This is a genomic window from Arthrobacter sp. MMS24-T111 (genome assembly GCF_054888995.1).
In genome coordinates this window covers 2,848,120-2,902,878 of sequence record NZ_JBTZRO010000001.1, presented here as the reverse complement: position 1 = coordinate 2,902,878, position 54,759 = coordinate 2,848,120, and the positions used below count along the sequence as shown (strand labels likewise).

Genomic DNA, 54,759 nt, shown 5'->3' with positions numbered 1-54,759 from the left:
TGAAGAGGGCAACCCCCAACGGCGCCTCCGGCAGGAGGGCGCCAAGGTCAAGGTCGACGCCGGCCCAGCCCAGGTTGGGTGCCGTGAGCACCCGCGCGGCAGCAGGGTCCACCAGCCCGGGCACGGCGAGCCCGCCGCCCAGGACCTCAACCCCGCGTTCCCCGGCCGCACTCCGTACCCGGGCCGCCAAAACGGCGAGCGCTGCCATGACGGGACCGTCCACGCTGTTGCGGTTATCGCGTTCCTGCACCTCACGGACCAGCACTTTTCCGGCCAGGTCAACCACTGCAGCGGAGATGTAGTCCACATTGACCTCCATCCCCATGACTGCCCGGCCGGGGTTCAGTTCCAGCCCGACACCCGGCCGGCCGCGCCCCTGCGGATTGAAGCCGATCTCGCGGATGATGCCGGCATCGAGGAGATCCAGTACCAGGCTGGACACGGATGCCTTGGTCAGGCCGGTGGCGGCTGCCAGCTGGGCGCGGCTGGGATGGGCTCCCGGCGGGAACTCGGCGATTCGCCCCAGCACCAGGGCCAGGTTGCTGCGCCGGACGTCACCCACGCTTCCAGGGGCCGAACCCCCGGATCCCGCCACGCCGGGCGCCGGCATCACCATCACAAAGCTCCTCCGTCAGCACATGGGCCCGGCCGTCATCTGTCCGCCGGACCCCTTGACCCCACCCTACGTCCGCCCATATAGTTCAGGCAATAAACTAAAGCTTCGCATCCGGCGGAGCACCCGATTGCAAGGACGCATCATGACTCACTCCCCCACCCCCGCTGACAAGTTCACCTTTGGCCTTTGGACCGTCGGCTGGACCGGCGCCGACCCGTTCGGCGTGGCCACCCGCGCCGCCCTGGATCCCGTGGAAGCAGTCCACCGGCTCAGCGAACTGGGCGCCTACGGCATCACGTTCCACGACAACGATCTGGTCCCTTTTGACGCCACCGCCTCCGAACGGGAGCTGATCCACAAGAACTTCCGCGCAGCCCTGGCAGAGACCGGCCTGAAGGTTCCGATGGTCACCACCAACTTGTTCAGCCACCCAGTGTTCAAGGACGGCGGCTTTACCTCGAACGACCGCTCCATCCGCCGCTTCGCCCTCTCCAAGGTCTTGCGCAACATCGACCTCGCCGCGGAACTCGGCGCCGAAACCTTCGTCATGTGGGGCGGCCGCGAAGGCAGCGAATACGACGGATCCAAGGACCTTGCCGCAGCGCTGGACCGGATGAAGGAAGGCGTGGACACGGCAGCGGGCTACATCAAGGACAAGGGCTACAACCTGCGGATTGCGCTGGAACCCAAGCCCAACGAACCCCGCGGCGATATCTTCCTGCCCACTGTCGGACACGGCCTGGCCTTCATCGCCCAGCTGGAACACGGCGACATCGTGGGCCTGAACCCGGAAACCGGCCACGAGCAGATGGCCGGGCTGAACTTTACCCACGGCATCGCCCAGGCGCTCTGGGCCGGCAAGCTTTTCCACATCGACCTCAACGGACAGCGCGGCATCAAGTACGACCAGGACCTCGTCTTCGGCCACGGCGACCTGACCAGCGCCTTCTTCACGGTGGACCTGCTCGAAAACGGCTTCCCGGGAGGCGGACCGAAGTACGACGGCCCCCGCCACTTCGATTACAAGCCCTCCCGCACCGACGGCTACGACGGCGTCTGGGAATCCGCGAAGGCCAACATGTCCATGTACCTGCTGCTCAAGGAGCGTGCCCTCGCCTTCCGCGCCGACCCCGACGTCCAGGAAGCGCTCAAGGCCTCCGGCGTCTTCGAACTCGGCGAACCCACGCTCAACGCCGGCGAAAGCACCGCGGACCTGCTCGCCGACACCGCCTCCTTCGAGGACTTCGACGCCGACAAGGCCGCCGAGCGCTCCTTCGCGTTCGTCCGCCTCAACCAGCTCGCCATCGAACACCTCCTGGGCGCCCGCTAGGCCATGGCACTCGTCGCAGGGGTCGACAGTTCAACCCAGTCCTGCAAAGTTGTCATCCGCGACGCGGACACCGGAGAACTGGTCCGGCAGGGCCGCGCCGGCCACCCCGACGGCACCGAGGTCCACCCGGACCACTGGTGGACGGCGCTGCAGAAAGCCATTGCCGAGGCGGGTGGCCTGGATGACGTGGCGGCCATCTCCGTCGGCGGCCAGCAGCACGGCATGGTCTGCCTCGACGCAGACGGTGAAGTGGTCCGTCCGGCACTGCTGTGGAACGACACCCGCAGCGCCGGGGCAGCGGTGGAGCTCATCAACGGCGCCGGCAACGGAGACCCCGGTGCCGGCGCCCGGTACTGGGCCGGCGCCACCGGCACCGTCCCCGTGGCCTCACTGACAGTGACCAAGCTGCGCTGGCTTGCGGAGAACGAGCCGGACAACGCCGCCAAGGTCGCGGCCGTGTGCCTCCCGCACGACTGGCTGACCTGGCGGCTCGCGGGTTACGGGCCGGGCAGCGGCGCAGCGGGCCTGGCGGCACTGGCAACGGACCGCTCTGATGCCTCGGGCACCGGGTACTATTCGTCGGCGGAGGGCCGGTACCTGCCGGACGTCCTGGCATCCGCGCTGGGACACGTCCCAACCCTCCCCAAGGTCCTCGGGCCACTGGAACCGGCGGGCCGCACCCCAGCAGGCTCCCTGCTCGGAGCCGGTGCCGGCGACAACGCGGCCGCCGCGCTCGGCGCCGGCGCGGAACTGGGCGACGTCGTCATGTCCCTGGGCACCTCCGGAACCGTATTTGCCATCTCGGACACGGCGCCGGCAGACGCGTCGGGACTGGTGGCCGGGTTCGCCGATGCAGCCGGGCACTACCTTCCGCTGGTGTGCACGTTGAACGCCACGCGCGTTTTCGATGCCACCGCCGCCCTGCTGGGCGTCGACCTGGCGGAGTTCAACAGGCTGGCACTCTCCGCCGAACCGGGCGCCGGAGGCCTGACCCTGGTCCCGTACTTCGACGGGGAACGGACGCCCAACCTCCCGGACGCCACCGGCACCCTGCATGGCATCACGCGGGCCAACTACACCCCCGCCAACCTGGCGCGCGCCGCCGTCGAAGGCGTGGTCTGTTCCCTGGCCGACGGTCTCGCGGCGTTGCAGGACCAAGGCGTGGCCCCTCAGCGGATCCTCCTCGTGGGCGGCGGCGCCCAGTCCGACGCCGTGCAGGACGTCGCAGCGCGACTGCTGGGAACCCGTGTCACGTTTCCCCGCCCGGGCGAGTATGTTGCGGACGGAGCGGCCCGCCAGGCCGCCGCCGCACTCACGGGGCATTTCCCCGCCTGGTCCGCGGACGCCGTCGAGCTGCCCGGCGGAACGGACGACGCCGGTGTGCTGGCCCGCTACCGCAGGTTCGCCTTGGCGTACGCCTAGGGCGGTCCGCGAAACCATGAAGGACCCGGACCGCTTGCGGCGGTCCGGGTCCTTCCATGTGGGGCGCAGGCTCCTGCCTGCGGAAAGCGTCGGCAGGAGCCCGCGGTCTGTATCCGGTCAGGCGAACGGAAGGACGAGCTCCGCGTACCGCTCCTTGACCGTGGCCAGGACGGCATTGCCATCCGTGTCCCAAATCTCCTGGTTAAAGATTTCCACCTCGATGTCCCCGGTGTAGCCGGCGTCACGCACCCAAGTGCCGATCGTGGCGAAGTCCACCACGCCGTCGCCCATGTACCCGCGGGACAGCAGCGGGTCCGCGGCGATGGGCATGTTGAAGTCGCACACCTGGTAGGAGGCGATGCGGTTTTCCCGGCCCGCGCGCACGATCTGCGCCTTCAGTTCCGGGTCCCACCAGACATGGAAGGTGTCGACGGCGACTCCCACGGTTGAGGCATCGAACGGCGCGGCGAGGTCCAGCGCCTGCCCCAACGTGGAGATCAGGGCACGGTCGGCCGCATACATCGGGTGCAGCGGTTCGAGCACCAGGCGGACGCCGTGCTCCGCAGCGAACGGGACCAGGTCGGCGAGCCGGTCGGCAACGCGCTGCCGCGCCGCCACGACGTCCTTCTCCCCAAGGGCCAGGCCGCCGACCACCAGGAACAGTTCCCGGGTCTCCAGGGCCACGGCCTCAAGGATCGCCGCGCGGTTGTCCGCGAGCGCAGCCGCCTGGCCGTCGGCGTCAGCCGCGGTGAGGAACCCGCCGCGGCACAGCGAGGATACACGCAGGCCGGCATCCTTGATCAGGCGGGCCGCTTTGTCCAGGCCGGCTTCCTCCACCCGGTCCCGCCACGGGCCGATCGAGGGAATGCCGGCGTTCACGCACCCCTCCACCACCTGGGCGAGCGTCCACTTCTTGGTGGTGGCGCTGTTGATGGACAGGCGCGCGAAGTCGCTCATACGCCCACCCCGTTGATGCGCAGGTAGTCGGACATCCGGAAGGCCGCCAGCGCTGGGTCCTTCAGCAGTCCGGCCTGGTCCGCGAGCTCAAAGGTCCTGGCCAGGTGGCAGACCGAGCGGCCCGAATGCAGGCCGCCCACCATCTGGAAACCGGGCTGCTTGCCGTTGAGCCAGGACATGAACGCGATGCCCGTCTTGTAGTAGAACGTGGGGGCGCTGAAGATGTGCTTGCCCAGTTCCCGGGTGGAGTCGAGGATTTCGCGGGCCTTGGCGGCGTTGCCTGCGTCGTAGTTCTGCAGGGCAACCGAAGCGGCTGGGTAGATTGCCGCGAAGATGCCCAGCAGGGCGTCGGAGTGGTGGCTGCCATCGCCGTCGATGAGTTCCGGGTAGTTGAAGTCGTCGCCGGTGTAGAGCCGGACGCCCTCGGGCAGGGACGCCCGCAGGGCCACCTCGTGGCCGGCATCGAGCAGCGAGACCTTGACGCCGTCCACCTTGGCGGCGTTGTCCCTGATGAGGCCGAGGAACGTTTCGGTGGCCGTGGCAACGTCGTCCGACCCCCAGTAGCCGGCGAGGGCGGGATCGAACATGGTGCCCAGCCAGTGCAGGATGACCGGCTGGTCCACTTCCTGCAGGAGGGTGGAGTACACCTTCAGGTAGTCTTCGGGGCCGCGTGCCACCCTTGCCAGGGCGCGGGAGGCCATGAGGATGACCTTGGGTCCGGCCTCGGTGACGACGGCGATCTGCTCGCGGTAGGCCTCCAGGACGGCTTTGATGCCGGCTTCGCCGGGGGTCAGGGCGTCGATGTCCAGCTGGTCGGTGCCCGCGCCGCAGGAGACGAGGTCGCGGACGGACTTGCCGGCGGTGGCCGCATTGCCGGCCGAAACCACGGAGGCAGCTTCCACCCCCGTCCGCTTGATGAGCTGCTGGGTGGCGGACCAGTCCAGGCCCATGCCCCGCTGGGCGGTGTCCATGGCGTCGGCCACGCCCAGTCCGTAGGACCACAGCTCATGGCGGTACGCCATCGTGGCGTCCCAGTCCAGCCGCGCGGGGGCACCCGGGGTGTTGTCGGCGAGCACCTCGGGGATGACGTGGGCGGCGGCGTACGCCCGACGTGCAGTCAGGGGTGCCGTGGGGCGGGCCCACGTGGCGCCGCCCTGCAGCCGGTACTCCCTGGTGCCGCCGTCTTCGGAGGGAAGGATGAGGGAAGTCATTAGAGCGTGATCTCCGGGATGTCGATGGTGCGGCGTTCGTCGTTGGACTGCAGGCCCAGCTCGGCGAGCTGGACACCCCGGGCGGCGGAGAGCAGGCCAAAGCGGTGTTCGCGGCCGGCGACGACGTCGCGCAGGAATTCCTCCCACTGCAGCTTGAAGCCGTTGTCCAGGTCGGCGTTGGCGGGTACTTCCTGCCACTGGTCGCGGAATGACTCCGTCACCGGAAGGTCCGGGTTCCAGACGGGCTTGGGAGTGTGGGCCCGCTGCTGGGCGACGCACTTGTTCAGGCCGGCGACGGCCGAGCCGTGGGTGCCGTCCACCTGGAATTCCACCAGTTCGTCGCGGTATACCCGGACAGCCCAGGAGGAGTTGATCTGGCCGACGACCTCGTCGCCCGCCGGGGTAACGAGTTCGAAGATGCCGTAGGAGGCGTCGTCGGCCGTGGCCTTGTACTCCTTGCCGGCTTCGTCCCAGCGTGCCGGAATGTGGGTGGCGGTCTTGGCATTGACGCTCTTGACCTTGCCGATGATGCCTTCGAGCACGTAGTTCCAGTGGCAGAACATGTCGGTGGTCATTCCACCGCCGTCTTCCTTGCGGTAGTTCCAGGACGGGCGCTGGGCAGCCTGGATGTCGCCTTCGAAGACCCAGTAGCCGAACTCTCCGCGGATTGACAGGATCCGGCCGAAGAAGCCTTCATCCACCAGCCGGCGGAGCTTGACCAGGCCGGGGAGGTACAGCTTGTCGTGCACAACGCCGGCCGTGACGCCTGCTTCCTTGCCGATGCGGGCCAGTTCAATGGCCTCCTCGAGGGTTTCTGCCGTCGGCTTTTCCGTGAAGATGTGCTTGCCCGCCAGCATGGCCTTCTTCAGCGTCGCGGCCCGCAGGCTGGTCATGGATGCGTCGAAAACGACGTCCACCGTGGGGTCATTGATCACGGCATCGAGGTCCGTGGTCCACTCGGACACCTTGTGCTGCTCCGCCAGCTCGCGGATCTTGGCTTCGTTGCGCCCCACCAGGATGGGCTCCACCTGGACCCGGGTGCCGTCTTCCAGCGTGAAGCCGCCGGCGTCGCGGATGGGCAGAATGGACCGCAGCAGGTGCTGGCGGTAGCCCATGCGGCCGGTGATGCCGTTCATGGCAATACGGATCGTTTTAGTTTCGAAGCCCATGTGTCCTCCACGGTGAGTGAGCAAGGTGTACTCAAGACGAATTGGGAAAGCGCATTCCCTCTGTTTCCATGATGCACCGCGCCGTTCCGCTTGGCAAGCGCTTTCCGGAAGTAGTTTGAACTGTCATAATGTCCTTAGCCTTTTGAGGCCGCCCCGACCACCAGGAGATGCTGTGGCTGCTAGTACCCTTACCGAGGTTGCCCGCCTGGCCGGCGTCTCGCCTGCCACGGCGTCCCGCGTGCTGAACGGCTCGGCGCGGACCCCCGGCAAGGACATTGCCGAGCGCGTCCGCCAGGCGGCGGACTCACTGGGGTACATCCCCAACGCGCAAGCCCAGGGCCTTGCCAAATCCAGCTCGGGCCTGATCGGCCTGATTGTCCACGACATCGCCGACCCGTACTTCGCCGCCATTGCCCGCGGCGTGCAGGATGCTGCCCGGGAACAGCGGAAGATGGTGCTCCTTGCCACGACAGGCGGCGGCCCCGCGGAAGAAAAGGAAGCAGTGGCTGCCTTCGCCGCCCGCCGTGCCGACTCCATCGTGATCGCCGGTTCCCGCTCCTGCCGCGCCGAGGACCAGGAGGGCAACGCCCAGCTGGCCGCCGAGCTGGACCGGTATTGCCGCAACGGCGGCAGGGTGGCAGTGGTGGGGCATCCCGTGGTGGGCGCCACCGCACTGGAGGGCTACCACGTCGTCGAAATCCCCAACCAGGAGCTTGCCGGCCGGCTGGCCACGGAGCTTGCCGCCGGCTGGGATGGCGACTTCGTCATCATTGCCGGGCCCGAAGGCCTGTATACCTCCGACGACCGGGTCCGGGGTTTCCAGGACGGCCTGGCACGCGCCGGACACCGCCCGGCAGAGGTGCTCAGGAGCGCTTTCAACCGTTCGGGCGGCTACGAGGCCGGCCTGCAACTGGCCGCACGAATCAAGGCAGCCGCCGCCGGGAACCCCGCCGCGCCGAAGCTTTGCATTTTCGCGGTCAACGACGTGATGGCGATCGGCGCCGCAGCAGCCCTCCGGTCCGAGGGGCTGAGGATTCCCCGCGACGCGTCAATCGCAGGTTTCGACGACATCGAAACGCTGCGGGACTTCCGGCCGGCCCTGTCCACCGTCCGCCTGCCGCTCGAAGATATTGGACGGCTGGCTACCAGGGCCACCCGCCCCCGGCCGGCCGGCGAGGACCAGGAAGCGGCGCCTGACGAAGCCGTTACCGGCGAGGTCACGCTGCGGCGCAGCACCGAGGCTGCAGCCGTATGATGCCGCGAGGGATCACCGCGGTTCCGGCCTGCGCTGAAGCCGCGGGCCCCCGCCCGGCCATCCTTGTCTTGCCGGGTGGCGGGTACGCGCGCCAGGCGGACCACGAGGCTGAGCCGGTTGCGGAATGGCTCGCATCGCTGGGTATCCACGCTTTCGTCCTGCGTTACCGGGTGGCCCCGGCCCGACACCCGGCGCCCCTTGAGGACGCCAAGGAGGCCATGCTCTACATCCGGGGCGGACCGCACGGCCTTGCGGTGGACCACGAGCGTGTGGGCGTCCTGGGATTCTCGGCCGGCGGGCATCTGGCGGCCACGCTGGCCACCGCAGCAGCCACCGGCAACCGGGACCTCGACGTCGATGCCGCCGTGCCGGACCTCTCGGTCCTTTGCTACCCGGTGGTGTCCCTGATCCAGGACACGCATCAGGGGTCGGTGGACAACCTCCTCGGCGAGGTGCCGGCGTCGCACCTCCTTGCCGGCCTCTCCGCGGACCTGAACGTGACCGCCTGGACCCCGCCCGCTTTCCTCTGGCACACCGCGGACGACGAAGCTGTCCCGGTGGCCAACAGCCTGAACTACGCCAAGGCGCTGATCGCCGCCGGCGTTCCCGCCGAACTTCACGTCTTCCCGGAGGGGCGGCACGGGCTCGGACTGGCAGCCGCGGACCCCGGCCCCGGACAGTGGACGGCCCTGTGTGCGTCCTGGCTGGTTCGTGCCGGCTGGGCGGAGTCCGCAGCGTCAACAACCCGGGCCGCAGCAGCCGGCCCCACTTAGGTCCGCCGGTCCACCGCCCGGATGGTCCAGCCCGCCGAGTGCGACCCGCCCGGCTCGAGGTGGACCAGGTCTGTACCGGAATTAAAGGCGTCCGGCGGGCAGGTCATGGGTTCAACCGCCAGGCCCAGCCGGTCCGGACCAATAGGCTTATCCCCCGTGTGCACCTGGACCCAAGGCCACTCCGGCCCCCATTCCAGCTCCACGCCCGTTCCCGAGGGATCGAGTACGCGGACGCGTGCCAGCCCGGCAGCATCGCGGGAGATACCGGTAAAGGCGTGGTCGATCCTGACCGGTCCCAGACTGCGCGGGAGGCGGAAGTCGAAGGCATCCGGCTCCACCTGCCGCACGGCCACCGGGAGCAGCCGGTCCGGGGTGACCTCGAGGTAGGCATCTGCCGGAAGCTCCAGGGACCATTCATCCAGTGGAGCAGTGCCGGCAACAAGGTACGGATGGGGGCACACGCCATACGGCGCAGCCCGGGTACCGGTGTTGACGGCGGTGACCGTACCGCGGAGGCCGTCATCGGAGAGGGAATAGGCCACCGTGAGTTCCAGGTTGCCCGGGTAGTCCGGCCCGGCCGGAACGAGGCAGCCAAGCACCGCCCGGTCCGCCGAGGCCTCCAGGATGTCCCAGGCCTGGTGGATGGCCAGCCCGTGCAGGGCCGACCCGCGCTCCGGCTCATTGATGGCGGCCGCATAAGACTGGCCGGCGTAATCATAGGTTCCGTCAGCGAGCCGATTGGGCCACGGCGCACAGATCACGCCCCGGTAGTCCGGGACCGCGCCCTCCGGCCCAAAGCCCACCACCAGGTCCCGGTCCCCGCAGCGCAGCTCCCGGAGGGCGCCACCGCGGGTGGTCACGACGGCGGTGTAGGGTCCGCGGGCAAGGCGGACTTCGGTTCCGGACATGGCATCCTCCACAATGAACTTTGTTAGCGCTAAACAGCATATGTCATCCCGCCGGAACCCGGCTGGCTAGAGTTGCCCCATGGAAGAAGCCCCCGACCAGCACCTTATCGCCGCCGTCCGGAGTGCACTGTGGGAGCTGTCCGACCCCGCTCGTGCCGCCGGCGCCCAGGCGTACATGAAGTCTTCCGTCCCGTCCCTGGGTGTCCGGGTCCCGGATATCCGGCGGATCGCAGTGAAGGCCATGGAAGAGTTTCCTCCGGCATCAGGCGCCGGGCTGCGTGCCACGGCGCTGGAACTGTGGCACACGGCCGCGTTCCGGGAAGAACGCTATGCGGCCATCGACCTGACCGGCAACCGGCTGGTTGCCAAAGACCTGGACATGCTGCCGGTGTACGAGGAAATCATCCGCACCGGGGCATGGTGGGATTTTGCGGACGGCGTGTCCGGCAGGATCTGCGCCCTGCTGCTGGCGCACCCGGCGGAGATGTCCGCTGTGCTGAGGACGTGGAGCCGCGATCCGGACTTCTGGATTCGGCGCGCTTCCATCACCTCGCAGCTGCGCGCGAAGGAAGCCACCGATACGGTGCTGCTTGCCGATGTCATTGAACCCAACCTGCCGGACAGGGAATTCTTTATCCGCAAAGCGATTGGCTGGGCGCTGCGTGAATACGCCAAAACGGTGCCGGAATGGGTGCAGGAATTCGTCGCCGTGCACGGGCAGGAGCTGAGTCCGTTGTCCCGCAGGGAGGCCCTGCGCAGGATCGGCGCCGGCCGGCCATAACGTCCCCGCCGCTAAATGACGGGACGTTCGACGACGGGCTCGTGCGACTTCCGGAACAGCCGGCGGGTGCCGGGATCCCAAAAGATCAGGTAAAGCCCAAAGAGCAAGGCGGTCAGGGCCGCCGCAATCCGGGCCAGCAGGAGGGCGAAGCCCAGGTCCTGGGTCTGCAGGTAGGGAAAGACGTCCAGCTGGTCCGAAATTGCGTAGATCATGAAGAACGACACCACGAAGTACAGCGCCTTGACCTGCCAGTCGTTACGAATGCCCGTCACGGCGAAGAGCGGAATCAGCCACACCACATACCAGGACTGGATGATGGGGGCCAGCAGGACCACGGCGGCCAGGCCGAGGGTGAGGCGGCGCATCAGGCGGTCATGGTCGCCCTTGAGGATCTGCCAGGCAAGGATGGCCACGGCAAGCAGCTTGCCGGCGTCGAACACCCAGCCCGCCGGGACTGAGCCGTCCAGCCCGAAAGCGTTGGCAAGGGACCCCACCACCATGCCGAGCAGGCCCACCGGGGCGTACCAGATGGAGATGCTGCCGGGGGCGGAGAGTCCGTTGATCCAGCCGAAGCCGAAGCCGTTGACCAGGCTCATCAGGGCCAGCAACGCCAGGCTCAGGCCGGCCGTGAGCGCCCAGAATGCGACCTTCCGCAGCCACCCTGCGTTCCTGCCCGCCCAAAGGAGGCCGATGAACGGAAGGAAGACGATGGTGATGGGCTTGACGGCGATGGACAGCGTGACCAGCGCTACGCCGCGGACCTCCCGGCGGGTCGCGCAGTAGTAAAGCCCGGCAAGGGCCAGGCCGATCATGAGCGAGTCGTTGTGCACGCTGGCGATGAAGTTGGTCAGGAAGAGCGGGTTGGCCGCGGTGAGCCACAGGGCCCGGTGCGGGTTGATGCCGTGCAGCTCTGCGAGCCGGGGTACGTAGATCACGCAGAGCACCACGCCGGCCAAGGCAACCAGCCGGAACAGCATGATGCAGGCTTCCGGCTGGACGTTGGTCACCCACACGACGAACTGCTCGATCCAGAGGAACAGCTGGCCATAGGGAACCGGAGCTTCGGTCCACTGTTTGTCGGCTCCCAGCTGGAAGTAGTTGGACAGGGCGGAGATCCCGTTTTCGTACGGGTTGAACCCTTCCACCATCAGCCGTCCCTGGCCGATGTAGGCATAGACATCGCGGCTGAACAGCGGGACGCTGAACATCATGGGCAGCCCCCACGCCACCACCGCCGCCAACGTGGCGCGCCGGGCCTGGTCGCCCCACACCCGGACTTTTTGGCCAAGCCGCAGCCAGGCGCGCACCAGCAGCATGCCCCCTGCCGCGACCAGCACGATGGACAGGGCAACGCCCGGCGCTTCGGTGCGCATCCAAATGAACAGGGGCATGCGGCGGAGTTCAGAGACAGGCGCGAGCCAGCCCACGCCGGCTGAACCGAACATCATGAACATCGACCCGAGGAAGCCGGCAAGCAGTGGAGAGCGGGGATTGTCCACCTCGGCACCGCCCGCCGGGGCAGTACCAGCCGCCGCCATCTCCCCCGCTGCGGGCACAGGCGCCGTCATCTCAGGAATGTCCAATCTTCTTGCGTTTCCGCTGGTGCCCGGCGGACCGCGTGGGCGGCCGGGACATATTCGAAGGCGGCGGGGCGACCCGCCGCGTACCCGAAATCGTAGCATCGGCGGGGCGTCCGGAGCGGTAACGGTAGGCTGGTCGGGTGCCTATATCTAACGAACGAATCGTCTGGATCGACTGCGAAATGACCGGCCTGGACATCAAGAACGACGCCCTCATCGAGGTGGCAGCCCTGGTCACCGATTCGGAACTGAATATCCTCGGGGACGGTGTCGACGTCGTGATCAAGCCCGAAGACGCGGCCGTCGCCCAGATGTCCGACTTCGTCCGGGACATGCACACCAAGTCCGGGCTCCTGGCGGAACTCCCCCACGGCCAGACCATGGCGGAGGCTGAGGCCGCTGTCATGGAGTACATCTCCGCCTGGGTTCCCGATCCGCGGAAAGCTCCGCTGGGCGGCAACTCCGTGGGCACCGACCGGGTGTTCCTCTCCCGCGACATGCCCGCCGTCGTAGAGCACCTGCATTACCGGGTGATCGATGTCAGCACCATCAAGGAACTCTCCCGCCGCTGGTTCGCTCGGGCGTACTTCCAGTCACCGGCGAAAAAGGGCGGCCACCGCGCGCTGGGCGACATCAAGGACTCCATCGATGAACTCCGCTACTACCGCGAAGCGGTGTTCGTGCCGGCCCCGGGCCCGGACAGCGCCACCGCCCAGAAGATCGCCCGGCGCATCACCAGCGGCGATGCCACCGTCCCCGCCGGCGAGTAATCTGCGCCACGTTTGGAGGAAATTTCGCGGAAATCACCGAAAGTGGACAAAGCACCCCTTCCGAGCAGGTAAGCTATTTGAGTTGCGTTTCACGGGGGCCGGTAACACGGCCTGGCCTTGAAACACATGGTGGGCGTAGCTCAGTTGGCAGAGCGCCTGGTTGTGGTCCAGGAGGTCGCGGGTTCAACCCCCGTCGCTCACCCTCACGGGGCGGCACTTGCAGCCGTCAACAAAGGAGGCCGCACCGGATATCCGGTGCGGCCTCCTTTGTTGTGTCCCACCAAGGTACGTGCAGGGACGCCGGCGCTGCCGGCCCCGAAGCCGAAGGACTAATGCTATGACCGTTCTGCCGATTACCATCTGGGGCGAGCCCGTCCTGCACCGCCGGGCAGCGGAAGTCGAGGTTTTCGACGACGAACTGCGCACCCTGATTGCCGACATGTTCGAGACCAACGACGCCGCCAACGGCGTGGGACTCGCGGCTCCGCAAGTCGGCGTGGGCAAGCGGATCTTCGTCTACAAGTACGCCAATGACGACGGCGCTCCACCCAGCGGTGCGCTGGTGAATCCCGTCCTCACCCTCTCCAAGGTTTCCGGCGCCGCCCCGGACCCGGACGAGGAGGAAGAGGGCTGCTTGTCCTTCCCCGGCGAGCAGTACCCGCTGAAGCGGGCCGAGTGGGCCAGGGTGGAAGGCTACGACGGTTTCGGCGAGCCGGTGAAGTTCGAGGCGACGGGGTGGTTTGCCAGGGTCATCCAGCATGAATTCGACCACCTGGATGGCAAGCTGTACGTCAACCGGTTGATGGACCGCTATGCCCGGAAGGCCCTGAAGCAGGCCAAGAAGAACGGGTGGGGCGTTCCGGGGCTGACCTGGATGCCCGGCGTCGATCCCGACCCGTTCGGCCACTAGGCGGTTTCCGGGCCGCCATTCAGCCGGCGGTAATCGTCTGCTGCGCAGGGCAGGATGCCAGCACTTTCTTCATGGCGTCCTTCTCCGCCGGTGTCACCCACAGGCCGTAGGCGGCCTTGACGGAAATCTGCCGGGCAACATAGTGGCACCGGATCGAGGTGTTTTTTGGCAGCCACGTTGCGGCGTCACCGGCACCCTTTTTCTGGTTCGCCTGCCCGTCGGCGGCGATCAGGTTGAGCGGATCGTTGGCAAGGCCTTGGCGTTCCTTCGGGGTCAGGCCCTGCGCGCCCTTTTGCCAGGCGTCGCCCAAGGGCACAACATGGTCGATCTGCACCGCGCTGCTGGTGTCGGCGCCGCGGCGGAATTCAATGGCCTGTCCGGTGTACGGCTCCTGGAAATAGCCGCCCGTTACTTTGCACGTGGAACCGTCGGCGAAGATGACTCCGGCGAGGTCGCGGCGCAGGATGTCGTTGCGGGTATCGCACCCGTTCCGGTCCACATCCAGCCACGCCTGGCCGAAGGCTTCCCTGCTGTAGCCGGTATTCGGTGCCCTGCCCTTCACGGCCAGGCCATCCAGGGCAGAAAGGGCGGCCCCTGCCGGTACCGGATGGGGCTCCGCCACCGGCCTCATCCAGGCGGAATCGAACACCGGCGCTTCCGTTGGTCCGGCGGACGCAGGTCCGGCCGCCGCGAACTGTCCCGCGGTGAAGAACCAGGACAGCGCGGCCAGGGCGGAGACGGCCAGGGCGGCAAGCAGCCCCCAAGCCTGCCGGGACCGGCGACGGGCACGGCGGTAGGCGGACCAGCTGACAGTCACGGCCCTGATGCCGGATCGCTAATGGGAAGCACCCCAAAAGCCTAGGACGGGGAGCATGGCCGGGGGCCGATATCCACACTGTGGAGGACGAGTGATCCCTTACCCGCCCGCGGCATCTATTGCTCGCGCGTGACCCTCCGGAGGTCCTCCTCCGCGGTGGCCAGGAGTTCCTCGAGCTGGCGTACGCGCTCCTCGCTGGCGTCCCCGGCCTGGTGGGCGGCGCGGGCACCCTCCAGGAGCCTGAGGGCTTCCTTGTGGTTGGCCTTCGCCACGTCGAGTGCGTGTTCGAGGGTGGTTTCGTGCTGAAGCGTCGATTCGTTGTCCATGCCACCAGTCTGGTCCGGTTTCCCGGCTGATTCCAGTGAACCAGCCGGGAATTGGCCGGACATGTCGCTTTTTGGTCAGACGGCGATGGCGGCCAGGGCGGCCGCGCTTTCCTTGGCAGGGAACGACGGCGGGTTCACGCCGGCCATTTCCTCCATGACCCGGACCACCTGGCAGCTGTAGCCAAATTCGTTGTCGTACCAGACGTAGAGGACCAGGTTCTTGTCCGTGGACACCGTGGCCAGGCCGTCAACGATGCCCGCGCGGCGGGAGCCGACGAAGTCGGTGGAGACCACCTCGGGCGAGTCGATGTAGTCGATCTGCTTGCGCAGGTCCGAGTGCAGGGACATCTCGCGCAGGTAGTTGTTCACCTCATCCTTGGTGGTGCCGTTCTCCAGGCTGAGGTTCAGGATGGCCAGGGAGACGTCCGGGGTGGGAACGCGGATGGAGCTGCCCGTCAGCTTGCCCAGGAGCTCGGGCAGGGCCTTCGCCACCGCCTTGGCGGCGCCGGTTTCGGTAATGACCATATTCAGCGCGGCCGAGCGTCCGCGGCGGTCGCCCTTGTGGAAGTTGTCGATCAGGTTCTGGTCGTTGGTGAAGGAGTGCACGGTTTCCACGTGCCCGTGAATCACGCCGAACTTGTCGTTGATGGCCTTCAGGACCGGGGTGATGGCGTTGGTGGTGCAGGAAGCGGCGGACACGATCCGGTCGGAATCGTCGATGTCCCGGTGGTTGATGCCGTGGACAATGTTCTTCAGTTCGCCCTTGCCCGGAGCCGTCAACAGGACGCGTGCAACGCCTTTGCTCTGCAGGTGCTGGGACAGTCCTTCGGCATCGCGCCAGCGGCCTGTGTTGTCCACCACCAGGGCATCCTTGATCCCGTAGGCGGTGTAGTCGATGGTGGCGGGATCGTTCGAGTAGATCACCTGGATACGGACGCCGTTGGCCGTAATGGTGTTGGCCTCTTCATCGATCCGGATGGTGCCCTCGAAGGACCCGTGGACGGAGTCCCGGCGGAGCAGGCTGGCCCGCTTGGAAAGGTCGTTGTCGGACCCGCGGCGGACCACGATGGCGCGCAGGCGCAGGCCGTGGCCGCCACCGGCCTTCTCGATCAGCAGGCGTGCCAGGAGCCGGCCGATCCGGCCGAAGCCGTAGAGCACCACATCGGTGCTGGTGCGTTCGTCGCCGCCACGCTTGCCAACGATCTCGGCGAGTTCGGCGCGGAGGAACTCTTCAAGGGTGGCCCCGTTGCCCTCTTCCTTGAATTTCTGGTTCAGGCGGGCGATGTCGATCGCGGCGGCACCCAGGTCCAGCCCGGCCAGCGTGTTCAGCAGCGGCGCCGTGTCCTCCAGGAGCAGTTCGTCCTTGCTCATCCGGCGCGCGAAGCGATGTGCCTTGAGGATGTTCATGGTGGACTTATTGATCAGGCTCCGGCCGTGGATGCTGGTCACCACGTTGTTTTCGCGGTACAGCCTGCCGATCACCGGGATCATGGCCTCGGCGAGGGCCTCCCGGCCCATCCACGTATCAAGACAAGAATCAGACGTCTGGCTCACAGAAATACCTTCCTCGGGTCAGCCGTGTACGTCCTCGTACACAGATGTAGGCCACCTGATGATGTCCAGGGGCACCGGCACCTGCAGGGGTCGGTCCCCAGGCACCTGGATCGCGTGCAAAGAAAAACCGCCGGCTGCGAACGCAACTTTCGGCGGTAGAACTCCTGCGTCCGGGATCCATTCTAATTCGGCGCAGCTCCCCGAACACGCCTGCGCTGCGTGAAATCACTCACACGGCTCACCCCGTGGGCTCAGTTGTGGACGGCAGCATACAAGTTGAGGGTGGCGGAAAAGACCACCCAGGAGAAGTACGGCAACACCAGCACCCCTGCGGTGGCATCCACCGGGCCGAACCGGACGACCAGGAACGCCAGGGTCGCGGCCAGCGTGCAGATGACGACGAATGCCGCCCACAAAGCCGCGGCGCCGGCCATGGGGTACATCGCGAAGAACGCCGCCGGCCACGCTGCGTTGAGCACGAGCTGGACGGCATAACCCGCCAGGGCCGGACCGGTCAAGCCGCCTTTGCGCCAAACCAGCCACGCCGCGGCGGCCACTCCGATGTACAGCAGCATCCAGGTGATCCGGAACATCAGCGACGGCGGCATCCACGGGGCCTTGAGCGAGGCGGCATACCAGCCCGTGGAATTGAGGATGATGGGGATCGAGGCAAGCACCCAGGCCGCAGCAGACAGTCCAAGGAACCCCGCAAAGGCGACAATTTGGGAACGCAGGCCGGGTACGGTTCCGGCCGTTCCGGCGGCCGGCCGGAGATCACTAATAACGGGCACGGTCCAGCATCCCCAACACAGCGCCCAACGTCAAACCCGGTTTTGCGGATGGGACAGCCGGTACGCCGGGTTCTGTTCTCCCCTGCCGTTGCCGGCAAGGGAGCGACGGCCATCCATCTACGAGTACCGTTGCCGGCACCCTCCAGCGGCTTACCCGGACACTCGGGCGGGCAGCCCTCGAACGTGTCCTGTCTAGCCTTGCTCCGGGTGGGGTTTACCTAGCCTTCCCGGTCACCCGGGAAGCTGGTGGTCTCTTACACCACCGTTTCACCCTTACCTGCCCTCTCCGGCCAAGGCCGGACATGCAGGCGGTCTGTTTTCTGTGGCACTGGCCTGCGGGTTACCCCGAGTGGGCGTTACCCACCACCCTGCCCTGCGGAGCCCGGACGTTCCTCGAGCCACTTGCGTGGCGCGCGGCCGTCTGGCTGTCCCATCCGGGTCCAGTCTACCGGCGCCCCCGACCGCTTTGGTCGCCGGTAGGATCGGACGGTGCTGATTCTGCTTCCCCCTTCCGAAGGCAAGACACCCGCGCGCCGCGGGTCCGCCGTCGACTGGCCCTCGCTGAGTTTCCCTGAGCTCAATCCCTGCCGCGCCAAGGTCCTGGCGGCGCTGGAAGCGGTCAGCGGGCACCCGGATGCCCTCACGTTGCTGGGCGTGGGCGCCTCGCTGCGGGACGACGTCGAACGCAACACCCGCCTTCACGCCGAGCCTGCCGCGCCGGCACACAGTATCTACTCGGGGGTCCTGTATGACGCCCTGGGGTACCGGAGCCTGACGCCCGCGCAGCGGCGCAAGGCCGACGAGTCCGTCCTGGTGGTTTCCGCGCTGTGGGGGGCAATCCGCTTTGGCGACAGCGTCCCCGCCTACCGGCTGTCGATGGGGACGGCATTGCCCGACGTCGGCCGCCTGGCTTCGTTCTGGAAGGCACAGTTGGAAGACACGCTGGGCCGCGCCGCGGAGGGCCACCTGGTGGTTGACTGCCGTTCGAGCACCTACGCGGCCGCATGGGCGGCGCCGCCGGAGCATACCGCCACGGTGAACGTGTTTACCGAAGCCGCCGGAGTCCGGAAAGTGGTGAGCCATTTCGCCAAGCACACCCGGGGCGAACTGGCCCGGCACCTGCTGGCGCGCCGCGGGAAGGCTCCGGCTGCGGCGCCGGACCTGTTGAAGGTGGCACGCGAAAAGTGGGACGCAGAGCTGGTGCCGGGTACGGCACGCAGGCCCCATGCCCTGAATATCATCCTGCCGGGCTGAGGCGCCGGCGGTTCAGGACCAGTCGTCCGAACGGACCAGGATGGCGCCGGAATCCGGGCAGAACACGATGTCATCCGCCGCGGCCGCCTTGATCTCGGCGAGGTCGCCTGGGCTGAGCTTCATCCCCGAAGCCTCCGAGGTCCCGTGGAAGAGCCGAGCGGCGCCTACGCCCCGCTTGGCGAGGGTCTTCTCGTAGACGGCCAGCATGCCGGTATCCAGGCTTCCGGCGAATTCTGTGCGTCGGCCCACGAGCCCTTCGGCTTCGGCGGCCACCTCGGCGAGGGCAGCGTCCAGCTCGGCCCGGATAGTGCCGAACGAGCCCTGGATGTCATCGACAATCGCCTGCTGGGCGGCCTGCCGTTCCCGCAACGTGTCCAGCCGCTCCAGGATTTCCAGTTCCACGTCTTCGAGGTCTGAGCGCCGCTTGTTCAGTGATTCAATGTCCTTCTGCAAGGCCACCAGGTCCTTGGACAGCCCTGTTCCGCTGTTAAGCCTGGCTTCGTCCCGTTCGATGCGCGAGGCGACCTGTTCGACGTCGGCTTCCGCCCGCTTGAGCGCGGCATCGGCGTCATGCACGGCCACCTTGGCAGCGCCCAGTTCTCCGTTGGCCACGGACAGGGCCGCTTCGAGGTCCTTGATCCGGGGATCATTTTCGAGCGTCCGCCGGCGGTTGGCGAGGCCGGTCAGCCTGGCGTCCAGTCCTTGCAGTTCGAGCAACTTCAACTGTTCCGCCGGTGCTGCCTTCGCCACTGTTACCTCCGCTTGATCCCTTCCGGCCCGGGCCGGGCACCCTGCGGGCGCTTCCTAGACTCTATCGCCTGGGCTGAACCGTTGCCTCGCTGCCGGGCTCAGCCCGGAGTGAGGATGAAGTCCCAAGGGTCACTGTTGGTGGTGCTGACCCGGATCTCCAGGTCGTGCCCCTGGTCCGCCAGGACGTTGCCCAGGGCTGCGGCGGCGGCCGGCAACCAGAGCCATTCGCTGGCAAAGTGCGAGACGTCCACCAGGTAGGGCCGGCCGTTGAGGGCAGCTTCCCGGGCCTCGGACGCGGGGTGGTGGCGAAGGTCCGCGGTGACGTACACGTCCGCGTTGCTGGCCCTGACCTCGTTGAACAGGGAATCGCCGGCGCCGCCGCACACGGCAATCCGCCGCACCACGCCGTCCTTGTCCCCGGAAACGCGCACACCCCCGGCCACTGAGGGAAGGATGCCGAACACCCGTGCAGCGAAATCGCCCAGGCTCATGGCGTCCGCCAGGTCGCCGACCCGCCCAATGCCTTCCTCCGGCAGCCCGTTGGCCGCCGCGGTGAGCGGGGCGACATCCTGCAGTCCCAGCGCGTCGGCCAGGACATCGGAAACGCCGCCGACGGCGGAGTCGCCGTTGGTGTGCACGGTCAGCAGTGCCGTTCCCGACTCGATCAGACGGTGGACAGCCCGTCCCTTCGCCGTGGTTGCCGCCACCGACGTGACACCCTTCAGGAGCAGCGGATGGTGGGTAATGAGGAGGCCGGCACCCCACTCAATGGCTTCTTCGATGACCTCCAGGGTGGGGTCCACCGCGAACATCACCTTGCTGACGGGAGCGGACGGGTGGCCTGCCACGAGCCCCACTTCGTCCCAGTTCTCCGCCAGCGATTCAGGCCACAGTTCCTCAACGGCAAGCAACAATTCGGCCAGCGTGGGAGCCTCGGCGGCACTGTCGTGGCCCAGCGCGTCGGAGGAGTCTTCGCCGTCGTGATCTGCCTGGCCGGTAACGTCGGTGTCCACAGGTTCCATAGTCTTAGTTTTACCCCATCGCCTTCCCGGCGCCGCATGTTGCGGTGCCGGGAAGGGCCGGCGGGAATCATCCGGGGCCGTCAACCATTGAAGAGGTCATGAAAACTTTTGTTCTTGGCGGGGGCTGCTTCTGGTGCCTCGACGCTGTCTACCAGAAGACCAGGGGCGTCACCTCGGTGGTGTCCGGTTATACCGGCGGCCACGATCCCCATCCCGACTACTACTCGGTGTGCAGCGGAACCACGGGACACGCGGAGGTTGTGGCCGTGACCTTCGACGAGGAGGTCATTCCGGCCGAAGTCATCCTCGATATGTTCTTTGCCCTGCACGACCCCACCACCTTGAACCGCCAGGGGTACGACGTGGGCACCCAGTACCGTTCCTCCATGTTCTACGAGACCACGGAGGAGAAGATCCTGTTCGAGGAAGCGATCGAACGCAACCAGGCGCTGTGGAAGCACCCCATCGTCACCGAAGTCAGCCGCCTGCCCCGGTTCCACGTGGCGGAGGAATTCCACCAGGACTATTACGCCAAGCATCCCGAACAGGGGTACTGCCAGGTGATCATCAACCCCAAACTGGCCAAGGCGAGGAAATATTACTCTGCATGGCTTAACGCTTAGCCAGCGTTACGCGGCCTCGTTAGGCTGACCTCAGTATTCACCCCTTAGAGATAGGCGTATGTACATGGCACGGATCTATGACGATGTAACGCAACTGGTCGGCGGGACCCCGCTGGTTCGGTTGAACCGGCTCAGCGAGGGACTGGACGCCACCGTTGCGGTCAAGCTGGAGTTCTACAACCCGGCCAACAGCGTCAAGGACCGTATCGGCGTCGCCATCATCGACGCCGCGGAAAAGTCGGGTGCACTGAAGCCCGGCGGCACCATCGTCGAGGGCACCTCCGGCAACACGGGCATCGCCCTCGCCATGGTCGGTGCCGCGCGCGGCTACAAAGTCATCCTGACCATGCCGGAAACCATGTCCACAGAACGCCGCGTCATGCTGCGCGCCTTCGGCGCCGAGATCGTGCTGACCCCGGGCTCCGAGGGTATGCGCGGAGCCGTGGAAAAGGCCCAGGAGATCGTGGCCAACACGGAGAACTCCATCTGGGCACAGCAGTTTGCCAACGAAGCCAACCCGGAGATCCACCGGAAGACCACCGCAGAAGAGGTATGGGCCGACACCGACGGTGCCGTTGACATCTTCGTGGCGGGCGTCGGCACCGGCGGAACGATCACCGGCGTAGGGCAGGTGCTGAAGGAGCGCAAGCCCGGCGTGCAGATCGTGGCCGTGGAACCCAAGGACTCCCCATCCTGAACGGCGGCGCTCCGGGCCCGCACAAGATCCAGGGCCTCGGCGCGAACTTTGTTCCGGAACTGCTGGACACCACCGTCTACGATGAGGTCATCGACGCTTCGCTGGAGGACTCGGTCCGCGTTGCCCGCGAGCTGGGCATCAAGGAAGGCATCCTGGGCGGCATCTCCTCCGGCGCCATCGTCTGGGGTGCGCTGGAATTGGCCAAGCGCCCCGAAAACGCGGGCAAGCTGATCGTGGCCGTGGTCTGCGACTTCGGTGAGCGTTACATCTCCACCGTGCTGTATGACGACATCCGGGGCTAAGCAGACTCAGCTGCCCGCCCGTTTCCTGTAGAAAGAACTTTGTGGGCTTTTTCGCAAGACTGAAGGAAGACCTCGAGGCCGCCCGGTCCCACGACCCGGCGGCTCGAGGTTCTTTTGAGAACTTTTTCGCCTATTCCGGCCTGCATGCCATCTGGATCCATCGGCTGACGCACCGGTTGTGGCAGAACCCTGCCCTGCGTTTTCCGGCGCGGCTCCTGTCGCAGCTGGGCAGGTTTGCCACCGGCATCGAGATCCATCCAGGTGCCACCATCGGCCGCAGGTTCTTCATCGACCACGGCATGGGGGTGGTGATCGGTGAGACCGCGGAAATTGGCGAGGACGTCATGATCTACCACGGCGTCACGCTGGGCGGCCGTTCGCTGGCACGGATCAAACGCCACCCCACCATCGGGGACCGCGTGACGATCGGTGCTGGAGCCAAAATCCTGGGGCCCATTACCATTGGCCGGGACAGCGCCGTTGGTGCCAACGCCGTCGTGGTCAAGGACGCGCCGCCGGAGTCGATCGTTACCGGCGTTCCTGCCAAGTGGCGGCACCGCGATGCGCAGCGGGAAACCAAACCCGCAGTGGATCCGGCCGAATACGATATCGAGTACCGGATCTAGCGTCCGGATTTAGCGTCCGGCGTTGCCTGGCTCCGCGAGATGTCCAGGCGGACCCCTGCTGCGGGACCAAGCATCGGGTGGCCCCACCGTGCCGGGGGACGCGAAGTTCGGGCCATACCCTGGCTTCTGCCCTGCTAGCCGGGGAAACGCTTGTAGATGCTCCACAACACGGTGTCGAAGGCGCGGTCCGGAAGCAGCCGGCGCAGCAGCAGGATGGCCCGGGCGCCCTTGCCCACCGGGTAGCGGGTCCTTGGCCGCGGCGACGTGGCGGCATGGACGATCGCGTCCGCAATCACGGCAGGGTGCGAGGACAACGCCGAACCGTCGGTTGAAGCCAGCGCGGCCGCCACCACCTTGGCCTGGGCGGCGTAAGGTCCGGTCCCCGAATTCGCCAGCAGGCCCTCCGCGGAAATGGCGCCCCACTCGGACCGGGTGCCGCCCGGTTCGATGATGGACACATCGATGCCGTGTGGCTTGAGCTCCACCCGCAACGAATCGCTAAGGCCCTCCACGGCGAACTTGGTGGCGTGGTACCAGGCGCCCAGGGGCTCGTACATCTTTCCGCCGATCGAGGAGATGTTGATGATCCGCCCCCGGCCGGCGGCCCGCATGCCCGGCAGTACGAGCTGCGTCATCCGCGCCAGTCCAAAAAGGTTCACATCGAACTGCCGGCGGCCCTCCGCCAGTTCGACGTCCTCAAGCGAGCCGTAGGATCCGTAGCCGGCGTTGTTGACCAGCACGTCGATACGGCCGTGGGCCGACAAGACTTCCCCGACGGCGGCGACCATCGACGCCTCATCCGTCACATCGAGCGCCAGGGTCCGGACGCCGTCGGCCTTGAGCGGTTCCATCTTCTCCACCCGCCGGGCGCCGGCGTACACGGTGAATCCGCGGGCCGCGAGCTTCCGGGCAGCTTCGAAGCCGATTCCAGTGGACGCACCGGTGACGAAAGCGACGGGCTGGTTCATGGCGGACTCCTTGGGGCGCCGCCCGGGGAGGGCGGGATACTGATGGAAGGGCGCCGGAAATGCCAACGGCCGGCGCCCCCAGAGTATCGGGGAAGCGCCGGCCGCCGCGCCGGAAGCGCTGTGGGCTAGTGCGTGTCGACTGCCGAAATTTCGGACTTGTCTTCGCCCCAGAGGGTATGGAACGTACCTTCGGTGTCCACACGGCCGTAGGTGTGGGCGCCGAAGAGGTCGCGCTGGCCCTGGATCAGGGCAGCCGCAACGCGCTTGCGGCGCAGGCCGTCGTAGTACGCCAGCGAGGAGGAGAACACCGGCACCGGGATGCCAAGCTGCACGGCGGTGGCTACTACCCGCCGCCACGCCGGGAGGGCGTCGCCAATGGCCTTGGTGAACGCCGGTGCGAACAGCAAGTTTGCGGGCTTCTCGTCCGCTGCGTAGGCCTTGGTGATGTCCTTGAGGAGCTCCGCGCGGATGATGCAGCCGGCGCGCCACAGGGAAGCGATTTCGTCCAGCTTGAGGTCCCAGCCGTATTCCTTGGCTGCGGAGGTCAGCATGTCCAGGCCCTGCGCATAGGAGACCAGCTTGGAGGCGTAGAGCGCCTGGCGGACATCCTCAACGAACGTCTCGGGGATCTCAACCGTTGCCTCGTTGCCGGCCAGCAGCTCCTGGCCAAGCTTGCGCTGGGCGGCCTGGGAGGAGAGCGCACGGGCGAAGACCGATTCGGCAATGCCGGACACGGGGAACCGAGCTTCCAGGGCCGAGATCACGGTCCAGCGTCCGGTGCCCTTCTGGCCCGCGGCGTCGACGACGACATCGACGAACGGCTTGCCGGTCTTGGCGTCGACATGGCCCAGGACCTCGGCGGAGATCTCGATCAGGAAGGACGAGAGTTCGCCCTGGTTCCATTCGGAGAAGATCTTCGCCTGCTCGGCCGGTTCGATGCCGGCCCCGGAGCGCAGGAGGTCGAAGGCCTCACCAATGACCTGCATGTCGGCGTACTCGATGCCGTTGTGGACCATTTTGACGAAGTGGCCGGCGCCGTCGGTGCCAATCCACGCGCAGCAGGGCTCACCGTCCACCTTTGCCGAAATCTTTTCCAGCAGCGGGCCCAGGGCCTTGTATGACTCCTTGGAGCCGCCGGGCATGATGGACGGACCGTTCAGGGCACCCTCTTCGCCGCCGGAGACGCCGACGCCCACGAAGTGCAGGTCCTTCTTGGCCAGCGAGGCTTCCCGGCGGCGGGTGTCCTCGTAGTGTGAGTTGCCGGCGTCGATGATGATGTCGCCCGGTTCCAGCAGCGGCTCCAGCTGCTCGATCACCGAATCGACCGGCTTCCCTGCCTTGACCATGATCAGCACCCGGCGCGGCTTCTCCAGGGAATCGACCAGTTCCTGCAGGGATTCGGTCCGGATGAAATCGCCCTCCGAGCCGTGCTTCTCCAGCAGTGCGTCGGTCTTTTCCACCGACCGGTTGTGCAGGGCAACCGTGAACCCGTTGCGGGCGAGGTTGCGGGCAAGGTTGGCGCCCATCACTGCGAGGCCGGTGACACCGATGTGTGCAGACATCAATAACTCCAATTCATTGTTTGCCCCGGATCCAGGGTTCCGGTGCGGGTTGGGACGCCGGGGCATATCAGGGGGTCGGAATAAAGCATATATATTCTGGCGGTGACGCGAAAGTAACGTCCGCGTCATGAAACCGTTTGTGTCGCTGCCAGTCTAGGACTGCCGCCCTTCCGTGTCCCGTCCGTCCCCGTCAGCCGGCAATCCCGCACCCGCCAGCAACTAGGCTTAGCAGCATGACCAGCAGCCTCCACCACCGTGCCATCGAGAACCTGGGCACCCGGATCATCTCAGGGGATCTCCCCGCGGGACACGTCATGCTCGCCGAGCGGCTGGAGGATGAACTGAAGGTTTCCCGCTCGGTGATCCGTGAAGCCGTGCGCGTCCTGCAGTCCCTGGGACTGGTGGAGACCACCAAGCGGGTGGGAATCCGGGTGTTGCCTTCAAGCCGCTGGAACCCCTTTGACCCGCAGGTGATCCGGTGGCGGCTGGCCAGCGATGCACGCGGAGCGCAGCTGCGCTCCCTTGCCGAACTCCGTGCCGCCGTGGAACCGGCAGCCGCCGAACTGGCAGCAGAGAACGCGCCGGCGCCGCTGCGCCTGGAACTCGTGGACGTTGCCCGCGCCATGCGGGAAGCCGGCAACCAGGGCAAGGTTGCCCGCTTCCTGGAACTGGATATCCGCTTCCACTCACTGCTGCTCTCCGGCTCAGGCAACGAGATGTTCGCCAACCTCATGGGGCAGGTGGCCGAAACACTGACGGGCAGGACGGTACACGGCCTGATGCCGGACCATCCCCACCAGGCCGCCCTGCAGTGGCACGAAGATGTGGCAGAGGCAATCGCCAGGGGGGACGCTCCCGCTGCCCGCGAAGCATCGGACAGGATCATGAGGCGGACCATGTCACAGATGGCGGATACCTGGACGGAGCAACCGCGGGTGTTCATCCCCGTCCGGCAGTAACGGTCAGCTGCTTCCTTTCCCGTCGAAGCTGAGGAGGACTTTGCCGGAGCTGGTGGAGTCTTTGGCGATTTCGAAGGCGTGCAGGGCGTCCTCCACGGGGTATTGGTGGGTGATGACGGGGTCGATGTGCAGGGACCGGTCGGCAAGCGCCGCGATGACCTGGTCGATTTCGTCGTTGAAGCGGAAGGAGCCTTTGAGGTCCAGTTCGCGGGTGATGGCCAGCGAGATGGGTAGCGGCTGCATGCCGGTGGGCAGCAGCCCCACCATGACCACGGTCCCGCCGCGGACCGCGCCGCGGATGGCGGAGGCCAGGCCGTGGTGGTTGCCGGAGGATTCGATCACGACATCGGCCTCCACGGCGGCGATCGCTTCGGTGTCTGCGGCGTTGATGACCTGGTCCGCGCCGACGGCCCGGGCGATCTCCAGGGGTTTGGGATGGAGGTCCACAGCGGTGATGTGCGCGGCTCCAGCGCGTTTGAGGACCGCGACGGCGAGGGCACCGATGGGGCCGGAGCCGATCACCAGCGCGGTCTTCCCGGCCACGTCCCCGGCGCGGGAGACCGCGTGCCAGGCCACGGACGCGGGTTCGACCAGGGCGGCCGTGCGCAGGTCGATGCCCTCGGGCAGGGCCCGCAGCATCCGGACGGGCAGGTTCACGTACCGGCTGAAGGCGCCGTCCGTGTGCGGGTTACGGGCGGCGCTGCCCAGGTACGTGCACCCGGGTGAGAGGTTGGGCCGGTCCACAGGGTACCGGGCCGCGCCCGGGCCCGGGGTGGCGGGGTGGACGGCGACGGCGGTACCGGGCTGCGGCCCCTGGCCGTTGGCCGCGGCGCGGACCACCACACCGGAAATCTCATGGCCCAGCACCAGGGGCGCCTTCAGGATGGACTCCCCCGCCGCCCCGTGCAGCCAGTAATGCAGGTCCGACCCGCAGATCCCGCCGTACAAGACCTCAACGACGGCCTGGTCATCCGCCGGCCGGGCCAGCGGGACCACATCGACCCGGAGGTCCCCCGCGGCGTGCGCCACCACGGCCGGCCCGGAAACGGGCAGCATGTGGGCCCCTGCCTGGACAGGTGTGTTCGCGGGCATCAGACCACCACCGTCATTCCACCGTCGATAAAAATGGTCTGCCCGTTCACGAAATCCGACCCGTCCGAGGCCAGCCAGACCACCGGCCCGGCCAGATCCTTCGGCGTGCCCCAGCGGTGGGCCGGGGTCCGGCCCAGGATCCAGGCATTGAACTGTTCGTCATCCACCAGGTTCTGCGTCATTTCCGTATGGATATACCCCGGCGCGATCCCGTTGACCTGCAGGCCGGACGCGGCCCACTCGGCCGTCATGGCCCGCGTCAGGTTCCGCAGCCCGCCCTTGGCCGCAACATACGGGGCGATCGTCGGGCGGGCCAGGTCCGTCTGCACCGAACAAATATTGATGATCTTGCCCCGGCCCCGCCGAATCATGCACCGGGCCGCTTCCCGCCCCACCAGGAACGCACTGGTCAGGTCCGTGGAAATCACCCGCTCCCAATCCGCCACCTCCAACTCCAGCATCGGCACCCGGTGCTGGATCCCGGCATTATTCACCAGAATCTCCAACGGACCCACATGCTCTTCGATCCACGCGATACCGCGGGCTGCCGCCTCACCGTCGGTAACGTCAAACGCGATGCTGGCAATGCGGCCGGCCGGAAAGTCGGCAGCCATCGCCGCTTCGGCTTCCCTAAGCCGCTCCGGGTTGACGCCGTTCAGCACCACCGTGGCACCAGCGTCGGCCAACGCCCGGGCGAGCGAGGAACCGATGCCCCGGCTGGAGCCCGTCACCAACGCAACCCGACCCGACAAATCAAAAAGTGAACTCATGGAGCAACTGTTCCTTCCGCCGCAACCGCGGCTTTTTGGCTGAGGTTGGAGATGGTTAGGCGCACTACTGCGAGGTCCTGGTCGCCAAGGCCCTGGCGTTTCAGTTCGGCATAGAGTTCGGCGGCGGCAGTGGCGATCGGGGTGGCCGTTCCCGCTGCGCGCGCTGCGTCGAGGACGAAGGAAAGATCTTTGTGCATGAATTTTGCCGGGCCCGTGGGGGCGTAGTCCTTGCTGACCAGGCGCGGTCCGACGATATCCAGCACTCTACTGCCGGCCAAACCGCCGGACAGGACGTCGAAAAGCGCCGCCGGATCGAGCCCGGAACGCTCTGCCAGTTCGGCAGCTTCGGCGAGCGCCGCCGTCGTCGTTCCCACGACCAGCTGGTTGCACGCCTTCGCGAGCGACCCTGCGCCAAGCAGACCAAGGCGGCGGACGGTGGTGCCCATGGCGTGCAGGAGCGGCTCTGCCCTGCGGAACGCAGACTCCTCGCCGCCGGCCATGATGGCGAGGGTGCCGTCCGCGGCGCCCTTGGTGCCGCCACTGACCGGGGCGTCGACAACCTGGGCGCGCCCGCCGGTGAGCTCGGTGACGCGGCGCCCGAAAGCCTGCACGGCGGTGGGCGAGACACTGCTCATGACCAGCAGGACGGTGTGGGGCGCCGGCGGCTCTTCTTTCCACCGGGCTAGGAGCCCGGCCGCGGCCTCCTCGATAAGTGGCAGGTCCGGAAGCATGAAAACGATGACGGGAAGATGGCCCAGGCCTTCCACCGCGGGGACAATTGTTCCGCCGAGGTCCCGCAACCGGCCCGCTGCCCCTGGAGACCGGTTCCAGCCCGTGACCTGCCATCCGCTGCGGAGGGCGTTTGCCGCCATCAGTCCGCCCATCAATCCCAGGCCTGCAAAGCCTGCGCGTTTGTCCTCCATGACCCAGCCTCACGTCATCGTGCTAAAAGATTTGTTCAATATCCTAGCCATGATTCAGTATGATGAACACCATGACTTCCATAACTACCGTGGCCATTGCCGTGCCGCTCGAAGCCGAGCTGGTGGACCGGATCAGGGCCGTTGATCCGTCCGTGACCGTCCTGTACGAGCCCGACCTCCTGCCGCCCGAGCGCTTCCCGGCGGACCACGCCGGAGATCCGGACTTCCGGCGGACCCCGGAACAGGAAGAACGCTATTGGTCGATGCTGAACAGCGCACAGGTCCTCTACGGATTCCCCAACGAAAGCCCGTCGGGCCTGGCCCGGATTGCCACCGACAACGGACACCTGCAGTGGGTCCACGCCATGGCAGCCGGCGCAGGCGGGGCGGTTAAAGCGTCCGGCCTGGACCAGCAGGTCCTGCAAAAGTTCAAGGTCACAACGTCCGCAGGCGTGCACGCGCTTCCCCTGGCCGAGTTTGCAGCCATGGGCATCCTGAACGGGTTCAAGCGCACCGCCGAGCTGGCGCTGGACCAGCGGGCCAGGAATTGGCCGGAACTTCGCACCCCCACGCGGCTGGTGAGCGGTTCCCGGCTGGTCATTGCGGGGCTCGGTGAGATCGGCCTTGAGACGGCCCGGCTTGCCCGCGCCCTGGGCATGGCCGTCAGTGGAACCAAGAGGACCCCGGAGCCCCTGGAAGGCATCGACCAGGTGACCGGAAACGACGGCCTTCCCCGCCTCCTTGCCACCGCCGATGCCGTGGTGAACACCCTCCCGGGCACCCCGTATACGGAGAAGCTGTTCAACCGGGACGTCTTTGCTGCCATGAAACCCGGCACCGTCTTCGTCAACGTCGGACGCGGCACCGTGGTGGATGAGGAAGCGCTGCTCGAGGCCCTGGATAACGGCCAGGTCTCCTACGCCTGCCTCGATGTCTTCGCAGTGGAACCGCTCCCCCTCGAAAGCCCGCTCTGGAGCCACCCGAAAGTTCTGGTGTCGCCGCATACGTCTGCGCTGAGCGCCGCAGAGAACAGGCTGATCACCGACCGTTTCTGCAGCAACCTGCGAACCTTCCTCGACGGCGGCGAACTCCCCCACCTCGTGGACACGGTCCACTTCTACTGACCCTTCACTTGGCCAAGGCACCGGCAACGCCGCTGCATCCCCTGCCCAGGGGATGCAGCGGCCTTTCTTTTGTGGCGCCGGACTGCTGCCCATCAGGCCGCAGTAACAACGGTGCCCCTCGGAACCTCCCGACCTCCGCGATGCCGGCCCGGTTGTCTCCCGCACACGCCAAACGCCCGGCCCGGATGATCCGGACCGGGCGTCAGGCCGGCGTCAGCTGGCGTCTTCGACGAGGACCAGGTCCCGGCCGCCGGTTTCCGGCGTGAAGAACGTGGTGATGAACGAGATCAAAGCCAGGACGAGGGAGTACAGTGCGGGAACCAGCCAGGAGTGGTTGGTGGCCGCCAGCAGCGCGACACCGATCATCGGGGCGAAGCCGCCGGCGAGGACGGCCGACAGTTCACGGCTCAGGGCAACCCCGGTAAAGCGGTGCTGGGAACCGAACAGCTCGGGCAGAAGGGCACATTGCGGCCCGAGCATGGCCTGGACGCCCAGGGCGATGCCCACCACCATGACGACCCAGACGAGCGTGACGTTGCCGAGGGTCACCAGGTAGAAGGCCGGGAGCGCGATGACCGCCTGGAACAGGGCACCGTAGCGGTAAACGGGGACGCGGCCGTAGCGGTCGGACAGGGCACCGAATGCGACCACCATGACGGCGGCAAAGCCGGCCGCGATCAGCAGTCCGGTGGGTCCGATGAACTTGTCGCCCGGAAAGACACCGGCAGGCATGCTGATGAACGAAACCAGCAGGGCGGAGTAAATGGACGAGTTTCCGTTTTCACCCATGCGCAGGCCGATCCCCACCAGGACGTTCTTCTTGGAATGGCGCCAGATCTGGGACACCGGGTTCTTCACCACAGCCTTGTGCTTTTCGAGTTCCTGGAAGACCGGCGTCTCCTTCAGGCGAAGGCGGATGAAGACCGCAATGCCGATCAGGATAATGCTGGCAAGGAACGGCACACGCCACAGCCAGCCCTGCAGGACGGACTTGTCGGCCATGGCCATCAAGGCGAATGTTCCGGCGCCCAGGAGGGTGCCCAGCTGGATGCCAACGAAGGGCAGCGCGGCAAAGAAACCACGACGGCGGCGCGGCGCAACCTCGGAGATGAGCGTGGTGGCGCCCGCCTGTTCGGCGCCGGCCCCAAGGCCCTGGATGATGCGGAGGCTCACCAGGAGGACCGCGCCGAGCATTCCGGCCTGATCGAAGGTGGGCAGGAGTCCAATGGCGAAGCTGGACATTCCCATGAGGCCGATGGTGAGGATCAGGACCATCTTGCGCCCGAACCTGTCACCAATGTGGCCAAAGACGATGCCGCCGAAGGGCCGGGCCGCAAATCCCACACCATAGGTGGCGAAGGAGGCAATGACGGCGCCGCTTTCACCTAGCGGGGCGAAGAAAAGCGGGCCGAAAATCAACGCGGACGCCAGGCCGTAGATATAGAAGTCGTAGTACTCCAGTGCGGACCCCACGGAACTTGCAAGAGTTGCCCTTCGCAGCTGGTCGGCGTCGACGACGGTGCCGTCCGCGGCCTGCGGTGCATTAGTACGAGTTGTCACAAGAACTCCCTCATCACGCGCCAGGCCCCCGTTGGCCTGGCGGGTCAGCAACGGCACCCGAGATGCCGATCACTATGTTGAACAGAGTACAGCAAGTTGGACAACTGGCAAGCGGTTGAGGCAAAAGTAGTTCAACTTTCCCTTGGGGACGCCTTCCTAGCTCATGGGATTGCCCAAGGACCGTGCCAGTTCCTGAAGTTCCTTGACCATCTGCGCACCCTGCTCGGGGGTGTAGGTTGCCTTCAGCGCCGTCACCGACAACCCCAGGCTGGGTCCATGGGAGCCGCGGGTGGGGACAGCCACGCCCAGGCAGACCACGCCCGTGGTGGATTCCTCGTCCTCGAAGGCGTAGCCCTGCTCCCGGATGGACCGCAGCTGATCCTTGAGCTCGCGACCGGTCCGCAGGGACTTCGGGGTGAGGACGGGCAGTTCGGCGTCGTCGGGGAACAAGGCGTCGATGTCGTGGTCGTGAAGCCTGGCGATCAACACCTTGCCCACGGCACAGAGGGAGACCGGCATTTTGTCGCCGATGTTGGAGGTGAGCCGGACAGCCGGGTGTCCCTCGTAGCGCGCCAGGTAGATGACATTGGTCCCGTCCAGCATGGCAATCCGCACCGTCTCGCCGGAAAGGGTGGGCGCCTGCTCGCAGTACCGGTAGAACTCCTGGACCTCGTCCATGCGGCTGAGGTAGGCCGCGCCAAGCTCAACCAGCTTGCGGCCAAGCATGAATTCGGAGCCCTGCCGGCTGATGAGGCGGGCGTCCTCCAACGCCAAAAGCAGGTTGGAGGTGGAGGATTTCGGGATTCCCAGCTCCCGGGCAAGGTCACTGAGGGTCAGCCGCCCTCCTGCGGACGCAGCCAGTGCCTCCAGGACGGCGGCAGCGCGGGTAACGGCCGGCGCAGGCGAAGCGCTTGCGGGCCCTTCGGAGGAACGTGGGGTGCGGGAATCGGCCATGATTCTCCTTCGGTAGGCGCATGCACTCATCAGCTCTGTCCATTCAGCTGAACACAACCCATCATAGTGGCTGGCCTTGGCGGACCTGCAGTGCCGGCCGACGCCCGCGCGATGACGCGGGCGCCTCGGGACTTTTTGTTTCCGGGAGTTCACGGTATATTCGTCCCAGGCCCTCCACCGCGGCATCCCCCAATAGTCGCGGTGGAGGGTTTTCCAATGCCCACTGGCGGGCGGACCAAGCGGGGCAGGTCAGGCCGCATCCGCTTCCGACTCCCTGCGCCGCCAGCCGCCGCCCAGGCCGTCACGCTGGAGATACATGGTGGTCAACGCGGACCGGATGTTGTTTCCCAGCCGCACCTGCAACTGCAGGACTTCCACGTCCACTCCGCTGTTGCCCTTCGGCATCCGGCGGCTGGTCTCCCACCAATTGACGCGTTCGTACCACCTCACCGGCTCGGCACCCACCGCCCATTCCCTGCCGCGGCTCAGCACCGCCGTCGGCATTCCCTCGCTGTCTGTGTGCACTATGACGTGTTCCATCCCTGAAAGGTATGGCGGAGCACTGACAATGGGACTGGAAAGCCGAAAAACAAAAACCCCGCCGCCCGCCGGAAGGCGGGACAACGGGGTTCCATATGAGTGGGTCCTACCGGGATCGAACCGATGACATCCACGGTGTAAACGTGGCGCTCTACCAGCTGAGCTAAAGACCCAAATCACGCGGCTTCGGGCGGTAACGCCGCAACCAACGAACATAAACTGTACCCGACGTTGGACCGCGAACGCGAATCGGCACGCCCGGGGCCGCCATGGACTACAGGGGAGGAAGTTCAGCTGCGAGGTAGCCCAATGCCTGGCTGACCCCGGCTTCGAGTTTGATGGTTGCCTTGTCATCGCCGCGGGTGGCGCCCCGGTTGATGATGACCACCGGCTTTGACTGCTTGGCGGCGTGCCGAACGAACCGCAGGCCGCTCATGACCGTCAGGGAAGAACCGGCCACGACCAGGGCGGCTGCTTCGTCCACCATCGCGTAGGACCGCTCCACCCGGTCCTTGGGCACGTTTTCACCGAAGTAGACAAAGTCTGGCTTCAGGGTGCCGCCGCACGCAGGGCAGAGCGCCACCACGAAGCTGTGGATGAGCGCCTGGTCCTCGACGGTGGCGTCAGCGTCGGGCGCCATCTCCACGAGTCCGGAAGCTGCCGCCCGCTCCAGGAAGCCGGGGTTGAGTTCCTCGAAAACACCGGCCAGGAGACGCCTGGAATACGTCCGCCCGCAGTCCAGGCAGATCACTTGGTCATACCGGCCGTGGAGGTCGACGACGTTTGAACTGCCTGCATCCTGGTGCAGCCGGTCGACGTTCTGGGTAATGAGTCCGGTGAGGAAACCGCGCCGTTCGAGTTCGGCTGCGGAATAGTGGCCCTGGTTTGGATCAGCATGCCGCATATGCGACCAGCCAATGTGGTTCCTGGCCCAGTATCGGCGCCGGTTGGCGGCGTCGCGGACAAACTCCTGGTAGGTCATGGGTGAACGGGGCGGCGAGTCCGGGCCGCGGTAGTCGGGGATCCCGGAATCCGTGCTGAGCCCGGCTCCGGTCAGCAGGGCGAAACGAACCCCGGCGAGCAGGTCCCGGATCCGGACCAACACCTCAAGGTCCGCACCGGAGGGCGGGGCCGGGGCCACCGGCGGCATGCTGGCAAAGCCCGTCAGGCCTGTCCCCCGCCGCTGCTCAGCCATGCCGCCTCAGGCCTGCTTCAAATCCGCCAACGCCGCCCGGTACTCACCGAAGTCGCGGGCTTGGCCCCGTGGGTTCACCACGCTGTACCGGACAGTGCCCTCTGCATCGATGATGAAGGTGGCCCGTTTGGCCATGCCGCTGCCGGCGTCGAACACGCCGTAGGCGCGGGCCACGGCCCCGTGCGGCCAGAAATCGGCCAGCAGGTCGAAGCCGTACCCTTCCTGGGCCGCGTAGGCGCGCAGGCTGAACTTGCTGTCAGCGGACACGGCCAGGACTACGGCGTTCGAATCCTCGAACGTGGCAAGGTTGTCACGTATCTCGCAGAGCTCGCCGGTGCAAATCCCCGAGAAGGCAAACGGGTAGAACACCAAGGCCACGTTCTGTCCACGGAAGGACGAGAGGCGCACCGGCTCACCGTACTGGTTGGCCAGCTCAAAGTCGGGCGCGGTTGTGCCTACGGCGGGAACCACTGCGGAAGCGGCCTCGACCGCTGCCGTCATTTGTTCTTCCTGCTGACCAGGCGCGCCGCGCTCCAGTCTTTTGAGACACCTGCAGAGGTGGTGACATGCAGGCCGGCCGTTGGTGCGGCTTCCTGGATGTCTGCCGGCGAGACGTAACCGTCCCTGCCCGACTTGGGGGTCAGGACCCAGACGACCCCGTTTTCGCTCAGGGTAGTGAGGGAATCCATCAGGCTGTCGACGAGGTCACCGTCACCGTCGCGCCACCAAAGGATGACAGCGTCCGCCACCTCGTGGTCGTCCTCATCCAGCAGCTCCGAGCCTGTGAGGTCTTCAATATCGTCACGCAAGTCGAAATCGACGTCGTCGTCGTAACCGAACTCCTGAATCAGATCCCCATTTTTGAAACCCAATTTTTCCGCCACATTTACCGAAGTGGCGGCGTCGGCCTCGCTCACGTGTTCCTCCAATACGTCATATATGCGTTGTGCATAGTGATTTCCATTACTCCCAAGCCAACACCCTTTGCGCCTGCGCTTCAAGCTGCCGCCCCCGGGATTGCGCATATTCTGCGTCACATCCAGCTGCGGCGGCGCCCCGGCAGGGGTATTGGCCACACAACCAGTATGACGAACGAAATACAACAGCAGCACCTGGACCGCGGCTACGCATCGTGTTGCCGTCAGGGCTAGAGTGGCTGGTGACAACTATGCCCGCGGGACGACACCCCTGTGACTCCGGACAGGCATAGGAGCGCTAGGAAGCTGCCCGGCACACATGACCGGGCTGTTGTAACCGATACGTCGCACACGGCGTATATACGCCGGGCAGTCACCCTGCCTGGCCTGAGTGCGCCGATTCATGCGCGCAAAGAGAGGTTGGACGTGGCTGCAGGAGAAGATACCTCCCATATCCTCAGCGGGTTGACTAACCAGCTGCCTGATCGTGATCCGGAAGAGACTGCCGAGTGGGTTGAGTCCCTGGATGCGTTGATCAGGGAACAGGGCACTGAGCGTGCCCAATACATCATGCGGAGCCTGCTGCAGCGCGCGGGCGCGCAGAGCGTCGGGGTGCCGATGGTGACCACCACCGATTACGTGAACACCATCCCGGTGGACCAGGAAGCGGAGTTCCCGGGCAACGAGGAATTCGAGCGCCGGTACCGGGCCTACATGCGGTGGAACGCCGCGGTCATGGTGCACCGGGCGCAGCGGCCCGAGATCGGCGTCGGCGGGCATATCTCCACCTACGCCGGGGCAGCGACCCTGTACGAGGTCGGGTTCAACCACTTCTTCCGCGGCAAGGACCACCCCGGCGGCGGGGACCAGGTTTTCTTCCAGGGCCACGCCTCCCCCGGCATGTACGCCCGGGCGTTCATGGAAGGACGCCTCTCCGAGGAAGACCTCGACGGGTTCCGGCAGGAAAAGTCCCGTGCCGGCCACGCCCTGTCTTCCTACCCGCACCCGCGGCTGATGCCGGACTTCTGGGAATTCCCCACCGTGTCCATGGGCATCGGGCCGATGAACGCGATCTACCAGGCCCAGAACAACCGCTACCTGCACAACCGGGGCCTGAAAGACACCTCGGACCAGCAGGTCTGGGCGTTCCTGGGCGACGGGGAAATGGACGAGCCCGAGTCCCGCGGCCTGCTCCAGCTCGCCGCGAACGAAAACCTGGACAACCTGAACTTCGTGATCAACTGCAACCTCCAGCGCCTCGACGGCCCGGTCCGGGGCAACGGGAAGATCATGCAGGAACTCGAAGCGTTCTTCCGCGGCGCGGGCTGGAACGTCATCAAGGTCGTCTGGGGCCGGGAATGGGATGACCTGCTCACCCGCGACACCGACGGCTCACTCGTGAAAATCATGAACGAAACCGTCGACGGCGACTACCAGACCTACAAAGCCGAATCCGGCGGCTTCGTCCGCGAACACTTCTTTGGTAAAACCCCGCAAACCAAAGACCTCGTCGCGGACCTCACCGACGACCAGATCTGGAACCTCAAACGCGGCGGCCACGACTACCGCAAGGTCTACGCCGCCTACAAAGCCGCCACCGAATTCAAGGGCAAACCCACCGTCATCCTCGCCCACACCGTCAAAGGCTACGGACTCGGACCACACTTCGAGGGCCGCAACGCGACCCACCAGATGAAGAAACTGACCCTGGATGACCTGAAGAAGTTCCGCGACCACCTCCGGATCCCGATCACCGACGAAGAGCTCGAGAAGGATTCGTACCGGCCGCCGTATTTCCACCCGGGCACCGACGCGCCGGAAATCAAGTACATGATGGAACGCCGTGCAGCACTGGGCGGCTCCGTGCCCGAGCGGCGCAGCAAGCACGCCGAGATCACCTTGCCGGACGCGAAGTCCTACGAGGTGGCCAAGCGCGGGTCCGGCAAGCAGCAGGCCGCCACCACCATGGCATTCGTGCGCCTGCTCAAGGACCTGATGCGGGATAAGAACTTCGGCAAGCACATCGCCCCGATCATTCCCGACGAAGCCCGGACGTTCGGTATGGACGCGTTCTTCCCGACCGCGAAAATCTACAACCCCAAGGGCCAGAACTACCTCTCCGTGGACCGCGACCTCGTCCTGGCCTACAAAGAATCCCCCGCAGGCCAACTCATCCACCCCGGCATCAACGAAGCCGGCGCCGTGGCAGCCTTCACCGCCGCCGGAACCGCCTACGCCACCCACGGCGTACCCCTGGTCCCGGTCTACGTGTTCTACTCCATGTTCGGCTTCCAACGCACCGGCGACGCCTTCTGGGCCGCCGCGGACCAAATGACCCGCGGCTTCATCATCGGCGCCACCGCAGGACGGACCACCCTCACCGGCGAAGGCCTCCAACACGCCGACGGCCACTCCCCCCTCCTGGCCTCCACCAACCCCGCCGTCCTCACCTACGACCCCGCCTACGGCTACGAAATCGGACACATCATCCGCTCCGGCCTCGAACGCATGTACGGGCCGGACTCCACGGACAAGAACCTCATGTACTACCTCACCGTGTACAACGAGCCCATCGTCCAACCCGCCGAACCCGAAAACCTCGACATCGAAGGCCTCATCAAGGGCATCTACCTCCTCGCCCCGGCAAAGATCGACGGTCCCCGCACCCAGATCCTCGCCTCCGGCGTCTCCGTGCCCTGGGCCATCGACGCCCAACGCATCCTCGCCGACGACTGGAACGTCTCCGCCGACGTCTGGTCCGTCACCTCCTGGAACGAACTGCGCCGCGACGGCCTCGCCGCCGAAGAAGAAGCCTTCCTCAACCCCGGCCAACCCGCCCGCACCCCGTTCGTCACCCAGCAACTCGAAGGCGCCACCGGCCCCATCGTCGCCGTCACCGACTACATGAAAGCCATCCCCGACCAAATCCGCCAGTTCGTCCCCAACGAATTCGCCACCCTCGGCGCCGACGGCTTCGGCTTCTCCGACACCCGCGCAGCAGCCCGCCGCTACTTCAAAAACGACACCCACTCCATCGTGGTCCGTGCCCTTGAAATGCTGGCGCGCCGCGGCGAGGTGGATGTTGATGCCCCGGTCAAGGCGATTGAGAAGTACAAGCTGCTGAACGTGAACGCCGGCACCACCGGCAATGCCGGCGGGGAGGCCTGACAGCCTTTCGCAGCAGCACCAACGGCGGCCCCCTCCATCACGGAGGGGGCCGCCGTCGCGCGTTCCAAGGTGCCTGCCTGCTGTGACGCAGCGCAAAGCGGATTGTAGCCTTCGCACAAATGGAGCTTGCGCGGTGGGGGCCGTATGCTCAAAGAATGCCAGCACCAGCCAGCCCGTCCGCCAAACGGAAACCGAGCCCGCCGAAGGTCACACCGGAGAAGTCCGAAACCCTTAAGCAGCTGCGGGCCAACGTCGGCCAGCTTTCCACCACCACCATGCGCAAGCTTGAGCAGTCGCTGCCCTGGTACAGCCGGCTCAGCTCCGACGAGAGGTCGGCCCTGGGCATGGTGGCCCAGAACGGGATCGCGGCATTCGTCACCTGGTACGAGCGTCCAAGCTCTCCGTCGTGGATCCTGACGGATGTGTTTGGGACGGCGCCCACGGAACTGACCCGCTCCATCAGCCTGCAGAAGGCGTTGCAGCTGATCAGGATCGTGGTGGAGGTTGTCGAAGACCAGGTTCCCGTCATTGCCCCGGAGGCAGACCAGCCGTCCCTGCGCGAAGCAGTCCTTCGGTACTCGCGGGAAGTCGCGTTCGCCGCAGCCGATGTCTACGCCCGGGCCGCCGAGTCGCGGGGCTCCTGGGACACCCGGCTGGAAGCCCTGATCGTGGATGCGATCCTTCGGGGTGAAAACACTGATGCGCTCCGCTCCCGCATCGCGGCCCTCGGCTGGAAGGCGCAGGAGCGCTTCACGGTCATGGTGGGGAATTCGCCGTCCGAACCCAGCGCCAGCTACGTGAGCGAACTGCGGCGGATGGCCGGGCGTTTCGCGGAGGACGCACTGGTGGGGATCCAGGGCGACCGGCTGATCCTCATTCTGGGCGGGGTGCAGGACCGCGAATCGGCCTATGTGAAGCTGAGCGAAATGTTCGCACCCGGCCCCGTGGTCTACGGCCCCGAGGCCGGTTCCCTGCTGGAGGCCAGCGGATCGGCGCAATCGGCGTTTGCCGGCCTCACCGCCGCCCGGGCGTGGCCGTCGGCGCCTCGGCCGGTGGCGGCCGACGATTTGCTGCCGGAACGGGTGATTTCCGGCGATGATGCCGCACGGCGGTCCTTGGTCAAGAATATTTACCGGCCCCTCGTGGCGGCGTCCAACGGCCTGGTGGAAACCCTGGGAACCTACCTTGAACTGGGACATTCGCTGGAGGCCACGGCGCGGGAACTTTTCGTCCACGCCAACACCGTCCGGTACCGGTTGAAGCGTGTTTGCGACGTCACCGGCTGGGACCCGCTGCTGCCCCGGGAGGCGTTTGTGCTCCAGGCAGCGCTCGTGGTGGGCCGCCTTTCTGCCCCGCCCAAGGCCGCCACGGAGCGGCAGTCGTCCCGGAACCAAGCGTGAGTCATTGTAGACTTCCTACAACCTGACCCCGTGAGCTTGGTGCGGTGAAACACCGCTGGATCACACAGTAATTTGGAAAGCTGGTTACGTGCTTGCAATAGTCTGCCCTGGACAGGGCTCGCAGACCCCGGGTTTTCTGGCCCCTTGGCTGGAACTACCTTCGGTGGCAGGCCAGCTGGCCGCCCTGAGCGACATCGCGGGGATCGACCTGATCGCCCACGGGACCACCTCCGACGAGGAAACCATCAAGGACACCGCCGTTGCGCAGCCCCTGATCGTCGCAGCAGGCCTGGTCACAGCTGCTTCCCTCTTCGACGTGGAGCTCAATTCCCTTCCGGTCATCCTCGCCGGCCATTCGGTGGGTGAAATCACTGCTGCCGCCCTCGCCGGCGTGCTGACAGAGCAGGAAGCCATGACCTTTGTCCGCGAACGGGCCAACAGCATGGCCGCCGCGGCTGCCGTCACGCCCACCGGCATGAGCGCCGTCGTGGGCGGTGACCCCGCCGAAGTGCTGGCTGCCATTGAGTCAGCCGGTGCGGCCCCCGCGAACGTCAACGGCGCAGGCCAGACCGTCGCCGCCGGAACTTTCGACCAGCTGAAGGCGCTGGCCGCGAACCCGCCGGCCAAGGCCCGGGTGATTCCGTTGAAGGTGGCCGGCGCGTTCCACACCAGCCACATGGCACCGGCAGTTGACGCGCTGAAGGCGCTGGAACCGCAGCTGAACCCGGTAGCCCCCAAAGTGCCCCTGCTGTCCAACTACGACGGCGGCGAGGTCACCGACGGCGGTGCCGCCGTCGAGAGCCTCATCGCCCAGGTTTCCCGCCCGGTGCGGTGGGACCTCTGCATGGACGCGATGGTCAAGCGCGGTGTCACCGGACTCATCGAACTCGCCCCGGCAGGCACCCTGGCCGGACTCGCCAAGCGCGGCATGCCCGGCGTCAAGACCGTAACGGTCAAGACCCCCGAAGACCTTTCCGCCGCCCTGGCGCTGTTCGCAGAGCTGGAGGGCAACGCATGAGCGTCCCCACGCTGAAGCAGGCTCCCATCCACGAGCACACCCGCGTCCTCGGGCTGGGGGCGTACCGTCCTGACGTCATCGTCACGAACGAGGACGTGTGCCAGTGGATCGATTCCTCCGATGAGTGGATCCGCCAGCGCACCGGCATTGTGACCCGGCACCGCGCGGCCGCGGACGTGAGCGTCATCGACATGGCTGAGGGCGCTGCCCGCGAGGCCATGCAGAAGGCCGGGATCGAAGCTTCGCAGCTCGGCGCCGTCATCGTGTCCACCGTGACGCACCCCTACGCGACGCCGTCAGCCGCTGCCAGCCTGGCGGACCGCATCGGTGCCACGCCGGCACCGGCCTTCGACATCTCCGCAGCCTGCGCCGGTTACTGCTACGGCATTGCCCAGGCCGATGCCTTGGTCCGTTCCGGCGCCGCCAAGTACGTCCTGGTGGTGGGCGCGGAAAAGCTCTCGGACGTCATCGACAACCGGGAACGCACCATCTCTTTCCTGCTCGGCGACGGCGCCGGCGCCGTCGTCGTGGGTCCCTCCGACACTCCCGGCATCGCCCCGTCGGTGTGGGGTTCGGACGGCAGTAAATGGGATGCCATCGGCATGACCCGTTCCCTGCTGGATGTCCGCGATCTTGGCATGGCCGCCCGGCAGTCCGATTCCACCGGCGACCTTGCCCTCCTTGAAGAAGCGCAGGAGCTCTACCCCACGCTCAGGCAGGACGGCCAGACCGTCTTCCGCTGGGCCGTGTGGGAAATGGCGAAGGTTGCCCAGCAGGCGCTCGACGCTGCCGGCGTCGAGGCGGAAGACCTGGTTGCCTTCATCCCGCACCAGGCGAACATGCGCATCATCGATGAGATGGTGAAGAAGCTGAAGCTGCCCGAGACGGTTACAGTGGCACGGGACATTGCCGACGCCGGCAACACGTCCGCGGCCTCCATCCCGTTGGCAACGCACCGTCTCCTGCAGGAGAACCCCGGGCTGAGCGGCGGGCTGGCGCTGCAGATCGGTTTCGGCGCCGGGCTGGTCTTCGGCGCGCAGGTAATTGTCCTTCCCTAGATACGCCCAAGGGCCGCGACCGCGACCCGACCGTTTCCGGCAGCCCCTGCCGGCAATACAAGAAAAGGAGCCATCAATGGCTAGCAACGAAGAGATCCTGGCCGGCTTGGCTGAAATCGTCAACGAAGAAACCGGCCTGGCCCCGGAGGCTGTCGAGCTGGACAAGTCCTTCACCGAGGACCTGGACATCGACTCCATCTCCATGATGACCATCGTGGTCAACGCCGAGGAAAAGTTCGGCGTCCGCATTCCCGACGAAGAGGTCAAGAACCTCAAGACCGTCGGCGACGCCGTCAGCTTCATTGCCGGAGCACAGGCCTAATCCAGGCTTCCGCCGCTCACGGCTTGGCTGGGCTGCCGATCCGGTTTGACCGGATCGGCAGCCCGCCGCATCTAACCGGCACAGTGCCCCCGACCGGGACTGGCCGATCATCAAATGTGCGGGACCCTGCGGTTGGCGCAGGCGGATTCCCCACCGACGAAAGAGTGATCCCATGACGCGCAAAGTAGTCATTACCGGTCTGGGTGCCACCACGCCCATCGGCGGCGATGTACCCACCATGTGGAACAACGCCCTCAAGGGGGTCTCCGGTGCCCGCACCCTGGAGGACGACTGGGTAGCCAAGTACGAGCTCCCCGTCCATTTCGCTGCCCGCTGCAGCACCCCCGCGCTGGATGTCCTGAGCCGGGTTGAAGCCAAGCGGATGGACCCCTCCACCCAGTTCGGCGTCATTGCAGCCCGGGAGGCCTGGGCCGACTCCGGCATCACCGAATTCGACCAGGACCGTTTGGCTGTTGCCTTCGCCACCGGCATTGGCGGCGTCTGGACCCTGCTGGATGCCTGGGACACCCTCAAGGAGAAGGGCCCGCGCCGGGTCTTGCCCATGACCGTTCCCATGCTGATGCCCAACGGCGTGGCGGCGGCCGTCAGCCTTGACCTCGGCGCCCGTGCCGGCGCGCACACCCCGGTGTCCGCATGCGCCTCAGGCACCGAAGCCATGCACCTTGGCCTCGAACTGATCCGCTCCGGCAAGGCGGACGTGGTGATGTGCGGCGGCGCAGAAGCCGCAATCCACCCCATGCCGTTGGCGGCCTTCGCCTCCATGCAGGCGCTGTCCCGCAGGAATGACGAACCCGAGCGCGCCTCCCGTCCCTACGACACCGACCGTGACGGCTTTGTGATGGGTGAAGGGGCCGGAGCCCTGGTCCTGGAGGCCGAGGAGCACGCCCTGGCCCGTGGAGCACGCATTTATGCCGAGCTCGCAGGTACGTCCGTCACAGCCGACGCCTACCACATCACCGCTCCGGATCCCCAAGGCCTCGGCGCCACGCGCGCGCTCAAGGCAGCCATGTTCGACGGCCGCATCCAGGCTGAGGACGTGGTGCACGTCAACGCCCACGCGACGTCGACCCCCGTAGGCGACAAGCCGGAATACACGGCACTGCGTGCCGCCCTGGGCAGCCACGTGGACAACGTGGCGGTTTCCGCGACCAAGTCGCAGATGGGGCACCTCCTGGGCGCGTCCGGCGCGGTGGAGGCGGTCCTGACCGTCCTGGCCGTGCACGAGCGCAAGGCACCGGTCACCATCAACCTCGAGAACCAGGATCCTGAGATCCCGCTCGACGTCGTCACCTCGGCCCGCGACCTGCCTGCCGGGAACATCGTGGCGCTGAGCAATTCCTTCGGGTTCGGCGGCCACAACGCCGTCGTGGCCATCCGCAGCATCTAACCCCGTCCGGCAGAACGCCTGGACAGCAAGAGGAGGCCCCGCCGGCTGGCGGGGCCTCCTCTTGTGCTATGGATTAGTACTCGTTTGGCCGCCCGGGCGGACGACGGCGGTCAGCCCACCTGGTGCAGCCAGCGCACGGGGGCGCCTTCGGCAGCGTGGCGGAACGGCTCCAGTTCCTCGTCCCACGCCTCGCCCAGGGCCAGCGAGAGTTCGTGATAGACGGCAGCGGGATCGCCCGCACCTGATTCGTAGGCGTAGCGGATGCGGTCCTCCGACACCATGATGTTGCCATGCACGTCGGTGACGGCATGGAAAATCCCCAACTCCGGGGTGTGCGACCACCGGCCGCCGTCCACGCCCTGGGTTGGTTCCTCGGTCACCTCATAGCGCAAATGCGCCCAGCCACGGAGGCAGGACGCCAGCTTGGATCCCGTGCCGGGGGTTCCGGTCCAGGAAAGCTCCGCACGAAACATTCCGGGCGCGGCAGGCTGCGGGGTCCACTCAAGGTCCGTCCGCTTATCCACCACAGCCCCGATTGCCCACTCGACATGGGGGCACAGGGCCGTAGGGGCTGAGTGAACAAACAGCACACCGCGGGTCATTGCAACAGACATTCCATCCTCCATAGCTCTAGGTACGTCTTCCCCAACGACCTCTGCCCGGATGGAACTGCCGTGCCCTGCACTGCGGCGGTGGTTCCCGATATTCAGATGTATCAGATTAAGCTGTGTCCGGACTTGCTGAGCCGAATGAAGCTCAGGGAGCTTCAAGCGAGACTTGAAAGTTGCCGGACGTGACTCTCATTGTGCCGTACCCCGCGGAATTACGCCAGTGCGATTAGCCACACTCTCAGGCCCGGGGGTGTGCCTGCTGATAGCTCTTCCGCAGGCGGTCAACCGAGACGTGCGTATAGATCTGGGTAGTGGCGAGGCTGCTGTGGCCAAGGATCTCCTGCACGGCACGCAGATCCGCTCCGCCGTCGAGCAAATGCGTTGCAGCGGAGTGCCGCAACGCGTGGGGCCCGGACACGGAGGTGTCACCGAGGGCACCGAAAAGAGTGTTGACCAGGGCGCGGACCTGGCGCTGGTCAACCCGGCCACCGCGGGCGCCCAGGAAGAGCGCCGGCCCGCTGGTGCCCGTTGCCAGGGCAGGGCGTCCCCGCCGCAGCCAATCGTCGACAGCGAGCGCGGCCGGCACACCGTAGGGCACGGTGCGCTCTTTGTTGCCTTTACCGATGACCCGCAGCGTCCGGCGGTCCGGGTCCAGATCGTCGACGTCCAACCCGGCAAGTTCACCTACCCTGATGCCTGTGGCGTAGAGGAGCTCCACAACGGCACGGTTACGCACGGCCAGCGGGTCACCGTCCAGTGCCGCGTTTTCGAGCCCTTCCAGCATTCGAGTCAGCTGGGACGCCTGGAGTACTCCCGGCAGGGATCCTTCGCGTTTGGGGGCTTTCAGGCGCAGGGCGGGGTCCGTCTCCAGGAGTTCTTCCCGGAGGGCCCAGGCAGTGAATGCCCTGGCCGTAGCGGACCGGCGCGCCAGCGTGGCGCGTGCGGCACCCGCCGAGCTCTGGCTGCCGAGCCAACGGCGGAAGGTTCCGAGTTCGAGGTCTTTCAGCCCGGCCGCGCCCTCGGATGCGGCATGCGCCAGGAGGCTCCGCAGGTCGCCCAGGTAGGCGCGCCGGGTATGCTCCGACACGGCCCGCTCCCCCGACAGGTAGCCGGCAAATGCGTCCAGTGCCGCGCCGAGCTCCTTGGGCAGTTCGTCATGGTCCACTCCTACACTTTCTCAGGCTTGCCGGCGTTCACCGCAGCCGGACACGGTCAGACCTTGCCTCGTTTCCAGCCTCCGCGTTCAGACACGGCCAGTCCGAGCAGCCCGAGCCGGCCGAGGCCCGCCCGCACCGAGTCCTGCCCCAGTCCGGCCACCGCCGAGAGCTTTTCCACCGACGTGGTGGAGCGCAACGGAAGTGCATCCAACAGGATCAAGTCCTCCAGGGTCAGCCCGTCCTGCACGGCGGCTGCGCCTGGCCGTTGTTCGGGCAGCCCCGCTCCGCTGGGCGCGGCAAGTTCGGCCACTTCCGCGGCGTCGGTGACGCAGACCGCGCCACCGTCCCGTAGGAGCCGGTGGCAGCCGGCCGAGTTGGCACTGTGGACTGAACCGGGAACCGCACCTACTGCCCGCCCAAGGGTTTCGGCGTGGTGGGCTGTGTTCAGCGCACCGGAGCGCCACCGCGCTTCCACCACTACTGTCACTGACGAAAGCGCAGCAATCAACCGGTTCCGCTGCAGGAACCGGTACCGGGTGGGCGCCGATCCCGGCGGTACCTCTGCCAGCACCGCGCCCTGGTTGGCCACGGCCCTGAGCAGGTCTTCGTTTCCGGACGGATAGAACCGGTCCACTCCCCCGGCCATCACGGCGATGGTCGGGACGGCTGAGGATCCTCCCGCGAGGGCGGCACGGTGCGCGTGGGCATCGATGCCGTAGGCTCCGCCCGACACTACCGTGAAGCCCCGTTGCGCCAGCGAGTATGCCAGATCGCCTGTCACCGCAGCCCCGTAGCTGGTGCTGTCACGGGAACCTACCAGGGCGATGGACATGGCTGCGACCGGCAGCGGCTGTTCCTGGCCCCGCCACCACAGGCAGAGGGGCTCCTGGATGCCGAGGCCGGCCAACTGGGCGGGCCACAGCTTGTCCGTGGGAATGATCAGGCGGCCACCCAGGCGTGCCATCGTGGCCAGGTCACGTTCCGGCGCCAGATCGGGGATCCGGGGCTGCCAGCGCTTCAAGGCTGCAGCCATGCCCGCCCAGCTGCTCGTGCCGCTGTCAGCCAGCAACGAGGTGATTTCACGTTCCAGGTCAGCCCCGGCCGTGACCCGCCCGGTGGCAATCCGAAGGGCATCCGTTGCCCCCGCAACATGCACGAGGGCCAGGCCTGCGGCGTCCTGGGGCTCCATGAGACGGGACAACGCTGCCCGGGCCAACCGCTCGTCAACCTTTGCTGGATCGTTTGCCACGCGCAGTTCCTTTAGTTTGTTCACGTTTGCCGTCCTCCTCAAGCCACTGCCGCGGCAGCCTGCCGCAAGCCAAGCGCCTGCCCGATGTCGTTTGCGTCCGGCAGGTCCCGCCGGCCCAAGTCGGCCAAGGTCCATGCCAGCCGGAGGACACGGTCATAGCCGCGGGCGGTCAGGACCCCGCGCTCCAAGGCCTGGTCCAGGATCCGGGTGGCTGCCGGAGCGAGCCGCAAGTCTCCCCGCAGGATGCGCCCCGGGACCTGCGAGTTCGTTTCCAGGCCAAAGCTCCGAAGCCGCTCTCCCTGCCGCTCACGCGCTGCCCTGACCCGCCGGGCGACCGTTCTCGTGTCCTCTTCCCGGCCGGCCTGCCCGAACTCGGCCAGGGACACCCTTTCCACCTGCAACTGGATGTCCACCCGGTCCAGGAGTGGGCCGGACATCCTGGCAAGGTAACGGCGGCGCATGACGGGAGTACACGTGCAGTCCAGGCCCTTGCCGGATGCCTTGCCGCACGGGCAGGGGTTGGCGGCCAGCACCAGCTGGAAGCGGGCCGGGTAGGCGGCCGTCCCGGCCGCCCGGTGAATCACCAGCTCACCGCTCTCCAGGGGCTGACGCAAGGCATCCAGAACCCGGCGTTCATATTCGGGGGCCTCGTCAAGGAACAGCACACCGCGGTGGGCGCGTGATGCCGCCCCCGGCCGCGGAAGTCCTGAACCGCCTCCGATGATGGCCGCCGCAGTGGCCGAGTGGTGCGGGTTCTCGAACGGTGGCCGGCGCAGAAGCTGGACCGAGGACGCCGGCAGGCCGCACAGCGAGTGGATGGCCGTGACCTCCATGGACTCATGGTCGCCAAGATCCGGCAAAAGGCCAGGCAACCGTTCCGCAAGCATGGTCTTGCCTGCTCCGGGCGGCCCCGTGAGGAGCAGGTGGTGTGCCCCTGCGGCAGCCACTTCCAACGCCTGGCGCGCTTCGGCCTGGCCGGCAACATCGGCCATGTCTGGACACGGGCCGGCCGCCGGGTGTCCATCGTCAACATCGTCGGCGTCGTCCGGTTCGAAGTCCAGGGCGAGCTCCTGCGGATCTGCCCCAAAGTCCAGGGCCAGCCGGGCCAGCGTGCGGTAGCCGCGGACACTGGCGCCGGGCACTAGTGAAGCCTCGGCAAGGTTTGCCTGCGCCACGACGACGTCCGGATAGCCGGCTTGTACCGCGGCCATCACGGCAGGCAGGATTCCCCGGACCGGCCGCAACCGTCCGTCGAGGCCGAGCTCGGCAATGAAGACGGTACGTCCGGTGGCTTTGACGTCGTTCGATGCCCTCAGCACGGCCATGGTGACCGCGAGGTCGAAACCCGAACCACGTTTAGGCAGCGACGCCGGAATGAGGTTGGCGGTGATCTTCCGGCGGCTGAGCGGGATGCCGGAGTTCTTCGCGGCAGAACGGATCCGTTCCTTGGCTTCGTTGAGGGCCGCGTCCGGGAGCCCGAGGATGACGAAGGCCGGCAGTGTTTGGCCAATGTCGGCCTCCACTTCGACCACGTACCCGTTCAGCCCTACCAAGGCGATGGAGTAAGTCCGCCCCAGGGCCATCACCCAACCCCCTTGAGGTGCTCCACCACAGGGTGGCCGCCGCCGTCGTCCACCACGGCGATAACGTCCACGCGGCGCAGGGGCATCCGCAATTCCCGGTCGCGGCACCAGGCGGCGCCGAGCCGGTGCAGGCGTGCCAGCTTCTCCGGCCCCACTGCTTCAAAGGGATGGCCAAAGTCCAGGGAGCGGCGTGTTTTGACTTCTGCGATGACCAGCGCGTCACCGTCAAGGGCCACGATGTCGATCTCGCCCTCGGTGCATCGCCAGTTGCGCTCCACCACCAGCATGCCCAGCGTTTCCAGATAACCGGTGGCGAGGTCTTCGCCGCGCCGGCCCAGCAGGTCCTTCGATTTCATGTCTACCTCCGGAACCAGCTTGGAGGCGAACCGCTGCAGGGTACAGAAAGGCCCTGCCGTATGTGGACAGGGCCTTTCTGTGGAGGGGAAGTCGGAGCGCTGCTAGTTGCCCAGGTCCACGTCCTTGGGCAGGGCCAGCTCCTCGTTGCGCGGCAGTTCTTCGACGTTGACATCCTTGAAGGTCAGGACCCTGACGCTCTTGACGAAGCGGGCCGAGCGGTAAACGTCCCAGACCCAGGCGTCCTGGAGGGTCAGGTCGAAGTAGACCTCGCCGTCGGCGCTGCGGGCCTGCAGGTCCACGTGGTTGGCGAGGTAGAAACGCCGCTCGGTCTCGACAACGTAGGTGAACAGTCCGACGACGTCGCGGTATTCACGGTAGAGCTGAAGCTCCATGTCGGTTTCATAGTTCTCAAGATCCTCGGCACTCATGCTTCCATCTTGCACCATGTCCGGCGGCGCCGGCGCCGGGGGCAGGACTCAGGCTTGGTCCTGCGCTTCTTCGTCGGGGGATTCGATGCCCTGCAGCTCGCCGCCAAGCAGCCGCCAACTGACCCGGTGGTAGGGAGTGGGTCCGGCTGCGCGCAGGACGTCACGGTGGGCTGCGGTGGCGTAACCCTTGTTGATGTCCCAGCCGTAATCCGGGTACTCGAGGTGCAGTTCGCGCATGATCCGGTCCCGCTCCACTTTGGCGATGACGCTCGCTGCGGCCACACTCAGGCACTGCATGTCCGCTTTGACCTTGGTGTGGACGGGCGCTTCACAAGCGGCTTCCACCACCGGCTGGTCGAACAAGGAAAGCTGCTCTGCCGGAGAGAGCCAGTTGTGGCTTCCGTCCAGCAGCACCGCTTCCGGAATGACTCCGGCGCCCAGGACGGCCCCCCAGGCACGGGTTCCTGCCAGCCGCAGGGCTGCAATGATGCCGAGAGAATCGATCTCGGCGGCGGTCGCATGGCCAACCGCCGAAGCAACGCTCCAGCGCCGCACCAACGGTTCCAGCCGCTCGCGCTCGGCCGGGCTGAGGAGCTTGCTGTCACGCACGCCCGCCAGCGGCTTTTGGCGCTCCAGGTCCACGACGGCGATTCCCACGCTGACCGGCCCGGCAAGCGCACCACGGCCCACCTCGTCAACACCGGCCAGGAGCCGCACGCCCTGGGCCTTGAAGGTACGCTCGTGCCGCAAAGTGGGCGCCTTGGCCCCGCGCGCCGGCTTGGCTCCCACGCTTCTGCGCGGTGTTGCTGCGGGGACGGTGCGGGTGGCGGACGGCATGGTCAGCGGGCCGCCGGGACGTTGCGGAACACGTCCGGGTAGTTGTCCAGGGTCTTGATCCGGTTCAGCGGCCACGCGATGACCGCGGCCTTGCCCTCAAGGTCCTTGAGGTCGATGAAGCCGCCGTCGTTTTCCATGTGTGACCGGGAATCCGCCGAATGGTTACGGTTATCGCCCATCACCCACACTTTGCCCTCCGGAACGGTGACGTCAAAGTTACGGACCTGCGGGACTTCGGCGGGGTTGATGTAGGTCTCGTCCACGGCGGTTCCGTTGATGGTCAGTTTACCGCCGGCGTCGCAGCACACCACGTGGTCGCCGGGCAGCCCGATGACGCGCTTGACCAGGTGCTGGTCGGTGTTGTCGGGCAGCAGCCCCACAAACGTCAGGCCGTCCTGGACCCAGGTGAACGGCCCCTGGGTTTTTGCTGCTGTGGGCGGCAGCCAGCCCTTGGTGTCGCGGAACACCACCACGTCCCCGCGGCTGAGCGCAAACGGCTCCGGGACGAGGAGATTGACGAAGATCCGGTCGTCCACATCAAGGGTGTTCACCATGGACTCGGACGGGATGAAGAACGCCCGGAAGAGGAACGTCTTGATGAGGAAGGACAGCACAACGGCGATGACCACGACGGTGGCAATCTCCTTGAGCCACCCGATCAAAGGGTTGCCCGGGGCCTTTCCGCCCGGTTTGGAGCGGGGGCCGCCCTTCCGGTGGGAGTTTGTGCCGGCCTCGGGACTGTCGCCCGGCCCTGCGGGGGTTGGAACGGCCTGGTTTCCTGCGGCGCCGTCATGGCGCGGTTCAGGATTCCGCGCTGGGTTCTCGGGCATTTACCGTCCGTTCTGTGTTGTCGGCCCCACCACTGGCGGCCGCTCTACTGGAGCAAATCTATCAAGGGGCCACAGGATCTGGACCGGCCGGCCGATGACGCGCTCCAGCGGGACCATGCCGCCTCCTGGAGCTCCCAGCAGGCTGCGCGAATCGGCGGATACCGACCGGTGGTCCCCCATCAGCCACAGCCTGCCCTCGGGGACCACCGAGTTGAACTTCTGCGTGCTCGGGACCTCTCCGGGAAAGATGTACGGCTCATCCAGCGGTACCCCGTTCACGGTGACCTTGCCGCCGGCGTCGCAGCAGACCACCGTATCGCCTGGGAGACCTATGACCCGCTTGACGTAGGTGGTGTCGCTCCCGGTGAGGCCCAGCCACTGGGCGAGGCCGCCCACTGCGTCCATCAGCGGACCCCTGCCGCTGTTCAGGGGCGCGAACGTACCGCGTCCGTCAAAGACGACGATGTCCCCGCGCCTGATCGGGTCGGCCCGGAAATCGGTGCGCGAGACCAGGATCCGGTCACCGCCTTGGAGCAGCGGCTCCATGGACTCCGAGGGAATGTAGTAGACATCGACCCACAAGGAGCGCACCACGCCGCTGATGGTGACGGCAAGGACCAGGGCCAGGAACACAAAACGCCAGCCCATGGTGCGGGGCTGGCGTTTTGTCTGGTGCATGGTCCGTATCCTGGCGCTGGTGGATTGCTCCGGCGCTGGCCGGCTACGGCCGCGTCCCAGCCGAGTGGCAAGTCCGAAAGGAACTTACTTGCCGGTGGCGAAGTCGCGCTTTTCCTTGATCTTCGCAGCCTTACCGCGCAGTGCGCGCATGTAGTAAAGCTTGGCGCGACGGACGTCACCCTTGGTAACGACCTCGATCTTTTCGATGATCGGGGAGTGCACCGGGAAGGTACGCTCCACGCCGACACCGAAGGAAACCTTGCGGACGGTGAAGGTTTCGCGGACGCCATCGCCCTGGCGGCCCAGGACGAAGCCCTGGAACACCTGGACACGGGAGTTCTTGCCTTCGATGATGTTCACGTGGACCTTGAGGGTGTCGCCCGCGCGGAATTCGGGAACATCGTTGCGCAGCGAAGCTGCATCGAGGGAATCGAGAATATGCATGTTTGCACTCCTGGTGAACGCCACAGGTCATTCACTTTGGGTCACGGCAGGCAGGTCCGGCCGCCGAAAAGCGGGCAGGATTGTTGCCGCCGAAGTAAAGTGGTCCGGCCGCTTCAATGGTTGACGGGGCCGGTTGTCCGGCTGTTGGCCGCGCTACCCCCTGTGGCAGGTGCGGACCCAGCAGACACAAAGACCAATTTTGCCACAGCGGAGGGGTTACGCCAATTCGGGGCCGGCGCGGGAGCTATTCCTGCTCCGCAGGCGCGGTATCCGGGCGGCGGGCCAACCTTCCGGCAACGACGTCGTATCCCAGGTTGTGCAGTTCCGTGCGGTCGGCACGCGGAAGATTGCCGGCGTCGAACGCCTCCAGGAGGTCCGGCCGGCGTTCGGCCGTCCTGCGGTATTGCTCGTGCCGGCGCCACTGCGCGATTTTGCCGTGGTTTCCGCTGAGCAGGACCGCGGGGACCTCGCGGTCCCGCCACACGGACGGCTTGGTGTAGACCGGATATTCCAGCAGGCCGTCGGAGTGGGACTCCTCCACCAAGGACTCAGGGTTGCCCACCACACCCGGCAGCAGCCTGCCGATGGCCTCCACCATGGCCAGGACTGCGACTTCCCCGCCGTTGAGCACGTAGTCGCCAAGGCTTACGGGGCGGACGGTGAAGTGCTCCTGCGCCCACTCGATGACGCGCTCGTCGATACCTTCATAGCGGCCGCAGGCGAAAGCAAGGCGCTCTTCCTCGGCCAGTTCATAGGCCAGGGCCTGCGTGAACCTCTCGCCGGCGGGAGAGGGAACGATGAGGACAGGTTTGCGCTGCGGATCGGGACGGCCGGCGGCCACCGCTGCGAGGGCCTGCGCCCACGGTTCGGGCTTCATGACCATCCCCGCACCTCCGCCGTAGGGAGTGTCGTCCACGGAACGGTGCTTGTCGGTGGTGAAGCTGCGGAGGTCGTGGACATGCAGGTCCAGGATCCCGTCCTGGCGGGCCTTGCCGATCAGCGAGAGCTCCAGCGGGGCAAGGTATTCGGGGAAGATGCTGACGACGTCGATTCGCATCTATTCCCGGCCTTCGGGTTCCGGGGATGCGGCGTCGCCGGCGTTCAGTTCGAAGAGTCCGTCCGGCGGGGTGAGCAGGACGAAGCCCTCCTCAAGGTTGACCTCGGGCACAATCTGCTCCACGAAGGGAACCAGGATCTCTTCGCCAGCCGGGGTGGTCACGGTCAGCAGGTCCTGGACGGGCATGGTGGCCAGGGCAGTCACCTTTCCCACCACCTGTGAGCCGACCCGCGCCTGGAGGCCGACGAGTTCGTGCTCGTACCAGCCTTCGTCGTCATCCTCGTCGAGTTCTTCCGTTTCGATGAACAGCTTCGCGCCGCGTAGGGTTTCGGCCTGGTTGCGGTCCTTCACTTCCGCGAAGCCCAGCAGCAGGATGTCCTTGTTCCAGCGCGCACTGTCCACCGTCAAGGGGCCGGACGCGGCAGGTTCAACGACGAACTCCGTGCCGGGGACAAACCTGTCCTCGGGGGCATCGGTCAGCACCTGGACCGTGACTTCCCCGCGAATGCCGTGCGGCTTGCCGATCCGCGCCACCTGAAGCTGCATCTGTTCCTCTGTTCCGGGTTGTGGTTGGTGTGGGGTGAAAGCACTGTGTTGATCAAAGCAGTCCGGCCCCTCCACCAGGTGGTGGAGGGGCCGGACCAAAACTGAAAGTTGCCGAGCGCTCAGCGGCGGCGGTCGGTATCGACGACGTCGACCCTGACCGGTTCGCCGCCGGCCAGTGCTGCCACCACGGTGCGCAGTGCGCGTGCGGTGCGGCCCTGGCGGCCAATCACCCGTCCGAGGTCATCCTGGTGAACCCGCACCTCGAGGGTGTCCCCGCGGCGGTTGTTCTTCGAACTGACCTTGACGTCGTCCGGGGAATCAACGATTCCACGGACCAGGTGCTCCAGCGCTTCTGCCAGCAATCTACTCAGCCTCGGTGGTCTCAGCTTCGGCGTCGGCCGGGGCCTCGGCAGCGTCAGACTTGGAGGCCTTCTTGGTGATGGCTTCCGGGATGATGACCGAGCCCTTCTCGGGAGCTACGAAAGCGTCCTTCGCGACCTTGGTCTTGAGGGTGCCTTCCTGGCCCGGGAGGCCCTTGAACTTCTGCCAGTCACCGGTGATCTTCAGGATGGCGGCAACCTGCTCGGACGGCTGAGCGCCGACGGACAGCCAGTACTGGGCACGCTCGGAGTTGACCTCGATGAACGAGGGCTCTTCGGTGGGGTGGTACTTGCCGATCTCCTCGATGGCGCGGCCGTCACGCTTGGTGCGTGAGTCCGCGACGACGATGCGGTAGTACGGGGCGCGCATCTTGCCGAAGCGCTTAAGGCGAATCTTTACGGCCACTTTTGTGGTCACTCCTGTTTCAGAAAAGGGGTGAACCCGGCGTTCTGCACCCGTGGGGCGGGCCGTACTTGCGGGTTCGAAGGACAGGATCCGGACGCGGAGAGAGGGGCCACGCAGATCGAGTACCTGTTTATTGTGCCAGATCAGCGAACTTATTTCGACTCGGCGTTGACGCGCTTCGCGCCGGCGCCGGCCGCGGGATCCGCCCTGCGGCGCCGGTCAGGCGGACCAGACGTACAGTCCGGTCCGCTCGGCGTCGTCCAGCCCGGCCGCGAGCCTGGCGAGCTGCTCCACGTAGGTCCGGGCCTGGACCGCGCCGAAGGGCATGTCGTCCTGGGCGGCCCACTGCTCGGCGACGTCTTCGAGGACATTGCCCTCGCCTTCGGTCTCGTAGGACAGGAGGTCGGCCAGCGCACGGACCATGGCAGGCGGGACTGCGAGGAGGGAGTCGCTGGCGACGTCCACCATGGTCAGCTCATAGTCGGCACCACCGGCGTGGACAGCAGTCCCGGCGAGGTCGCCGAGCTGTTCGATTTCGAAGTCGCTGACTCCCTCGATCCGCACGGCATGGCTGTCAGGACCGACGTTTGCCGCGGGCGCGCTCCCTGCGTCAAGGAGGCCGGCGCGTTTGAGCGCGGCGTCATGGGTGGCAACAAAGATCTCGGTGAAGCCCATGGCTGTTTGCCCTTCTTCCGTTGGCGGAACTGCGCGCCGGGCGCTGCCTGCGTCCCGGCCGTACGGAATCAGCCTAGTAGCTGGGGACCGGCAGGCGCACGCGCCGGGCCGGGGCCGCAGATGGCAGTTCGCGGCACTG

General features: G+C 66.5%; 56 protein-coding genes, 2 tRNA genes, 1 other RNA gene and 1 pseudogene (1 of these 60 only partly in view). 20 read left to right on the top strand and 40 right to left on the bottom strand.

The window, feature by feature from the left end:
* Nucleotides 1–616: the 5' portion of an ROK family protein gene (locus ACX5I6_RS13615; RefSeq protein ID WP_461840809.1), read on the bottom strand. Its footprint begins 611 nt before the window's first position; 616 of the gene's 1,227 nt are visible here — the first part of the coding sequence; its start codon is at nt 614–616; the stop codon falls past the left edge of the window.
* Between the two features lie 142 nt (nt 617–758).
* On the opposite strand from ACX5I6_RS13615, the gene xylA reads away from it, so the two are divergent.
* Both xylA and xylB read left to right on the top strand, forming a co-directional pair.
* The gene (xylA, locus tag ACX5I6_RS13610; protein ID WP_461840808.1) at nt 759–1,946 is read left to right on the top strand and encodes a xylose isomerase; all 1,188 of its coding nucleotides are present in this window, start codon (nt 759–761) and stop codon (nt 1,944–1,946) included.
* Nucleotides 1,947–1,949: 3 nt separating this feature from the next.
* On the top strand, nt 1,950–3,368 hold the full coding sequence (xylB, locus tag ACX5I6_RS13605; protein WP_461840807.1) for a xylulokinase: 1,419 nt from the start codon (nt 1,950–1,952) through the stop codon (nt 3,366–3,368).
* 117 nt (nt 3,369–3,485) lie between these two features.
* Here xylB and ACX5I6_RS13600 read toward each other — a convergent pair whose 3' ends face one another.
* The 3 genes from ACX5I6_RS13600 to ACX5I6_RS13590 are packed head-to-tail and all read right to left on the bottom strand — an operon-like array spanning nt 3,486 to nt 6,705.
* Complete coding sequence (locus tag ACX5I6_RS13600; protein ID WP_461840806.1) at nt 3,486–4,325, bottom strand: sugar phosphate isomerase/epimerase family protein; 840 nt, start codon at nt 4,323–4,325, stop codon at nt 3,486–3,488.
* Nucleotides 4,322–5,536: a dihydrodipicolinate synthase family protein gene (locus ACX5I6_RS13595; RefSeq protein ID WP_461840805.1), complete on the bottom strand. Its 1,215-nt coding sequence runs from the start codon at nt 5,534–5,536 to the stop codon at nt 4,322–4,324. The genes ACX5I6_RS13600 and ACX5I6_RS13595 overlap by 4 nt, the downstream gene beginning before the upstream one ends.
* A complete protein-coding gene (locus tag ACX5I6_RS13590; protein WP_461840804.1) occupies nt 5,536–6,705 on the bottom strand; it encodes a Gfo/Idh/MocA family protein in 1,170 nt (389 codons plus the stop codon). The genes ACX5I6_RS13595 and ACX5I6_RS13590 overlap by 1 nt, the downstream gene beginning before the upstream one ends.
* A gap of 172 nt (nt 6,706–6,877) precedes the next feature.
* On the opposite strand from ACX5I6_RS13590, the gene ACX5I6_RS13585 reads away from it, so the two are divergent.
* Both ACX5I6_RS13585 and ACX5I6_RS13580 read left to right on the top strand, forming a co-directional pair.
* Nucleotides 6,878–7,960, top strand: coding sequence for a LacI family DNA-binding transcriptional regulator (locus tag ACX5I6_RS13585; protein ID WP_461840803.1), 1,083 nt, complete (start codon nt 6,878–6,880; stop codon nt 7,958–7,960).
* Nucleotides 7,957–8,733 carry an alpha/beta hydrolase gene (locus ACX5I6_RS13580; RefSeq protein WP_461840802.1) on the top strand — a complete coding sequence of 259 codons (777 nt, stop codon included), beginning with the start codon at nt 7,957–7,959 and terminating at the stop codon, nt 8,731–8,733. Before ACX5I6_RS13585 ends, ACX5I6_RS13580 begins: the two co-directional genes overlap by 4 nt.
* Here ACX5I6_RS13580 and ACX5I6_RS13575 read toward each other — a convergent pair.
* On the bottom strand, nt 8,730–9,641 hold the full coding sequence (locus ACX5I6_RS13575; RefSeq protein WP_461840801.1) for an aldose 1-epimerase family protein: 912 nt from the start codon (nt 9,639–9,641) through the stop codon (nt 8,730–8,732). The two genes, ACX5I6_RS13580 and ACX5I6_RS13575, sit on opposite strands and share 4 nt — an antisense overlap.
* Nucleotides 9,642–9,720: 79 nt before the next feature.
* Here ACX5I6_RS13575 and ACX5I6_RS13570 point away from each other — a divergent pair, with 79 nt between their 5' ends.
* The gene (locus tag ACX5I6_RS13570; protein WP_461840800.1) at nt 9,721–10,422 is read left to right on the top strand and encodes a DNA alkylation repair protein; all 702 of its coding nucleotides are present in this window, start codon (nt 9,721–9,723) and stop codon (nt 10,420–10,422) included.
* Nucleotides 10,423–10,433: 11 nt separating this feature from the next.
* Here ACX5I6_RS13570 and mptB read toward each other — a convergent pair whose 3' ends face one another.
* Nucleotides 10,434–11,990 carry a polyprenol phosphomannose-dependent alpha 1,6 mannosyltransferase MptB gene (gene mptB, locus ACX5I6_RS13565; RefSeq protein WP_461840799.1) on the bottom strand — a complete coding sequence of 519 codons (1,557 nt, stop codon included), beginning with the start codon at nt 11,988–11,990 and terminating at the stop codon, nt 10,434–10,436.
* Nucleotides 11,991–12,142: 152 nt separating this feature from the next.
* Between mptB and orn the strand changes: the two genes are divergently transcribed.
* The 3 genes from orn to def all read left to right on the top strand — a co-directional run bounded on the left by orn (nt 12,143) and on the right by def (nt 13,682).
* Nucleotides 12,143–12,772 (top strand): oligoribonuclease, encoded by a 630-nt coding sequence (gene orn / locus ACX5I6_RS13560; protein ID WP_461840798.1) that lies wholly within the window; start codon nt 12,143–12,145, stop codon nt 12,770–12,772.
* 129 nt (nt 12,773–12,901) lie between these two features.
* Nucleotides 12,902–12,974 (top strand) — tRNA-His (locus tag ACX5I6_RS13555).
* Between the two features lie 135 nt (nt 12,975–13,109).
* The gene (gene def / locus ACX5I6_RS13550; RefSeq protein ID WP_461840797.1) at nt 13,110–13,682 is read left to right on the top strand and encodes a peptide deformylase; all 573 of its coding nucleotides are present in this window, start codon (nt 13,110–13,112) and stop codon (nt 13,680–13,682) included.
* 19 nt (nt 13,683–13,701) lie between these two features.
* Here the strand turns inward: def and ACX5I6_RS13545 are convergent, their stop codons facing one another.
* From ACX5I6_RS13545 to rnpB, 5 genes are all read right to left on the bottom strand, one after another.
* On the bottom strand, nt 13,702–14,499 hold the full coding sequence (locus ACX5I6_RS13545; protein ID WP_461840796.1) for an HNH endonuclease family protein: 798 nt from the start codon (nt 14,497–14,499) through the stop codon (nt 13,702–13,704).
* A 116-nt stretch (nt 14,500–14,615) separates the two neighbouring features.
* The gene (locus ACX5I6_RS13540) at nt 14,616–14,825 is read right to left on the bottom strand and encodes a hypothetical protein (RefSeq protein ID WP_018761610.1); all 210 of its coding nucleotides are present in this window, start codon (nt 14,823–14,825) and stop codon (nt 14,616–14,618) included.
* A 75-nt stretch (nt 14,826–14,900) separates the two neighbouring features.
* Entirely contained in the window at nt 14,901–16,379 is a 1,479-nt protein-coding gene (locus ACX5I6_RS13535) for a glyceraldehyde-3-phosphate dehydrogenase (protein ID WP_081624127.1), read from the bottom strand.
* Nucleotides 16,380–16,630: 251 nt separating this feature from the next.
* The gene (locus ACX5I6_RS13530) at nt 16,631–17,170 is read right to left on the bottom strand and encodes a TspO/MBR family protein (RefSeq protein WP_461840795.1); all 540 of its coding nucleotides are present in this window, start codon (nt 17,168–17,170) and stop codon (nt 16,631–16,633) included.
* A 45-nt stretch (nt 17,171–17,215) separates the two neighbouring features.
* Nucleotides 17,216–17,603, bottom strand: an RNA gene (rnpB, locus tag ACX5I6_RS13525) — RNase P RNA component class A.
* 56 nt (nt 17,604–17,659) lie between these two features.
* Here rnpB and ACX5I6_RS13520 point away from each other — a divergent pair.
* Nucleotides 17,660–18,424, top strand: a complete 765-nt coding sequence (locus ACX5I6_RS13520) for a YaaA family protein (protein ID WP_461840794.1) — start codon at nt 17,660–17,662, stop codon at nt 18,422–18,424.
* Nucleotides 18,425–18,436: 12 nt separating this feature from the next.
* On the opposite strand, the gene ACX5I6_RS13515 is transcribed toward ACX5I6_RS13520, so the two are convergent.
* Together ACX5I6_RS13515 and ACX5I6_RS13510 are read right to left on the bottom strand one after the other, a co-directional pair.
* Nucleotides 18,437–19,174 (bottom strand): zinc ribbon domain-containing protein, encoded by a 738-nt coding sequence (locus tag ACX5I6_RS13515; RefSeq protein ID WP_461840793.1) that lies wholly within the window; start codon nt 19,172–19,174, stop codon nt 18,437–18,439.
* 98 nt (nt 19,175–19,272) lie between these two features.
* On the bottom strand, nt 19,273–20,196 hold the full coding sequence (locus tag ACX5I6_RS13510) for a Nif3-like dinuclear metal center hexameric protein (RefSeq protein ID WP_285246313.1): 924 nt from the start codon (nt 20,194–20,196) through the stop codon (nt 19,273–19,275).
* Nucleotides 20,197–20,294: 98 nt separating this feature from the next.
* On the opposite strand from ACX5I6_RS13510, the gene msrA reads away from it, so the two are divergent.
* From msrA to epsC, 3 genes and pseudogenes are all read left to right on the top strand, one after another.
* Nucleotides 20,295–20,819, top strand: a complete 525-nt coding sequence (gene msrA, locus ACX5I6_RS13505) for a peptide-methionine (S)-S-oxide reductase MsrA (protein WP_018761616.1) — start codon at nt 20,295–20,297, stop codon at nt 20,817–20,819.
* A 64-nt stretch (nt 20,820–20,883) separates the two neighbouring features.
* A pseudogene (cysK, locus tag ACX5I6_RS13500) lies at nt 20,884–21,818 on the top strand (cysteine synthase A).
* A gap of 41 nt (nt 21,819–21,859) precedes the next feature.
* Nucleotides 21,860–22,444 (top strand): serine O-acetyltransferase EpsC, encoded by a 585-nt coding sequence (gene epsC / locus ACX5I6_RS13495; RefSeq protein WP_018761618.1) that lies wholly within the window; start codon nt 21,860–21,862, stop codon nt 22,442–22,444.
* A 134-nt stretch (nt 22,445–22,578) separates the two neighbouring features.
* On the opposite strand, the gene ACX5I6_RS13490 is transcribed toward epsC, so the two are convergent.
* The gene (locus ACX5I6_RS13490) at nt 22,579–23,412 is read right to left on the bottom strand and encodes an oxidoreductase (RefSeq protein ID WP_461840792.1); all 834 of its coding nucleotides are present in this window, start codon (nt 23,410–23,412) and stop codon (nt 22,579–22,581) included.
* 125 nt (nt 23,413–23,537) lie between these two features.
* Nucleotides 23,538–24,974 (bottom strand): NADP-dependent phosphogluconate dehydrogenase, encoded by a 1,437-nt coding sequence (gene gndA / locus ACX5I6_RS13485; protein WP_461840791.1) that lies wholly within the window; start codon nt 24,972–24,974, stop codon nt 23,538–23,540.
* Between the two features lie 233 nt (nt 24,975–25,207).
* On the opposite strand from gndA, the gene ACX5I6_RS13480 reads away from it, so the two are divergent.
* Nucleotides 25,208–25,933: a FadR/GntR family transcriptional regulator gene (locus ACX5I6_RS13480; RefSeq protein WP_461840790.1), complete on the top strand. Its 726-nt coding sequence runs from the start codon at nt 25,208–25,210 to the stop codon at nt 25,931–25,933.
* A gap of 3 nt (nt 25,934–25,936) precedes the next feature.
* Here ACX5I6_RS13480 and ACX5I6_RS13475 read toward each other — a convergent pair whose 3' ends face one another.
* The 3 genes from ACX5I6_RS13475 to ACX5I6_RS13465 are packed head-to-tail and all read right to left on the bottom strand — an operon-like array spanning nt 25,937 to nt 28,718.
* A complete protein-coding gene (locus tag ACX5I6_RS13475) occupies nt 25,937–27,025 on the bottom strand; it encodes an L-idonate 5-dehydrogenase (RefSeq protein ID WP_461840789.1) in 1,089 nt (362 codons plus the stop codon).
* A complete protein-coding gene (locus ACX5I6_RS13470; protein ID WP_461840788.1) occupies nt 27,025–27,795 on the bottom strand; it encodes an SDR family oxidoreductase in 771 nt (256 codons plus the stop codon). The genes ACX5I6_RS13475 and ACX5I6_RS13470 overlap by 1 nt, the downstream gene beginning before the upstream one ends.
* A complete protein-coding gene (locus ACX5I6_RS13465) occupies nt 27,792–28,718 on the bottom strand; it encodes an NAD(P)-dependent oxidoreductase (RefSeq protein WP_461840787.1) in 927 nt (308 codons plus the stop codon). The genes ACX5I6_RS13470 and ACX5I6_RS13465 overlap by 4 nt, the downstream gene beginning before the upstream one ends.
* 59 nt (nt 28,719–28,777) lie before the next feature.
* Here ACX5I6_RS13465 and ACX5I6_RS13460 point away from each other — a divergent pair, with 59 nt between their 5' ends.
* Entirely contained in the window at nt 28,778–29,842 is a 1,065-nt protein-coding gene (locus ACX5I6_RS13460; RefSeq protein ID WP_461840786.1) for a D-2-hydroxyacid dehydrogenase, read from the top strand.
* A 213-nt stretch (nt 29,843–30,055) separates the two neighbouring features.
* On the opposite strand, the gene ACX5I6_RS13455 is transcribed toward ACX5I6_RS13460, so the two are convergent.
* The 7 genes from ACX5I6_RS13455 to ACX5I6_RS13425 all read right to left on the bottom strand — a co-directional run bounded on the left by ACX5I6_RS13455 (nt 30,056) and on the right by ACX5I6_RS13425 (nt 35,008).
* Complete coding sequence (locus ACX5I6_RS13455) at nt 30,056–31,402, bottom strand: MFS transporter (protein ID WP_285246321.1); 1,347 nt, start codon at nt 31,400–31,402, stop codon at nt 30,056–30,058.
* 156 nt (nt 31,403–31,558) lie between these two features.
* The gene (locus tag ACX5I6_RS13450) at nt 31,559–32,356 is read right to left on the bottom strand and encodes an IclR family transcriptional regulator (protein WP_461840785.1); all 798 of its coding nucleotides are present in this window, start codon (nt 32,354–32,356) and stop codon (nt 31,559–31,561) included.
* A gap of 249 nt (nt 32,357–32,605) precedes the next feature.
* Nucleotides 32,606–32,896, bottom strand: coding sequence for a hypothetical protein (locus ACX5I6_RS13445; RefSeq protein WP_461840784.1), 291 nt, complete (start codon nt 32,894–32,896; stop codon nt 32,606–32,608).
* Between the two features lie 100 nt (nt 32,897–32,996).
* A tRNA-Val gene (locus ACX5I6_RS13440) sits at nt 32,997–33,069 on the bottom strand.
* 101 nt (nt 33,070–33,170) lie between these two features.
* Nucleotides 33,171–34,091, bottom strand: coding sequence for an NAD-dependent protein deacetylase (locus tag ACX5I6_RS13435; RefSeq protein WP_133832861.1), 921 nt, complete (start codon nt 34,089–34,091; stop codon nt 33,171–33,173).
* A gap of 6 nt (nt 34,092–34,097) precedes the next feature.
* Nucleotides 34,098–34,592: a peroxiredoxin gene (locus tag ACX5I6_RS13430; RefSeq protein ID WP_461840783.1), complete on the bottom strand. Its 495-nt coding sequence runs from the start codon at nt 34,590–34,592 to the stop codon at nt 34,098–34,100.
* The gene (locus tag ACX5I6_RS13425; protein WP_026265207.1) at nt 34,589–35,008 is read right to left on the bottom strand and encodes a DUF3052 domain-containing protein; all 420 of its coding nucleotides are present in this window, start codon (nt 35,006–35,008) and stop codon (nt 34,589–34,591) included. Before ACX5I6_RS13425 ends, ACX5I6_RS13430 begins: the two co-directional genes overlap by 4 nt.
* A gap of 426 nt (nt 35,009–35,434) precedes the next feature.
* Here ACX5I6_RS13425 and aceE point away from each other — a divergent pair, with 426 nt between their 5' ends.
* The 6 genes from aceE (at nt 35,435) to fabF (ending at nt 43,382) form a co-directional block, all read left to right on the top strand.
* Complete coding sequence (gene aceE, locus ACX5I6_RS13420) at nt 35,435–38,176, top strand: pyruvate dehydrogenase (acetyl-transferring), homodimeric type (protein ID WP_461840782.1); 2,742 nt, start codon at nt 35,435–35,437, stop codon at nt 38,174–38,176.
* A gap of 155 nt (nt 38,177–38,331) precedes the next feature.
* Nucleotides 38,332–39,576, top strand: a complete 1,245-nt coding sequence (locus ACX5I6_RS13415) for a PucR family transcriptional regulator (protein ID WP_018759983.1) — start codon at nt 38,332–38,334, stop codon at nt 39,574–39,576.
* An 88-nt stretch (nt 39,577–39,664) separates the two neighbouring features.
* A complete protein-coding gene (locus ACX5I6_RS13410) occupies nt 39,665–40,594 on the top strand; it encodes an ACP S-malonyltransferase (RefSeq protein WP_461840781.1) in 930 nt (309 codons plus the stop codon).
* Complete coding sequence (locus tag ACX5I6_RS13405) at nt 40,591–41,652, top strand: beta-ketoacyl-ACP synthase III (RefSeq protein ID WP_461840780.1); 1,062 nt, start codon at nt 40,591–40,593, stop codon at nt 41,650–41,652. Before ACX5I6_RS13410 ends, ACX5I6_RS13405 begins: the two co-directional genes overlap by 4 nt.
* A gap of 76 nt (nt 41,653–41,728) precedes the next feature.
* Complete coding sequence (locus ACX5I6_RS13400; RefSeq protein ID WP_009359314.1) at nt 41,729–41,974, top strand: acyl carrier protein; 246 nt, start codon at nt 41,729–41,731, stop codon at nt 41,972–41,974.
* Nucleotides 41,975–42,146: 172 nt separating this feature from the next.
* A complete protein-coding gene (gene fabF / locus ACX5I6_RS13395) occupies nt 42,147–43,382 on the top strand; it encodes a beta-ketoacyl-ACP synthase II (RefSeq protein WP_285247744.1) in 1,236 nt (411 codons plus the stop codon).
* Nucleotides 43,383–43,492: 110 nt separating this feature from the next.
* Here the strand turns inward: fabF and ACX5I6_RS13390 are convergent, their stop codons facing one another.
* From ACX5I6_RS13390 to ACX5I6_RS13320, 15 genes are all read right to left on the bottom strand, one after another.
* Nucleotides 43,493–43,996: a DUF3145 domain-containing protein gene (locus tag ACX5I6_RS13390; RefSeq protein WP_026264214.1), complete on the bottom strand. Its 504-nt coding sequence runs from the start codon at nt 43,994–43,996 to the stop codon at nt 43,493–43,495.
* A 235-nt stretch (nt 43,997–44,231) separates the two neighbouring features.
* A complete protein-coding gene (locus ACX5I6_RS13385; protein ID WP_461840779.1) occupies nt 44,232–45,158 on the bottom strand; it encodes a tyrosine recombinase XerC in 927 nt (308 codons plus the stop codon).
* A gap of 47 nt (nt 45,159–45,205) precedes the next feature.
* Complete coding sequence (dprA, locus tag ACX5I6_RS13380; protein ID WP_461841718.1) at nt 45,206–46,339, bottom strand: DNA-processing protein DprA; 1,134 nt, start codon at nt 46,337–46,339, stop codon at nt 45,206–45,208.
* A gap of 98 nt (nt 46,340–46,437) precedes the next feature.
* Nucleotides 46,438–47,982, bottom strand: coding sequence for a YifB family Mg chelatase-like AAA ATPase (locus ACX5I6_RS13375; protein WP_461841717.1), 1,545 nt, complete (start codon nt 47,980–47,982; stop codon nt 46,438–46,440).
* A complete protein-coding gene (locus ACX5I6_RS13370; protein ID WP_018759991.1) occupies nt 47,982–48,338 on the bottom strand; it encodes a YraN family protein in 357 nt (118 codons plus the stop codon). The genes ACX5I6_RS13375 and ACX5I6_RS13370 overlap by 1 nt, the downstream gene beginning before the upstream one ends.
* Nucleotides 48,339–48,440: 102 nt before the next feature.
* Complete coding sequence (locus tag ACX5I6_RS13365) at nt 48,441–48,767, bottom strand: DUF2469 domain-containing protein (RefSeq protein ID WP_018759992.1); 327 nt, start codon at nt 48,765–48,767, stop codon at nt 48,441–48,443.
* Between the two features lie 48 nt (nt 48,768–48,815).
* Nucleotides 48,816–49,604 carry a ribonuclease HII gene (locus ACX5I6_RS13360; RefSeq protein ID WP_461840778.1) on the bottom strand — a complete coding sequence of 263 codons (789 nt, stop codon included), beginning with the start codon at nt 49,602–49,604 and terminating at the stop codon, nt 48,816–48,818.
* A 2-nt stretch (nt 49,605–49,606) separates the two neighbouring features.
* Nucleotides 49,607–50,434, bottom strand: coding sequence for a signal peptidase I (gene lepB, locus ACX5I6_RS13355; protein ID WP_461840777.1), 828 nt, complete (start codon nt 50,432–50,434; stop codon nt 49,607–49,609).
* Nucleotides 50,435–51,112, bottom strand: a complete 678-nt coding sequence (lepB, locus tag ACX5I6_RS13350; RefSeq protein WP_461840776.1) for a signal peptidase I — start codon at nt 51,110–51,112, stop codon at nt 50,435–50,437.
* A gap of 84 nt (nt 51,113–51,196) precedes the next feature.
* Entirely contained in the window at nt 51,197–51,556 is a 360-nt protein-coding gene (gene rplS / locus ACX5I6_RS13345; protein WP_018759996.1) for a 50S ribosomal protein L19, read from the bottom strand.
* Between the two features lie 244 nt (nt 51,557–51,800).
* Nucleotides 51,801–52,613: a tRNA (guanosine(37)-N1)-methyltransferase TrmD gene (gene trmD, locus ACX5I6_RS13340; RefSeq protein ID WP_461840775.1), complete on the bottom strand. Its 813-nt coding sequence runs from the start codon at nt 52,611–52,613 to the stop codon at nt 51,801–51,803.
* Nucleotides 52,614–53,159, bottom strand: a complete 546-nt coding sequence (rimM, locus tag ACX5I6_RS13335) for a ribosome maturation factor RimM (RefSeq protein ID WP_461840774.1) — start codon at nt 53,157–53,159, stop codon at nt 52,614–52,616. It abuts the gene before it with no gap.
* A 119-nt stretch (nt 53,160–53,278) separates the two neighbouring features.
* Nucleotides 53,279–53,521 carry an RNA-binding protein gene (locus ACX5I6_RS13330; protein ID WP_018759999.1) on the bottom strand — a complete coding sequence of 81 codons (243 nt, stop codon included), beginning with the start codon at nt 53,519–53,521 and terminating at the stop codon, nt 53,279–53,281.
* A 1-nt stretch (nt 53,522) separates the two neighbouring features.
* Nucleotides 53,523–53,945, bottom strand: coding sequence for a 30S ribosomal protein S16 (gene rpsP / locus ACX5I6_RS13325; protein ID WP_018760000.1), 423 nt, complete (start codon nt 53,943–53,945; stop codon nt 53,523–53,525).
* 219 nt (nt 53,946–54,164) lie between these two features.
* Complete coding sequence (locus ACX5I6_RS13320; RefSeq protein WP_461840773.1) at nt 54,165–54,620, bottom strand: hypothetical protein; 456 nt, start codon at nt 54,618–54,620, stop codon at nt 54,165–54,167.
* Nucleotides 54,621–54,759 lie beyond the last annotated feature (139 nt).

What these genes read in the sequence shown, in the direction of transcription:
- ACX5I6_RS13540 (WP_018761610.1), bottom strand. Translation starts at nt 14,825, where the DNA reads ATGGACAACGAATCGACGCTTCAGCACGAAACCACCCTCGAACACGCA.
- ACX5I6_RS13390 (WP_026264214.1), bottom strand. Translation starts at nt 43,996, where the DNA reads ATGTCTGTTGCAATGACCCGCGGTGTGCTGTTTGTTCACTCAGCCCCT.
- ACX5I6_RS13365 (WP_018759992.1), bottom strand. Translation starts at nt 48,767, where the DNA reads ATGAGTGCCGAGGATCTTGAGAACTATGAAACCGACATGGAGCTTCAG.
- ACX5I6_RS13570 (WP_461840800.1), top strand. Translation starts at nt 9,721, where the DNA reads ATGGAAGAAGCCCCCGACCAGCACCTTATCGCCGCCGTCCGGAGTGCA.
- ACX5I6_RS13465 (WP_461840787.1), bottom strand. Translation starts at nt 28,718, where the DNA reads ATGGAGGACAAACGCGCAGGCTTTGCAGGCCTGGGATTGATGGGCGGA.
- ACX5I6_RS13490 (WP_461840792.1), bottom strand. Translation starts at nt 23,412, where the DNA reads ATGAACCAGCCCGTCGCTTTCGTCACCGGTGCGTCCACTGGAATCGGC.
- ACX5I6_RS13590 (WP_461840804.1), bottom strand. Translation starts at nt 6,705, where the DNA reads ATGGGCTTCGAAACTAAAACGATCCGTATTGCCATGAACGGCATCACC.
- lepB (WP_461840776.1), bottom strand. Translation starts at nt 51,112, where the DNA reads ATGCACCAGACAAAACGCCAGCCCCGCACCATGGGCTGGCGTTTTGTG.
- ACX5I6_RS13360 (WP_461840778.1), bottom strand. Translation starts at nt 49,604, where the DNA reads ATGCCGTCCGCCACCCGCACCGTCCCCGCAGCAACACCGCGCAGAAGC.
- ACX5I6_RS13575 (WP_461840801.1), bottom strand. Translation starts at nt 9,641, where the DNA reads ATGTCCGGAACCGAAGTCCGCCTTGCCCGCGGACCCTACACCGCCGTC.
- xylA (WP_461840808.1), top strand. Translation starts at nt 759, where the DNA reads ATGACTCACTCCCCCACCCCCGCTGACAAGTTCACCTTTGGCCTTTGG.
- def (WP_461840797.1), top strand. Translation starts at nt 13,110, where the DNA reads ATGACCGTTCTGCCGATTACCATCTGGGGCGAGCCCGTCCTGCACCGC.
- ACX5I6_RS13595 (WP_461840805.1), bottom strand. Translation starts at nt 5,536, where the DNA reads ATGACTTCCCTCATCCTTCCCTCCGAAGACGGCGGCACCAGGGAGTAC.
- lepB (WP_461840777.1), bottom strand. Translation starts at nt 50,434, where the DNA reads ATGCCCGAGAACCCAGCGCGGAATCCTGAACCGCGCCATGACGGCGCC.
- ACX5I6_RS13510 (WP_285246313.1), bottom strand. Translation starts at nt 20,196, where the DNA reads ATGGAACCTGTGGACACCGACGTTACCGGCCAGGCAGATCACGACGGC.
- ACX5I6_RS13415 (WP_018759983.1), top strand. Translation starts at nt 38,332, where the DNA reads ATGCCAGCACCAGCCAGCCCGTCCGCCAAACGGAAACCGAGCCCGCCG.
- ACX5I6_RS13435 (WP_133832861.1), bottom strand. Translation starts at nt 34,091, where the DNA reads ATGGCTGAGCAGCGGCGGGGGACAGGCCTGACGGGCTTTGCCAGCATG.
- ACX5I6_RS13480 (WP_461840790.1), top strand. Translation starts at nt 25,208, where the DNA reads ATGACCAGCAGCCTCCACCACCGTGCCATCGAGAACCTGGGCACCCGG.
- ACX5I6_RS13450 (WP_461840785.1), bottom strand. Translation starts at nt 32,356, where the DNA reads ATGGCCGATTCCCGCACCCCACGTTCCTCCGAAGGGCCCGCAAGCGCT.
- ACX5I6_RS13445 (WP_461840784.1), bottom strand. Translation starts at nt 32,896, where the DNA reads ATGGAACACGTCATAGTGCACACAGACAGCGAGGGAATGCCGACGGCG.
- ACX5I6_RS13375 (WP_461841717.1), bottom strand. Translation starts at nt 47,982, where the DNA reads ATGGCCCTGGGGCGGACTTACTCCATCGCCTTGGTAGGGCTGAACGGG.
- ACX5I6_RS13475 (WP_461840789.1), bottom strand. Translation starts at nt 27,025, where the DNA reads ATGCCCGCGAACACACCTGTCCAGGCAGGGGCCCACATGCTGCCCGTT.
- ACX5I6_RS13460 (WP_461840786.1), top strand. Translation starts at nt 28,778, where the DNA reads ATGATGAACACCATGACTTCCATAACTACCGTGGCCATTGCCGTGCCG.
- fabF (WP_285247744.1), top strand. Translation starts at nt 42,147, where the DNA reads ATGACGCGCAAAGTAGTCATTACCGGTCTGGGTGCCACCACGCCCATC.
- ACX5I6_RS13470 (WP_461840788.1), bottom strand. Translation starts at nt 27,795, where the DNA reads ATGAGTTCACTTTTTGATTTGTCGGGTCGGGTTGCGTTGGTGACGGGC.
- trmD (WP_461840775.1), bottom strand. Translation starts at nt 52,613, where the DNA reads ATGCGAATCGACGTCGTCAGCATCTTCCCCGAATACCTTGCCCCGCTG.
- ACX5I6_RS13405 (WP_461840780.1), top strand. Translation starts at nt 40,591, where the DNA reads ATGAGCGTCCCCACGCTGAAGCAGGCTCCCATCCACGAGCACACCCGC.
- xylB (WP_461840807.1), top strand. Translation starts at nt 1,950, where the DNA reads ATGGCACTCGTCGCAGGGGTCGACAGTTCAACCCAGTCCTGCAAAGTT.
- mptB (WP_461840799.1), bottom strand. Translation starts at nt 11,990, where the DNA reads ATGACGGCGCCTGTGCCCGCAGCGGGGGAGATGGCGGCGGCTGGTACT.
- ACX5I6_RS13430 (WP_461840783.1), bottom strand. Translation starts at nt 34,592, where the DNA reads ATGACGGCAGCGGTCGAGGCCGCTTCCGCAGTGGTTCCCGCCGTAGGC.
- msrA (WP_018761616.1), top strand. Translation starts at nt 20,295, where the DNA reads ATGAAAACTTTTGTTCTTGGCGGGGGCTGCTTCTGGTGCCTCGACGCT.
- ACX5I6_RS13600 (WP_461840806.1), bottom strand. Translation starts at nt 4,325, where the DNA reads ATGAGCGACTTCGCGCGCCTGTCCATCAACAGCGCCACCACCAAGAAG.
- gndA (WP_461840791.1), bottom strand. Translation starts at nt 24,974, where the DNA reads ATGTCTGCACACATCGGTGTCACCGGCCTCGCAGTGATGGGCGCCAAC.
- rplS (WP_018759996.1), bottom strand. Translation starts at nt 51,556, where the DNA reads ATGCATATTCTCGATTCCCTCGATGCAGCTTCGCTGCGCAACGATGTT.
- ACX5I6_RS13320 (WP_461840773.1), bottom strand. Translation starts at nt 54,620, where the DNA reads ATGGGCTTCACCGAGATCTTTGTTGCCACCCATGACGCCGCGCTCAAA.
- dprA (WP_461841718.1), bottom strand. Translation starts at nt 46,339, where the DNA reads ATGGAGCCCCAGGACGCCGCAGGCCTGGCCCTCGTGCATGTTGCGGGG.
- ACX5I6_RS13400 (WP_009359314.1), top strand. Translation starts at nt 41,729, where the DNA reads ATGGCTAGCAACGAAGAGATCCTGGCCGGCTTGGCTGAAATCGTCAAC.
- ACX5I6_RS13580 (WP_461840802.1), top strand. Translation starts at nt 7,957, where the DNA reads ATGATGCCGCGAGGGATCACCGCGGTTCCGGCCTGCGCTGAAGCCGCG.
- ACX5I6_RS13370 (WP_018759991.1), bottom strand. Translation starts at nt 48,338, where the DNA reads ATGAAATCGAAGGACCTGCTGGGCCGGCGCGGCGAAGACCTCGCCACC.
- rimM (WP_461840774.1), bottom strand. Translation starts at nt 53,159, where the DNA reads ATGCAGCTTCAGGTGGCGCGGATCGGCAAGCCGCACGGCATTCGCGGG.